This is a genomic window from Streptomyces sp. NPDC101118, assembly GCF_044759445.1.
Classification (GTDB): Bacteria; Actinomycetota; Actinomycetes; order Streptomycetales; family Streptomycetaceae; genus Streptomyces.
In genome coordinates, this window is sequence record NZ_JBIVZG010000010.1 from 175,777 (window position 1) to 232,014 (window position 56,238).

Annotated in this window: 52 protein-coding genes; 39 read left to right on the forward strand and 13 right to left on the reverse strand. The window is 73.2% G+C overall.

The genetic code is table 11. From position 1 onward, the window contains the following. The first annotated feature begins 237 nt into the window (after positions 1–237). On the forward strand, positions 238–813 hold the full coding sequence (locus ACIQUQ_RS18510; protein ID WP_403976909.1) for a hypothetical protein: 576 nt from the start codon (positions 238–240) through the stop codon (positions 811–813). 4 nt (positions 814–817) lie between these two features. Here ACIQUQ_RS18510 and ACIQUQ_RS18515 read toward each other — a convergent pair whose 3' ends face one another. Beyond that, positions 818–1,138: a ferredoxin gene (locus tag ACIQUQ_RS18515; RefSeq protein WP_403976911.1), complete on the reverse strand. Its 321-nt coding sequence runs from the start codon at positions 1,136–1,138 to the stop codon at positions 818–820. 253 nt (positions 1,139–1,391) lie between these two features. Between ACIQUQ_RS18515 and arc the strand changes: the two genes are divergently transcribed. From arc to prcA, 6 genes are all read left to right on the forward strand, one after another. After that, on the forward strand, positions 1,392–3,158 hold the full coding sequence (arc, locus tag ACIQUQ_RS18520; protein ID WP_399947784.1) for a proteasome ATPase: 1,767 nt from the start codon (positions 1,392–1,394) through the stop codon (positions 3,156–3,158). 256 nt (positions 3,159–3,414) lie between these two features. Further along, the gene (gene dop, locus ACIQUQ_RS18525; protein ID WP_399947782.1) at positions 3,415–4,926 is read left to right on the forward strand and encodes a depupylase/deamidase Dop; all 1,512 of its coding nucleotides are present in this window, start codon (positions 3,415–3,417) and stop codon (positions 4,924–4,926) included. A 157-nt stretch (positions 4,927–5,083) separates the two neighbouring features. Next, positions 5,084–5,296 carry a ubiquitin-like protein Pup gene (locus ACIQUQ_RS18530; protein WP_365106107.1) on the forward strand — a complete coding sequence of 71 codons (213 nt, stop codon included), beginning with the start codon at positions 5,084–5,086 and terminating at the stop codon, positions 5,294–5,296. 49 nt (positions 5,297–5,345) lie between these two features. After that, positions 5,346–5,945, forward strand: coding sequence for an endonuclease VII domain-containing protein (locus ACIQUQ_RS18535; RefSeq protein ID WP_403976915.1), 600 nt, complete (start codon positions 5,346–5,348; stop codon positions 5,943–5,945). Beyond that, positions 5,897–6,736, forward strand: a complete 840-nt coding sequence (gene prcB, locus ACIQUQ_RS18540) for a proteasome subunit beta (protein WP_403976917.1) — start codon at positions 5,897–5,899, stop codon at positions 6,734–6,736. The genes ACIQUQ_RS18535 and prcB overlap by 49 nt, the downstream gene beginning before the upstream one ends. A 47-nt stretch (positions 6,737–6,783) precedes the next feature. After that, a complete protein-coding gene (prcA, locus tag ACIQUQ_RS18545; RefSeq protein ID WP_403976919.1) occupies positions 6,784–7,545 on the forward strand; it encodes a proteasome subunit alpha in 762 nt (253 codons plus the stop codon). Positions 7,546–7,657: 112 nt separating this feature from the next. Here the strand turns inward: prcA and ACIQUQ_RS18550 are convergent, their stop codons facing one another. Continuing rightward, on the reverse strand, positions 7,658–8,662 hold the full coding sequence (locus ACIQUQ_RS18550; RefSeq protein ID WP_403976921.1) for a LacI family DNA-binding transcriptional regulator: 1,005 nt from the start codon (positions 8,660–8,662) through the stop codon (positions 7,658–7,660). A 125-nt stretch (positions 8,663–8,787) separates the two neighbouring features. Here ACIQUQ_RS18550 and ACIQUQ_RS18555 point away from each other — a divergent pair, with 125 nt between their 5' ends. The 12 genes from ACIQUQ_RS18555 (at position 8,788) to ACIQUQ_RS18610 (ending at position 21,023) form a co-directional block, all read left to right on the forward strand. Continuing rightward, positions 8,788–10,053: an MFS transporter gene (locus tag ACIQUQ_RS18555; protein WP_403976923.1), complete on the forward strand. Its 1,266-nt coding sequence runs from the start codon at positions 8,788–8,790 to the stop codon at positions 10,051–10,053. 69 nt (positions 10,054–10,122) lie between these two features. Then, positions 10,123–11,484: a Pup--protein ligase gene (pafA, locus tag ACIQUQ_RS18560; RefSeq protein WP_399947771.1), complete on the forward strand. Its 1,362-nt coding sequence runs from the start codon at positions 10,123–10,125 to the stop codon at positions 11,482–11,484. A gap of 113 nt (positions 11,485–11,597) precedes the next feature. Continuing rightward, positions 11,598–12,548, forward strand: a complete 951-nt coding sequence (locus ACIQUQ_RS18565) for an FKBP-type peptidyl-prolyl cis-trans isomerase (RefSeq protein WP_403976925.1) — start codon at positions 11,598–11,600, stop codon at positions 12,546–12,548. A gap of 64 nt (positions 12,549–12,612) precedes the next feature. Next, positions 12,613–12,984, forward strand: coding sequence for an FKBP-type peptidyl-prolyl cis-trans isomerase (locus tag ACIQUQ_RS18570; RefSeq protein ID WP_403976927.1), 372 nt, complete (start codon positions 12,613–12,615; stop codon positions 12,982–12,984). A gap of 122 nt (positions 12,985–13,106) precedes the next feature. Beyond that, entirely contained in the window at positions 13,107–14,063 is a 957-nt protein-coding gene (locus ACIQUQ_RS18575) for a helix-turn-helix transcriptional regulator (protein ID WP_403976929.1), read from the forward strand. A 16-nt stretch (positions 14,064–14,079) separates the two neighbouring features. Next, positions 14,080–15,045, forward strand: coding sequence for a helix-turn-helix transcriptional regulator (locus ACIQUQ_RS18580; protein ID WP_403976931.1), 966 nt, complete (start codon positions 14,080–14,082; stop codon positions 15,043–15,045). 179 nt (positions 15,046–15,224) lie between these two features. Then, positions 15,225–15,482 (forward strand): hypothetical protein, encoded by a 258-nt coding sequence (locus tag ACIQUQ_RS18585; protein ID WP_403666016.1) that lies wholly within the window; start codon positions 15,225–15,227, stop codon positions 15,480–15,482. 92 nt (positions 15,483–15,574) lie between these two features. After that, positions 15,575–15,772 (forward strand): hypothetical protein, encoded by a 198-nt coding sequence (locus ACIQUQ_RS18590; protein ID WP_403976933.1) that lies wholly within the window; start codon positions 15,575–15,577, stop codon positions 15,770–15,772. A 170-nt stretch (positions 15,773–15,942) separates the two neighbouring features. After that, positions 15,943–16,227 carry a Sec-independent protein translocase subunit TatA gene (gene tatA, locus ACIQUQ_RS18595; protein WP_399947757.1) on the forward strand — a complete coding sequence of 95 codons (285 nt, stop codon included), beginning with the start codon at positions 15,943–15,945 and terminating at the stop codon, positions 16,225–16,227. A 50-nt stretch (positions 16,228–16,277) separates the two neighbouring features. After that, positions 16,278–17,234, forward strand: coding sequence for a twin-arginine translocase subunit TatC (tatC, locus tag ACIQUQ_RS18600; RefSeq protein WP_403976936.1), 957 nt, complete (start codon positions 16,278–16,280; stop codon positions 17,232–17,234). Between the two features lie 184 nt (positions 17,235–17,418). Next, a complete protein-coding gene (locus ACIQUQ_RS18605; protein ID WP_403976938.1) occupies positions 17,419–20,247 on the forward strand; it encodes a DEAD/DEAH box helicase in 2,829 nt (942 codons plus the stop codon). Positions 20,248–20,336: 89 nt separating this feature from the next. Further along, entirely contained in the window at positions 20,337–21,023 is a 687-nt protein-coding gene (locus ACIQUQ_RS18610) for a TetR/AcrR family transcriptional regulator (RefSeq protein WP_403976940.1), read from the forward strand. Here the strand turns inward: ACIQUQ_RS18610 and ACIQUQ_RS18615 are convergent. The 4 genes from ACIQUQ_RS18615 to ACIQUQ_RS18630 all read right to left on the reverse strand — a co-directional run bounded on the left by ACIQUQ_RS18615 (position 20,966) and on the right by ACIQUQ_RS18630 (position 25,464). Beyond that, the gene (locus ACIQUQ_RS18615; protein ID WP_403976942.1) at positions 20,966–21,925 is read right to left on the reverse strand and encodes an RluA family pseudouridine synthase; all 960 of its coding nucleotides are present in this window, start codon (positions 21,923–21,925) and stop codon (positions 20,966–20,968) included. The genes ACIQUQ_RS18610 and ACIQUQ_RS18615 overlap by 58 nt on opposite strands. Before the next feature lie 66 nt (positions 21,926–21,991). Further along, entirely contained in the window at positions 21,992–23,524 is a 1,533-nt protein-coding gene (locus tag ACIQUQ_RS18620; RefSeq protein ID WP_403976944.1) for a serine hydrolase, read from the reverse strand. A 120-nt stretch (positions 23,525–23,644) separates the two neighbouring features. Further along, positions 23,645–24,451: a siderophore-interacting protein gene (locus tag ACIQUQ_RS18625; protein ID WP_403976946.1), complete on the reverse strand. Its 807-nt coding sequence runs from the start codon at positions 24,449–24,451 to the stop codon at positions 23,645–23,647. A gap of 92 nt (positions 24,452–24,543) precedes the next feature. Next, positions 24,544–25,464 carry a 5'-3' exonuclease H3TH domain-containing protein gene (locus ACIQUQ_RS18630; protein ID WP_403976948.1) on the reverse strand — a complete coding sequence of 307 codons (921 nt, stop codon included), beginning with the start codon at positions 25,462–25,464 and terminating at the stop codon, positions 24,544–24,546. 165 nt (positions 25,465–25,629) lie between these two features. Here ACIQUQ_RS18630 and ACIQUQ_RS18635 point away from each other — a divergent pair, with 165 nt between their 5' ends. Continuing rightward, positions 25,630–26,217, forward strand: coding sequence for a helix-turn-helix domain-containing protein (locus ACIQUQ_RS18635; RefSeq protein ID WP_399947858.1), 588 nt, complete (start codon positions 25,630–25,632; stop codon positions 26,215–26,217). Positions 26,218–26,260: 43 nt separating this feature from the next. Beyond that, positions 26,261–26,977, forward strand: coding sequence for a helical backbone metal receptor (locus ACIQUQ_RS18640; RefSeq protein ID WP_403976950.1), 717 nt, complete (start codon positions 26,261–26,263; stop codon positions 26,975–26,977). On the opposite strand, the gene ACIQUQ_RS18645 is transcribed toward ACIQUQ_RS18640, so the two are convergent. Continuing rightward, a complete protein-coding gene (locus ACIQUQ_RS18645; RefSeq protein WP_403976952.1) occupies positions 26,946–28,088 on the reverse strand; it encodes a TDT family transporter in 1,143 nt (380 codons plus the stop codon). The genes ACIQUQ_RS18640 and ACIQUQ_RS18645 overlap by 32 nt on opposite strands. A gap of 110 nt (positions 28,089–28,198) precedes the next feature. On the opposite strand from ACIQUQ_RS18645, the gene ACIQUQ_RS18650 reads away from it, so the two are divergent. Then, positions 28,199–29,116: a LysR family transcriptional regulator gene (locus ACIQUQ_RS18650; protein WP_403976954.1), complete on the forward strand. Its 918-nt coding sequence runs from the start codon at positions 28,199–28,201 to the stop codon at positions 29,114–29,116. A gap of 528 nt (positions 29,117–29,644) precedes the next feature. On the opposite strand, the gene ACIQUQ_RS18655 is transcribed toward ACIQUQ_RS18650, so the two are convergent. From ACIQUQ_RS18655 to ACIQUQ_RS18665, 3 genes are all read right to left on the reverse strand, one after another. Continuing rightward, positions 29,645–30,349: a gamma-glutamyl-gamma-aminobutyrate hydrolase family protein gene (locus ACIQUQ_RS18655; protein ID WP_403976956.1), complete on the reverse strand. Its 705-nt coding sequence runs from the start codon at positions 30,347–30,349 to the stop codon at positions 29,645–29,647. A gap of 54 nt (positions 30,350–30,403) precedes the next feature. Further along, the gene (gene eat, locus ACIQUQ_RS18660; protein WP_403976958.1) at positions 30,404–31,888 is read right to left on the reverse strand and encodes an ethanolamine permease; all 1,485 of its coding nucleotides are present in this window, start codon (positions 31,886–31,888) and stop codon (positions 30,404–30,406) included. Positions 31,889–32,104: 216 nt separating this feature from the next. After that, positions 32,105–32,842, reverse strand: coding sequence for a FadR/GntR family transcriptional regulator (locus ACIQUQ_RS18665; RefSeq protein WP_403976960.1), 738 nt, complete (start codon positions 32,840–32,842; stop codon positions 32,105–32,107). 77 nt (positions 32,843–32,919) lie between these two features. Here ACIQUQ_RS18665 and ACIQUQ_RS18670 point away from each other — a divergent pair, with 77 nt between their 5' ends. From ACIQUQ_RS18670 to ACIQUQ_RS18685, 4 genes are all read left to right on the forward strand, one after another. Then, positions 32,920–34,284: a glutamine synthetase family protein gene (locus ACIQUQ_RS18670; RefSeq protein ID WP_403976962.1), complete on the forward strand. Its 1,365-nt coding sequence runs from the start codon at positions 32,920–32,922 to the stop codon at positions 34,282–34,284. A gap of 20 nt (positions 34,285–34,304) precedes the next feature. Further along, positions 34,305–35,660, forward strand: coding sequence for an aldehyde dehydrogenase family protein (locus tag ACIQUQ_RS18675; RefSeq protein WP_403977030.1), 1,356 nt, complete (start codon positions 34,305–34,307; stop codon positions 35,658–35,660). A 5-nt stretch (positions 35,661–35,665) separates the two neighbouring features. Then, positions 35,666–36,460 (forward strand): 3-oxoacyl-ACP reductase, encoded by a 795-nt coding sequence (locus ACIQUQ_RS18680; protein ID WP_403976964.1) that lies wholly within the window; start codon positions 35,666–35,668, stop codon positions 36,458–36,460. Between the two features lie 125 nt (positions 36,461–36,585). Beyond that, on the forward strand, positions 36,586–37,896 hold the full coding sequence (locus tag ACIQUQ_RS18685; protein WP_403976966.1) for a haloacid dehalogenase-like hydrolase: 1,311 nt from the start codon (positions 36,586–36,588) through the stop codon (positions 37,894–37,896). Positions 37,897–37,946: 50 nt separating this feature from the next. Here ACIQUQ_RS18685 and ACIQUQ_RS18690 read toward each other — a convergent pair whose 3' ends face one another. Together ACIQUQ_RS18690 and ACIQUQ_RS18695 are read right to left on the reverse strand one after the other, a co-directional pair. Then, a complete protein-coding gene (locus tag ACIQUQ_RS18690; RefSeq protein WP_403976968.1) occupies positions 37,947–38,936 on the reverse strand; it encodes an NAD(P)/FAD-dependent oxidoreductase in 990 nt (329 codons plus the stop codon). Between the two features lie 103 nt (positions 38,937–39,039). Beyond that, complete coding sequence (locus ACIQUQ_RS18695; RefSeq protein WP_403977032.1) at positions 39,040–40,242, reverse strand: amino acid deaminase/aldolase; 1,203 nt, start codon at positions 40,240–40,242, stop codon at positions 39,040–39,042. 124 nt (positions 40,243–40,366) lie between these two features. Here ACIQUQ_RS18695 and ACIQUQ_RS18700 point away from each other — a divergent pair, with 124 nt between their 5' ends. The 3 genes from ACIQUQ_RS18700 (at position 40,367) to ACIQUQ_RS18710 (ending at position 44,167) form a co-directional block, all read left to right on the forward strand. After that, positions 40,367–41,185 carry a hypothetical protein gene (locus ACIQUQ_RS18700; protein ID WP_403976970.1) on the forward strand — a complete coding sequence of 273 codons (819 nt, stop codon included), beginning with the start codon at positions 40,367–40,369 and terminating at the stop codon, positions 41,183–41,185. Between the two features lie 1,058 nt (positions 41,186–42,243). Further along, positions 42,244–43,401 carry a type VII secretion-associated serine protease mycosin gene (mycP, locus tag ACIQUQ_RS18705; protein ID WP_403977034.1) on the forward strand — a complete coding sequence of 386 codons (1,158 nt, stop codon included), beginning with the start codon at positions 42,244–42,246 and terminating at the stop codon, positions 43,399–43,401. 22 nt (positions 43,402–43,423) lie between these two features. Further along, positions 43,424–44,167 (forward strand): SseB family protein, encoded by a 744-nt coding sequence (locus ACIQUQ_RS18710; RefSeq protein WP_403976972.1) that lies wholly within the window; start codon positions 43,424–43,426, stop codon positions 44,165–44,167. 121 nt (positions 44,168–44,288) lie between these two features. On the opposite strand, the gene ACIQUQ_RS18715 is transcribed toward ACIQUQ_RS18710, so the two are convergent. After that, a complete protein-coding gene (locus ACIQUQ_RS18715; RefSeq protein WP_403976974.1) occupies positions 44,289–44,675 on the reverse strand; it encodes a DUF1844 domain-containing protein in 387 nt (128 codons plus the stop codon). A gap of 412 nt (positions 44,676–45,087) precedes the next feature. Between ACIQUQ_RS18715 and infC the strand changes: the two genes are divergently transcribed. The 10 genes from infC to ACIQUQ_RS18765 all read left to right on the forward strand — a co-directional run bounded on the left by infC (position 45,088) and on the right by ACIQUQ_RS18765 (position 56,150). After that, the gene (gene infC / locus ACIQUQ_RS18720; protein WP_399947852.1) at positions 45,088–45,762 is read left to right on the forward strand and encodes a translation initiation factor IF-3; all 675 of its coding nucleotides are present in this window, start codon (positions 45,088–45,090) and stop codon (positions 45,760–45,762) included. 103 nt (positions 45,763–45,865) lie between these two features. Continuing rightward, positions 45,866–46,060, forward strand: coding sequence for a 50S ribosomal protein L35 (gene rpmI / locus ACIQUQ_RS18725; protein WP_030192941.1), 195 nt, complete (start codon positions 45,866–45,868; stop codon positions 46,058–46,060). A gap of 105 nt (positions 46,061–46,165) precedes the next feature. Beyond that, the gene (gene rplT / locus ACIQUQ_RS18730) at positions 46,166–46,552 is read left to right on the forward strand and encodes a 50S ribosomal protein L20 (protein WP_043227974.1); all 387 of its coding nucleotides are present in this window, start codon (positions 46,166–46,168) and stop codon (positions 46,550–46,552) included. A gap of 167 nt (positions 46,553–46,719) precedes the next feature. After that, positions 46,720–47,577, forward strand: coding sequence for a TrmH family RNA methyltransferase (locus ACIQUQ_RS18735; RefSeq protein WP_403976976.1), 858 nt, complete (start codon positions 46,720–46,722; stop codon positions 47,575–47,577). Between the two features lie 55 nt (positions 47,578–47,632). Further along, complete coding sequence (locus tag ACIQUQ_RS18740; protein ID WP_403976978.1) at positions 47,633–48,817, forward strand: ATP-binding protein; 1,185 nt, start codon at positions 47,633–47,635, stop codon at positions 48,815–48,817. A 149-nt stretch (positions 48,818–48,966) separates the two neighbouring features. Next, a complete protein-coding gene (pheS, locus tag ACIQUQ_RS18745; RefSeq protein ID WP_399947712.1) occupies positions 48,967–50,094 on the forward strand; it encodes a phenylalanine--tRNA ligase subunit alpha in 1,128 nt (375 codons plus the stop codon). Next, positions 50,094–52,622 (forward strand): phenylalanine--tRNA ligase subunit beta, encoded by a 2,529-nt coding sequence (gene pheT, locus ACIQUQ_RS18750; protein WP_403976981.1) that lies wholly within the window; start codon positions 50,094–50,096, stop codon positions 52,620–52,622. The genes pheS and pheT overlap by 1 nt, the downstream gene beginning before the upstream one ends. A gap of 195 nt (positions 52,623–52,817) precedes the next feature. Beyond that, positions 52,818–53,918, forward strand: a complete 1,101-nt coding sequence (locus ACIQUQ_RS18755; protein WP_403976983.1) for a PP2C family protein-serine/threonine phosphatase — start codon at positions 52,818–52,820, stop codon at positions 53,916–53,918. A gap of 281 nt (positions 53,919–54,199) precedes the next feature. Then, a complete protein-coding gene (locus ACIQUQ_RS18760; protein ID WP_403976985.1) occupies positions 54,200–55,534 on the forward strand; it encodes a transcriptional regulator in 1,335 nt (444 codons plus the stop codon). Between the two features lie 85 nt (positions 55,535–55,619). Then, complete coding sequence (locus tag ACIQUQ_RS18765; protein ID WP_403976987.1) at positions 55,620–56,150, forward strand: NUDIX domain-containing protein; 531 nt, start codon at positions 55,620–55,622, stop codon at positions 56,148–56,150. Positions 56,151–56,238: the final 88 nt, after the last annotated feature.

Consider the following 56,238-nt stretch of genomic DNA (forward strand, 5'->3'; position numbering starts at 1 on the left):
GGCGTTGCATCCGTGGCCCCCGCGCCCGACGCCGGGGGGCGCCGCCGGGGCGGCCCCCCCGCCGGGCCCCCCCCCCCCCCCCCCCCCCCGGGGGGGCCCCCCCCCCCCCCGGGGCCCCCCCCCCCCACGGCGCCTTTTCGTTGCCCGTGGACCCGCCCGTTCCGCCCCCGTGTGAGGTGTGGCACGATGCTGGCTCCCCCTCAGCCCGGCCAGCGAACCGCACAGGAGACACCCCGCGTGCAGACCCCCGTACTCCCGGAACTGGCGCACTCACGCACCCGTCCGGTCCACTGGGTCGCCACCGCGGCCGCCATGGCCGCCGTCGTCGCCACCGCAGCACTGCTCCAGCCCGACCGGGCCGCCGGCACCCCCCGGGCCGCCCAGGGACCCGCGGCGACCGCACCGGACCCCGCCGGCACCGACTTCCCCCTCGACTGCCACGGAGCCCCCGAGACGGTCACCGCACGCGCCCAGGGGGACCTCGACGGCGACGGCCGCCCCGAGACGGTCGCCGCCGTACGCTGCGACGCCGGCTCCGGCACCCCGCCGCACGGGATCTACGTACTGACCCGCGACACCACCCCCGAGGCCCGCCCCCGCGTCGTCGCCACACTCCTCGCACCCGCCCGGCGCCGCAGCGTGACCGCCCTCGCGGTCACCGGCGGAACCGTGCGCGCCGAGCTGATCGGCTACTCCTCCCCGGAGGTTCCCCGCTGCTGCCCCGACGTACACCGGCGCGCCGAATGGCGCTGGGCAGGAGGCAAGTTCCTGGAGGAGGAGCGCACGGTCCCGGCCACGCCGGACGGTGTGTGATCCGTCACTCCGCGTCGGGGCCGTAGACCTCGACGCCGTCCGAAACCCGACGCACGTGGATGCAGTCGCCCGGGCACTCCTTGGCCGAGTCCACCACGTCCTGGAGCAGCGGCAGCGGCACCGGCGTGGTCGCCCCGGCCTCCTGCAGCAGCTCGTCCTCGGCGCTCTTCACGTACGCCAGGCCGTCGATGTCGAGCTCGAAGACCTCCGGCGCGTACTGCGCGCAGATCCCGTCCCCGGTGCACAGGTCCTGATCGATCCAGACCTCCAGGGGCTCCTGGCTCTCGCCGGCCGCCCCCGTGGGCACCTCGTGCTGCACGGTCATATCTCCCGCTCTTCCCTGCGCGCTCTGATCCAACCTGACGCAAGTCGCGCCAGCCCTGACGGGTGTTGAACACTTCGACCTTACAACCGGCCGCTTTCAGATGTTGATGGGTGGGTATTTCCTTGGCGTGAGGGAGTACGCAAGGGTGAAGATCGGACACGCCCCTACCGTCTTTGTGATCTAGGGGTTTCAATCACCACCAGCCCAGGTAGGGTCAGGAAGCGTCCAGCTCCCCTTGGAGGAGGTGAGGACCGTGGCAGCCCACGACGACGACATCAACCGCGGCATCCGGCCGGGGCGGGGGTCCGACGACCCCGCCGGCCAGGTCGCCTATCTCGAGCAGGAAATCGCCGTCCTGCGCCGCAAGCTCGCCGACTCTCCGCGACACACGAGGATTCTCGAAGAGCGGATCGTCGAGCTGCAGACGAATCTGGCGGGCGTTTCCGCTCAGAATGAGCGGCTCGCCAATACGCTCCGTGAGGCCCGCGACCAGATCGTCGCGCTCAAGGAGGAAGTCGACCGGCTCGCACAGCCGCCGGCCGGTTTCGGTGTCTTCCTGCAAGCCAATGAGGACGGCACCGTCGACATCTTCACCGGAGGCCGGAAACTCCGCGTGAACGTCAGCCCCAGTGTCGAACCTGACGACCTCAGGCGCGGCCAGGAGGTCATGCTCAACGAAGCGCTCAACGTGGTCGAGGCCATGGAATTCGAGCGGGCCGGGGACATCGTCACCCTCAAGGAAGTCCTCGAGGACGGCGAGCGCGCCCTGGTGGTCGGGCACACCGACGAGGAGCGGGTGGTCAGGCTCGCCGAGCCGCTGCTGGACGCCGTCCTCCGCCCCGGAGACGCCCTCCTGCTCGAAGCCCGCTCCGGCTACGTCTACGAGGTCGTGCCCAAGAGCGAGGTCGAGGAACTCGTCCTCGAAGAGGTCCCGGACATCGACTACGACAAGATCGGCGGCCTGGGCAACCAGATCGAGCTGATCCGCGACGCAGTCGAGCTCCCCTACCTCTACCCCGACCTCTTCAAGGAGCACGAACTGCGGCCGCCCAAGGGCGTCCTGCTGTACGGGCCCCCCGGCTGCGGCAAGACGCTCATCGCCAAGGCCGTCGCCAACTCCCTTGCCAAGAAGGTCGCCGAGGTCTCCGGCCAGCCCGCCGGGAAGTCCTACTTCCTGAACATCAAGGGCCCCGAACTCCTCAACAAGTACGTCGGCGAGACCGAGCGGCACATCCGCCTGGTCTTCCAGCGGGCCCGCGAGAAGGCCAGCGAAGGCACCCCCGTCATCGTCTTCTTCGACGAGATGGAATCGCTCTTCCGCACCCGCGGATCCGGCGTCAGCTCGGACGTGGAGAACACCATCGTCCCCCAGCTGCTCGCCGAGATCGACGGCGTCGAAGGCCTGGAGAACGTCATCGTCATCGGCGCCTCCAACCGCGAGGACATGATCGACCCGGCCATCCTGCGCCCCGGCCGGCTCGACGTGAAGATCAAGATCGAGCGTCCGGACGCCGAAGCGGCCAAGGACATCTTCGCCAAGTACCTCAAGGCCTCCCTGCCCCTGCACGCGGACGACCTGTCCGAGCACCAGGGATCGCCCCAGGTCGCGGTCGCCAGCATGATCCAGACCGTCGTCGAGCAGATGTACGCCGAGTCCGAGGAGAACCGCTTCCTCGAAGTCACGTACGCGAACGGCGACAAGGAAGTCCTGTACTTCAAGGACTTCAACTCCGGAGCCATGATCCAGAACATCGTGGACCGGGCGAAGAAGATGGCGATCAAGAACTTCCTCGACCACAACCAGAAGGGCCTCCGGGTCTCCCACCTCCTCCAGGCGTGCGTGGACGAGTTCAAGGAGAACGAGGACCTGCCCAACACCACCAACCCGGACGACTGGGCCCGGATCTCCGGAAAGAAGGGCGAGCGGATCGTCTTCATCCGCACCCTCGTCACCGGAAAGCAGGGCGCGGACACCGGACGCTCCATCGACACGGTGGCGAACACCGGTCAGTACCTCTGAAAATCAGGGCGGCTGCGGGTGCCCTCCACGAGGGCACCCGCAGCCGACTGCATTCCCGCCCGGGAAGCCCCCACAGCGACCCGAAACGGACCACCGGCAATGACTGAAATGATCTCCCCACCAGCGCGGAGCCGCTCTAGGCTCTTCCATACCGCCGGGCGCGCAGTGCGGGGACGGGCACCGCACACGCACCGGAGCACCAGCGGTACTTGAGCGTCGCTCCCGGAGGGGAGCGCCGCCGGGCAAGGAGGGCCGCATGACCGTACGGCGAGTAATGGGGATCGAGACGGAGTACGGGATCTCCGTCCCCGGCCACCCGAACGCCAATGCCATGCTCACCTCGTCCCAGATCGTCAACGCCTATGCGGCGGCGATGCACCGGGCGCGACGCGCCCGCTGGGACTTCGAGGAGGAGAACCCGCTGCGGGACGCCCGCGGCTTCGACCTCGCCCGCGAGGCCGCCGACAGCAGCCAGCTCACCGACGAGGACATCGGCCTCGCCAACGTGATCCTCACCAACGGAGCACGGCTCTACGTCGACCACGCCCACCCCGAGTACAGCTCGCCGGAGATCACCAACCCCCGCGACGCCGTCCTCTGGGACAAGGCCGGCGAACGCATCATGGCCGAGGCCGCCGAACGCGCCGCCCAGCTGCCCGGCGCCCAGCCGATCCACCTCTACAAGAACAACACCGACAACAAGGGCGCCTCCTACGGCACGCACGAGAACTACCTGATGAAGCGGGAGACCCCGTTCTCGGACATCGTGCGCCACCTCACCCCCTTCTTCGTCAGCCGCCAGGTCGTCACCGGCGCCGGACGCGTCGGCATCGGCCAGGACGGCCGCGAGCACGGCTTCCAGATCAGCCAGCGCGCGGACTACTTCGAGGTCGAGGTGGGCCTGGAGACCACCCTCAAGCGCCCCATCATCAACACCCGCGACGAACCCCACGCCGACGCCGAGAAGTACCGCCGCCTCCACGTGATCATCGGCGACGCCAACCTCTCCGAGATCTCCACCTACCTCAAGCTCGGCACCACGGCGCTGGTCCTGTCGATGATCGAGGACAACTTCATCGCCGTGGACCTCGCCGTGGACCAGCCCGTCCGCACCCTGCACCAGGTCTCCCACGACCCCGGGCTGACCCACCTGATCACGCTGCGCAGCGGCCGCACGCTGACCGCCGTGCAACTCCAGATGGAGTACTACGAGCTCGCACGGAAGTACGTCGAAGAGCGTTTCGGCTCCGACGCGGACGAGCAGACCAAGGATGTCCTCTCACGGTGGGAGGACGTGCTGGGCAGGCTGGAGAGCGACCCCATGAGCCTGGCCGGCGAGCTCGACTGGATCGCCAAGCGGGAGATCCTGGAGGGCTACCGCCGCCGGGACGGGCTCGACTGGGACGCCGCCCGGCTGCACCTGGTGGACCTCCAGTACTCGGACGTACGCCCCGACAAGGGCCTGTACAACCGCCTGGTGGCCCGCGGGAAGATGAAGCGCCTCCTGACCGAGGACGCGGTGGAGCGCGCCGAGAGCAAGCCCCCGGAGGACACCAGGGCCTACTTCCGGGGCCGCTGCCTGGAGCAGTACGCGGACGACGTCGCCGCGGCCTCCTGGGACTCGGTGATCTTCGACCTGCCGGGGCGGGACTCGCTCCAGCGGGTGCCGACCCTGGAACCCCTGCGGGGTACCCGCAACCACGTCAAGGAACTGCTGGACCGCTGCCGGACCGCCGAGGACCTGGTCCGGGTGCTGTCGGGCGGCTGATCGCAGCCGATCGCGGCTGAAAGCCGGCACGTCCGGGAATCATGGAAGAGACTCCCGGACCTTCGAAAAGTACGGGACCGAAAGTCAGACCCTCCTTGTAGGGTCTGAGCAGGGTCTGATCTTGAGATCTCGAACCGAGTAGCGGGGTGAGGTAGACATGGCGACCAAGGACACCGGCGGCGGGCAGCAGAAGGCCACGCGCTCCACCGAAGAGGTTGAGGAGCAGACCGCGGAAGCGAGCTCCGACCTCAAGGAGCGCCAGGAGAAGCTCTCGGACGACGTCGACTCCGTCCTCGACGAAATCGACGACGTCTTGGAGGAGAACGCCGAGGATTTCGTGAGGTCATTCGTGCAAAAGGGTGGCCAGTAGTAGCCGCTGGAGCGGCCGCGCCTTCGATCTGAAGGCTTGGGGGGTAGGAATGGCAAACGTGGTGCCCGAAGGCATGAAGCGCTGCTCGCGATGCAGGCGCGTTCAGGAACGAGAAGCCTTCGCGAGTAACCGCTCCATACGGGACGGTCTCCAGGCGTACTGCCGCGAATGCCAGGCCGCTCACTACAAGAAACGCCAGGAAGCTATGGGGCGGACGGTGCGGGTGAAGGTGCCTGTGCCGTCCGGCCACAAGCGGTGTCCGCAGTGCCGCACCGTCAAGCCCCACGCGGACTGGGAGCGCAACAGGTCCAGCTCCGACGGGTGGGCGAGCTACTGCCGTGAGTGCCGGGCACAGCGCAACCGTGCCTCGTACTTCAAGCGCCACTACGGCATCACCGAGTCCCAGCGCGACGAGATGATCGCCGCTCAGGGCGGCGTCTGCATCCTCTGCCAAGACGCTCCGCCCGAGCATGTTGATCACGATCACCAGACGGGTAAGGTCCGAGGCGTACTGTGCTTCAGCTGTAATGCCGCATTGGGCCAGTTCAAGGATCGGCCGGACGTCATAAGGCGTGCAGCCGCATACGTGGAAGGAAACCTGTGGAAGCCAACATTCACAGCACAGGGCGTCTGCCGGCAGCCTTCCTGACGCCGGGGTCCTCGTCCTTCATGGACTTCCTGGGGAGCCACTCGCCGGAGATGCTGCCGGGGAACCGGCGGCTGCCGGACGGGGTCGTCGAGGCCCCGCACGGCACGACGATCGTGGCCGTGACGTTCCCGGGGGGCGTCGTCCTCGCCGGTGACCGCCGCGCCACCATGGGCAACATGATCGCCCAGCGCGACATCGAGAAGGTCTTCCCGGCCGACGAGTACTCCGCGGTGGGCATCGCGGGCACGGCCGGCCTGGCCGTCGAGATGGTCAAGCTGTTCCAGCTGGAGCTGGAGCACTTCGAGAAGGTCGAGGGCGCCACCCTCTCCCTGGAGGGCAAGGCCAACCGCCTCTCCACGATGATCCGCAGCAACCTCGGCATGGCCATGCAGGGCCTGGCCGTGGTGCCGCTGTTCGCCGGCTGGGACGAGGGCAGGGAGAAGGGCCGGATCTTCTCGTACGACGTGACCGGCGGCCGCTCCGAGGAGCACGGCTACGCCGCCACCGGCTCCGGCTCGATCTTCGCCCGCGGTTCCATGAAGAAGCTGTACCGCGAGGACCTGACGGAGGAGCAGGCCACGACGCTGGTCGTGCAGGCCCTCTACGACGCCGCCGACGACGACTCGGCGACCGGTGGGCCGGACCTGTACCGGAACATCTACCCGATCGTCACCGTCATCACTGACGAGGGCTTCCGACGCCTCACCGACCAGGAGTCCTCGGAGGTGGCCCGCCGGGTGACCGACCGTCGCCTCCAGGAGCCCGACGGGCCGCGCGCCGCGCTGCTCTGACCATTCGTCACTGATTTCGTCACTGAGAAGGAAGGGACGGATAGCCGGTGTCGACGCCGTTCTATGTGTCACCCCAGCAGGCCATGGCCGACCGGGCGGAGTACGCCCGCAAGGGCATCGCCCGCGGCCGCAGCCTTGTCGTGCTGCAGTACGCCGACGGCATTGTGTTCGTCGGTGAGAACCCGTCCCGCGCGCTGCACAAGTTCAGCGAGATCTACGACCGGATCGGCTTCGCGGCCGCCGGCAAGTACAACGAGTACGAGAACCTCCGGATCGGCGGCGTGCGCTACGCCGACCTCCGCGGGTACACGTACGACCGCGACGACGTGACGGCCCGCGGGCTGGCCAACGTCTACGCCCAGACGCTGGGCACGATCTTCTCGAGCGCGGCGGAGAAGCCGTACGAGGTGGAGCTGGTCGTCGCCGAGGTGGGCACCACCGCCGCGGGTGACCAGATCTACCGCCTGCCGCACGACGGCTCGATCGTGGACGAGCACGGCTCGGTCGCGGTCGGCGGCAACGCCGAGCAGATCAGCGGCTACCTCGACCAGCGTCACCGTGACGGGATGACGCTGCCGGAGGCGCTGAAGCTGGCGGTGCAGGCGCTGTCGAACCAGGCCAACGGCGCGGACCGGGAGATCCCCGCGGACCGGCTGGAGGTGGCGGTGCTGGACCGTACGCGGACCCAGCAGCGGAAGTTCAAGCGGATCCGGGGCCGGCAGCTGGCGCGGCTGCTGGAGCCGGAGGTGCCCGCCGAGGTGCAGGCGGACGCGGTGTCCAAGGACGAGGACCCGGAGGACGCCGAGTAGGCGTGGTGGTCCGCGTGGTGTGAGTGCGGGGGAGCCCCGGTCGCGGTTGCGGCCGGGGCTCCGTCGTGTCCGGGGCCGGGCCGGGGCCGGGTGTGCGTGTGCGGGGCGGGGGTCAGCGGGGCGGCGGCGGGGCCGTGGAGCCGCGTACGACGAGGTCCACGGGGAGTTCGGGGGTTTCCCGGGGGCGGCCGTCGAGGACGGCGAGGAGGGCGTGCATGCCCTCCCGGCCGACCTGTTCCGCGGGGAGCCGGACGGTGGTGAGTTCGGGTTCGACGGCGGTGGCGAGGGAGAGGTCGTCGAAGCCGGTGACGGAGAGGTCGTCGGGGACGCGGAGGCCGAGGCGGCGGGCGGCCTTGCAGGCGCCGGCGGCGAGGATGTCGTCGTCGCAGACCACGGCGGTGGGCCGGTCGGGGCCCGCGGTGGTGAGGGCCGTCTCGACGGCGGCGCGGGCGGCGTCGACGGAGAGCGGGGCGCGGGTGGTGTGCAGGCGGGTGCCCGGGGTGTCGCGGAGGGTGTCGGCGAGGGTGCGGGCGCGGACCCGGAAGGTCCAGGTGTCGATGCCGGAGGCGAGGTGGAGGAGGTGGCGGTGGCCGAGGCCGAGGAGGTGTCCGGCGGCCTGGCGTACGCCGTCGGCGATGGCGAGGTTGACGTGGGCGGCGGCGCCGTCGGCGGGGTCGCTGTCGAGCATGACGAGGGGGAGGTCGGCGCCCTTGATGGCTTCGAGGGCTCCGGCGGCCATGGAGGAGGCGATGACGCCGTCGAGGGCGGCGCGGGCGGAGGCGAAGGGGTCGCGGGCGGGGCCGGTGCCGTCGGGTGAGGGGTAGAGGACGACGCCGAAGCCGTGGTCGGCGGCGACGGCCGCGGCGCCGGTGTAGACGCGGGCGAAGAACTCGTTGGTGAGGGCGGGGACGACCAGGAGCGCGGTGCGGGTGCTGCCGAGGCGGAGGCTGCGGGCGGCGAGGTTGGGGCGGTAGCCGAGTTCCTCGGCGGCGGCGCGGACGAGGTCGGCGGTGCGGCGGGAGACGCGTCCGGTCCACTTGTCGCCGAGGACGAGGGAGACGGTGGCCTGGGAGACGCCGGCGTGGGCGGCCACGTCCCGGCTGGTGGGCCTCGTCACGTCGTGCCTCCGTCGTGCCTGGTGGTGGGTGCGCGAGGTGGACCCGCGGCTGTGGTCATGGTACGTATAACGGGAGACGTTATACGTAAAACCCCGGGGGTGTTCCCGGCGGAAGGGACGCACACATGGCCGCGGGATACGCGGAACTCCTCAGGACGCGGCACGCGGCACGGCTGCTGGCGGGGACGCTGGTCGGCCGGCTGCCCACGGCCACGGCGAACATCGCGATCGTGCTGTTCATCCGCGCCGAGGGCGGCAGCTACACCCTGGCCGGCGCCCTGGCGGCCGCCTACGGCCTGGCCACGGCCGCCGGGCAGCCGCTGCTGGGCCGTGCCGTGGACGTGTACGGGCAGCCGCGCATCCAGCTGCCGGCCGCCGTGGTCTCCGCGTTCGCGATGGGGGTGCTGGCGCTCTCGGGGACCGGCTCGCTGGTGCTGGCGTACGCGGCGGCGATCGTCGCGGGTCTGTTCACGCCGCCGCTGGAGGGCGGTCTGCGGGCGCTGTGGCCGAGCGTGCTCGGCGGCCGTGAGGACAAGGTGCACGCCGCGTACGCGATGGACGCGGTGGCCCAGGAGATCATGTACACGGTCGGTCCGCTGCTGGTGACGCTGATGGTCGCGGTCTGGTCCCCCGCGGCCGCGCTGATGGTGATCAACGTGCTGGGCGTGCTGGGGGCGCTGGCCGTGGTGACGTCCGAGCCGGCCCGGAAGTGGCGCTCGGAGCCGCGGGAGGCGCACTGGCTGGGGGCCCTGCGCTCGCGCGGGCTGCTGGCCCTGCTGGCGGCGTTCTTCTTCGTGGGGTCGGCGCTGGGTTCGATCAGCGTGGCGGGCGTCGCGTACGCCGACGACCACGGCGGCCAGGCGGTGTACGGCTGGCTGATGGCCGCGCTGGGTCTCGGCGCCCTGGTCGGCGGTGTGGCGTACGGGGCGCGGCAGTGGGCCGGGTCCGCGGAGCGGCGGCTGACCGTGCTGGTGGGACTGCTGGCGCTGGGGTACGTGCCGCTGCTGCTGACGCCGGGTCCGGTGCCGATGGCGGCGCTGTCGGCGCTGGCGGGCGTGTTCCTGGCGCCGTCGCTGGCCTGTGCCTTCGTCGTGGTGGACCGGCACGCGCCCGCGGGCACGGTGACGGAGGCCTTCTCGTGGCTGGTGACGTTCTTCGGGGTGGGCGCGGCGATCGGTACGGCGGCGGCGGGTCCGGTGGTGGAACTGGCGGGCACGGCGGCGAGCTTCGGCGTGGCGGTGGCCGGAGGTGCGGCGGCGTTCCTGGTTCTGATGGGCACTCAGCGGGTGCTGGGCGGTCCGGGGCGGGCGCGGCGCGTGGCGGGCTCGCCCGCGGGCGCGGGTGCGGAGGAGGCCGTGGTGGGCCCGGAGGCGGGCGTTTCCGCGGGCTGATCCGAAAATGATCGGAACGCCGCCGCCGAACCCGGTTTGCGAGCAGGGCTGAAGGCGTAATGTTCAGACATGGACCGCCGCATTTTCGGGCTGGAGAACGAGTACGGCGTCACGTGCACGTTCAGGGGACAGCGCCGACTGTCTCCTGACGAAGTGGCGCGCTACCTCTTCCGCCGTGTCGTGTCATGGGGCCGCAGCAGCAATGTCTTCCTGCGGAACGGCGCCCGCCTGTATCTCGACGTGGGTTCGCATCCGGAATACGCAACTCCCGAATGCGACAACGTGACCGAACTGGTCACCCACGACAAGGCGGGCGAGCGCATTCTCGAAGGCCTGCTCGTCGACGCAGAGCGCCGCCTGCACGAGGAGGGAATCGCGGGCGACGTTTACCTGTTCAAGAACAACACGGACTCGGCGGGGAACTCGTACGGCTGCCACGAGAACTATCTGGTGGCGCGGCACGGGGAATTCTCGCGGCTCGCGGACATTCTCATCCCGTTCCTGGTGACGCGGCAGCTCATCTGCGGCGCGGGCAAGGTGCTGCAGACGCCGCGCGGCGCCGTGTACTGCGTGAGCCAGCGGGCCGAGCACATCTGGGAGGGCGTCAGCTCCGCGACGACGCGGTCCCGGCCCATCATCAACACCCGCGACGAGCCGCACGCGGACGCCGAGCGGTACCGCCGCCTCCACGTCATCGTGGGCGACTCGAACATGTCCGAGACGACGATGCTGCTGAAGGTCGGCGCGACGGACCTGGTGCTGCGGATGATCGAGGCGGGCACGGTGATGCGCGACCTCACGCTGGAGAACCCGATCCGGGCGATCCGCGAGGTCAGCCACGACATCACCGGTCAGCGCAAGGTCCGGCTGGCGAGCGGCCGGGAGGCGTCGGCGCTGGAGATCCAGCGCGAGTACTTCGACAAGGCGGTCGACTTCGTCGAGCGCCGCGGGATCCGTACGGGCACGGTCGAGCAGGTGCTGGAGCTGTGGGGCCGTACCCTCGACGCGATCGAGGCCGAGGAGCTCGACCGGATCGAGACCGAGATCGACTGGGTCATGAAGTACAAGCTCATCGAGCGGTACCGCGCCAAGCACAACATGACCATGTCCAACCCGCGGGTGGCGCAGATAGACCTCGCGTACCACGACATCCACCGCCGCAGGGGCCTGTACTACCTGTTGGAGCGGAAGGGCCAGGCCGCGCGGATCTGCAACGACATCAAGATCTTCGAGGGGAAGTCGGTGCCGCCGCAGACCACGCGTGCGCGGCTGCGCGGTGACTTCATCCGCCGGGCCCAGGAGCAGCGCCGGGACTTCACGGTCGACTGGGTGCACCTGAAGCTCAACGACCAGGCGCAGCGCACCGTGCTGTGCAAGGACCCGTTCCGGTCGGTGGACGACCGCGTGGAGAAGCTGATCGCCGGGATGTAGGCCGGCCGGGCGGCCGGGTCGTGGCGCAGGGGCCCCGTAGCTTCCTCGTACGGGGCCCTTGCTACGCCTTAGAGTGGCGGCGACCGATGTGCCGTTAGAGATCTGAGGAACACGTGCGCCGACTTGCCGGCCTGCTGGTCGTCCCCCTCCTGCTGCTGTCGACAGCGGCGTGCGGTGACGACAAGGGCTCCGACTCCGCCACCGTAGAGAGCACGAACGGGGTGCCCGCGATCACCGCCGGTGCCAAGTTCGGGGAGAAGCCGACCCTCGCCAAGGGTGTGGGCACTCCGCCGAAGGACCTGAAGGTCGTGGTCATCAGCGAGGGCAAGGGCCCGAAGCTGAAGAAGGGCGACGAGGCCAAGGTCAACTACCTGGGCCAGGAGTGGGACGAGGACAAGCCCTTCGACAACAGCTTCGACCGCGGTGAGCCGTTCGCGCTGGCGATCGGCGCGGGCAGCGTCATCAAGGGCTGGGACCAGGGTCTCGAGGGCCAGAAGGTCGGCAGCCGCGTCGAGCTGGTGATCCCGCCGGACATGGGCTACGGCGCCTCGGGCCAGGGCGACATCAAGCCCAACGCCACGCTGGTGTTCGTGGTGGACATCCTGGAGGGCAAGACGCCCAAGCCGGTCCCGGCGTCCGCCAAGGGCACGGTCGTCCCGCAGGACGACAAGACGCTGCCGCAGGTCGGCACCAACACCGACGGCAAGGCCCCGGCGCTGGACATCCCGAAGAACGACCCGCCGAAGAAGCTGGTCTCGAACTACGTGATCGAGGGTTCCGGCGCGGTCGTGAAGCCCACCGACAGCGTGGTCGTGAAGTACGTCGGCAAGCTGTGGAAGGACGGGAAGGTCTTCGACAGCACCTACGCCCAGAACACCACGCAGACCTTCCCGCTGGGCCAGCTGACGCTGAAGGGCCTCAAGGACGGCATCGCCGGCAAGAAGGAGGGCAGCCGCATCCTGCTGGTCATCCCGCCGGACCAGGGCCTGGGCGACAAGGAGCAGGGCGGCATTCCGGCGAATTCCACGCTGGTCTTCGCGCTGGACATCCTGCAGATCAAGTAGCGGGGCGCCCCGGGATGGCAGACTGTCCCGGTTGCCCAGTTCGCAAGTTTGAGGAGCAAGTGCTGTGAGCATCGAGAAGCCCGAGATCGACTTCCCGGAGGGCCCGGCCCCGACCGAGCTCGAGATCAAGGACATCTGGGTCGGCGAGGGTGCCGAGGCCAAGAAGGGCGACGTCGTCAAGGTCCACTACGTGGGCGTGGCCTTCTCCACCGGTGAGCAGTTCGACGCGTCCTGGGACCGCGGCCAGCCGCTGCAGTTCCAGCTCGGTGTCGGCCAGGTCATCGCCGGCTGGGACCAGGGCGTCCAGGGCATGAAGGTCGGCGGCCGTCGCAAGCTGACGATCCCGGCGAACCTGGCCTACGGTGACCGCGGCGCCGGTGGCGTGATCCAGCCGGGCGAGACGCTGATCTTCGTCTGCGACCTGGTCGCCGTCTGATCGGTTCGTTCGCGACCGTTGTGGGACCCCTGCCTTACGGCGGGGGTCCCTCGCTTTTGTCCCAGGCCGAAGGGGCGGTACGGTCAACGGTCACAAGCACGATGAGAGGGGCGAGGGGCGTCGTGGCGATTGCCAAGGCCGAGCGGCTGATGAATCTGGCGTTGTGCCTGCTCGGCACCCGCCGACCACTCAGCAAGCGGGAGCTGCGCGGCTCCATCGAGGCCTACATGGAGGCGGGCAACGACGACTCCTTCAACCGCATGTTCGAGCGGGACAAGGACGACCTGCGCGAGCTGGGCCTGGTGATCGAGACGGTCGAGGCCCTGGACGGGGAGATCGGCTACCTGGCCCGCCGCGACAGCAACCGGCTGCCGCCGGTGTCGCTCGACGCCGAGGAGGCGGCGGCCCTCGGGCTCGCGGCCAAGGTGTGGCAGCAGGCCCGGCTGGCGGGTGCCGCGTCCGGGGCGCTGCAGAAGCTGCGCGCCGCGGGCATGCCGGAGGCGGAGGACCCGTACGAGGGCCAGCACAGCGCCATCGAGCCGCGCATCCCGGTCCACGAGGCGGCGTTCGAGCCGCTGATGCTGGCCTGCCGGGACCGGCGGCCGGTGACCTTCGACTACCGCAAGTCCAACTCCGTGCGCCCGGAGCAGCGGCAGGTCGAGCCCTGGGCGCTGGAGTGCTGGCGCGGGCAGTGGTACCTGGCCGGTTTCGACCGGGAGCGCGGTGCGGAGCGGGTGTTCCGGCTGTCGCGCATCACCGGCAAGGTGAAGTCGCGGGCCGGGAAGTACACGGCCGAGGTGCCGGACGTGGTGACCGTCCGCGAGACCGTCGCGGGCTGGGCCGGGGAGACCGCCGACCGTTCGGCGCGGATCCGGCTGCGACAGGGCGCCGGTTACCCGCTGCGCGCCCGGGCCACGGCCGTGCGGGACGCCGGCGGGGGCTGGGACGAGCTGGAGATCCCGTACGGGCACGGACTGGACGCCTGGCTGGTCGAGTTCGGGCCGGACGTGATCGTGCTGGAGCCCGCGGACCTGCGGGCGGACGTGGTGGACCGGCTGCGCGCCGTCGCCAAGGGCTGAGGGGGACTCGTACGACATGGCCGCCAACGCCATCGACCAGACGCGCCGGATGCTGTCCCTGGTGACGTACCTGCGGGAACGCCCCGGGGCGCGCATCGCGGACGTCGCCCGGGCCTTCGGGATCAGCGAGGACGAGCTGATCTCGGACCTCGACGTGCTGCCCATGTGCGGGACCAGCTTCCGCGGCGGGGACCTGCTGGACATCGACACCGACGGCGAGCGGATCTGGTGGCGCAATCCCGACGCGTCGGGGGAGTCCACCGCGGAGCCGCTCCGGCTCGCCGCCGACGAGGCCACCGCCCTGCTGGTGGCCGCGCGGGCGGTGGCCACCCTGCCGGGGCTGCGCGAGAGCGACCGGGAGGCCCTGCTGCGGGCCACCGCGAAGCTGGAGGGCGCCGCCGGTGACGCGGCGGGAGCCAGCTCCCGGCTGAACGTGACCTTCGAGTCCGAGGGCGGCGTGTTCGCCGACGTGGACCGGGCGATCTCCGAGCGGCGCCGGCTGTGGCTGCGCTACTACTCGCCGGCCCGGGACGAGCTGACCGAGCGGGAGGTCGACCCGATCCGGCTGTTCGCCGTCGGCCACACGTACCTGGAGGGCTGGTGCCACCTCTCCGAGGCCCGGCGCACCTTCCGGCTCGACCGGGTGGCCGAGATCCGGCTCCTCGACGAGCGGGCCGAGCCGCCGGCCATCGAGCCGCGGGACCTGTCCGAGGGGCTGGTCCAGCCCTCGGCCGAGGACCCCGAGGTGGTCGTCGAGGTCGGTCCCGGCGGGCGCTGGGTGGCCGAGTACTACCCGCACGACAGCGCCCGCGAGCTGCCCGACGGCGGCCTGCGGATCACCCTGCGGACCCCGGACCCGGCCTCCCTGCGCCGGCTCGCGCTGCGGCTCGGCGCCGACGGGCGGATCGTCGCCCCGGCGGAGCTGGCGGACAGCGCCCGGCGGGCGGCGGCCGAGGCACTCGCCGCGTACGACGCGCACTGACCCGGCACCGCGGCGGGCGGGCGGCCCCCCGCGGGCGGCCCCCGCGGGCGGCCCGGCGCGGGGAAGCGGAGCCGGGCGCCGGACGCGGACCCGCCGTACGACGGCACACCGCACACCGGCCGGCCCGGGGCCGGCACACCGAACACGACACCGAGACGGACACGGAGGGGGATCCGCGGATGACGCCGGGAATGCCGGGGGTGGCCGCGCTGTCCGCGGCGGTCGAGCAGGTGCTGTTCAAGGCCGCCTGCCCGGACTGCCGGGCCCGCTTCGAGCTCCACGCGGGGGCGCTGCGGCTGGCCATCGGCGGCAGCAAGCGGAGCACCTTCTACTCCTTCACCTGCCCCGAGTGCGGGGTGGCCGTCCGCAAGCCGGCCGGCGAGCGGATCGTGGAACTCCTGACGGGCGGCGGGGTCAGCACCCTGCGCAGCGTGTAGCCCGGCCGGGGCGGGTGCACCGCCCCGCGTCCGCGGGGTCCGGCGGAGCCGGGCCGTCCGGGACGGGCCACCGGGCCGGTTAGGCTCAGCCCATGCTCTGGCCGATGCTCGCAATTGCCCTGGGGTTCCTCGGACTCGCCGTCCTGGGCGCCCTCGCCGTCCGCGTGTACGTCGAGGTCCGGCGGCTGGCCCGGCAGGTGGACGACGCCAGCCGTCGCATCGCCGGCGCGGCGGGCGACCTGGAGAGCGCGGCCGCCGATCTGGCCAGGGCGGGCGGCCCCCTGTCCTGACCTGCGGATCCGGCGGATCACGGAATGCGCCCCGCAATCGGGAAGACGCCAGGGGATTGCAAGGCGTTCACCGGTGCGGGTTACGATCCTTCACAGTGCGCCGCTGCCGGACGTCCGTCCGGACCGGCGTCCGCACCACTCCAGCCGCCCCGGTGATAAGGAAGCCACACATGATCGGCAATCTGAAGCCCCTCGAGATCGTTCTGATCATCGCTGTCATCCTGCTGCTGTTCGGCGCCAAGAAGCTCCCCGAGATGGCCCGCTCCCTCGGCAAGTCGGCCCGCATCCTCAAGAGCGAGGCCAAGGCCATGAAGAAGGACGACGAGGTGCCCGCCGAGCCGGCCGCCGACCCGTCCGCCGCGCAGCAGGCCGCCCCGCGCACCATCCAGGCCGCGCCCGGTGACGTCAGCAGCTCCCGCCCGGTCAGCGAGCCGAACCGCACCGCCCAGAGCTGACACCGCAGCTCCGCCCAGCTGTTGGCCGCGCACGAGACGAGGGACGTGGGTTGCTCAAGTCTGCCCGCAAGCAGGAGAAGCAGGAGAAGGACGCCGAGGGGCGGATGCCGCTCGCGGAGCACCTCCGCGAGCTGAGGAACCGCCTGCTCAAGTCGGTCCTGGTGATCCTGGTGATCACGGTGGTCGCCGCGGTCTTCTACAAGGACCTGATCGACTTCATGCTCCGGCCGATGCTGGAGTCGGTCGGCTGCACCGACGGCGTGGTCACCCAGCGCAACGGGCGACCGTGTGCGGACATGACCGTCAACGGTCTGATCGCACCGTTCTCGATCGCCCTGAAGGTGTCCCTCGCGGCCGGTGTCGTGCTGTCCGCACCGGTCTGGCTGTACCAGCTGTGGGCCTTCATCGCCCCCGGCCTGCACGGCCACGAGAAGCGGTACGCGATCAGCTTCGTGCTGGTCGGCGCCCCGCTCTTCCTCGGCGGCGCGGTCCTCGCGTACAACATCCTCCCGCAGACCGCGCAGATCCTGCTCGAGTTCACCCCCGAGCACGCGCGGAACCTGCTGCCGGTGGACGACTACCTCGACCTGGTGACGCGCATGGTCGTGGTCTTCGGCCTCGCCTTCGAGCTGCCGCTGCTGCTGATCCTGCTGAACTTCACCGGGGTGCTCACCGCCAGGCGGCTGGCGGGCTGGTGGCGCGCCATGGTGATCGGCATCACGGTCTTCTCGGCCTTCGCGACCCCGACCGGCGACCCGCTGACCATGCTCTCGCTGGCCGCGCCGATCGTCGCCCTGTACTTCATCGCGCTGGGCGTCTGCCTCCTCAACGACCGACGGCGGCGGCGGAACAACCCCGACGCCGGCCTGGACGACGACGAGGCGTCGCACCTGGACCTCACCCCGGAGACGATCGGGGAGGTCGAGTCGGTCGGGGCGCCGGCCGCCCTGCCCGAGCAGTCCGACGGCGGCCGGAGCCGGATCAACGGGTACGACGACGCGACCTGAGCCGGGTCCCCGGCGGCACCGCCCGAACGAGGGGCGGCCGGCGGGTGACGGTCCGGCGCGGTACGGGTACGCAGAGGGCACGGACGGTTTTCCACGAACCGTCCGTGCCCTTCGTCATGGTTCGTCACCCCTTCAATAAAGATCGCGCCGCGTGTCAGAGGTGCCGGGTAGGCTCGGAGACAAGATGACAGAGGACCTCTCACCCGCCGAGCGGTACGCCGCTTCCCGGATCCGCGCCGCAGAGGAGGCCACTGCCCTGGCCCCCTTCCGCGAGCTCTACGACTTCGGGCTCGACCCCTTCCAGATCGAGGCCTGCCAGGCCCTGGAGGCCGGAAAGGGCGTGCTCGTCGCCGCCCCCACCGGCTCTGGCAAGACCATCGTCGGCGAGTTCGCCGTGCACCTGGCCCTCACCCAGGGCCGCAAGTGCTTCTACACCACCCCGATCAAGGCCCTGTCGAACCAGAAGTACGCCGACCTGGTCAAGCGCTACGGCGCGGAGAAGGTCGGCCTGCTCACCGGCGACAACAGCGTCAACAGCGAAGCGCCCATCGTGGTCATGACCACCGAGGTGCTCCGCAACATGCTGTACGCCGGCTCCCAGTCGCTGCTCGGCCTCGGGTACGTGGTCATGGACGAGGTGCACTACCTCTCCGACCGCTTCCGCGGCGCCGTCTGGGAGGAAGTGATCATCCACCTCCCCGAGTCGGTGACCCTGGTCTCCCTCTCCGCCACCGTCTCCAACGCCGAGGAGTTCGGCGACTGGCTCGACACGGTGCGCGGGGACACCGCCGTGATCGTCTCCGAGGAGCGGCCGGTCCCGCTCTGGCAGCACGTGATGGCCGGACGCCGGATCTACGACCTCTTCGAGGAGGAGAGCGACCACGGCGGCCGCGGCTCCGCCCGCCGCGAGGTCAACCCCGACCTGCTGCGCATGGCGCGCATGGAGAACAGCAAGACGTACAACCCGCGCGACCGGCGCCGCGGCAAGATGGTCCGCGAGGCCGACCGCGAGCGGGAGCGCCGCTCCCGCAGCCGCATCTGGACGCCCGGCCGCCCCGAGGTCATCGAGCGCCTCGACAGCGAGGGCCTGCTGCCCGCCATCACCTTCATCTTCAGCCGGGCCGGCTGCGAGGCCGCCGTACAGCAGTGCCTGTACGCGGGGCTGCGGCTGAACGACGACGCCGCGCGCCTGCGGGTGCGCGAGCTGGTCGAGGAGCGCACCGCCTCCCTGCCCGCCGAGGACCTGCACGTGCTCGGCTACTACGAGTGGCTGGAGGGGCTGGAGCGCGGCATCGCCGCCCACCACGCGGGCATGCTGCCGACCTTCAAGGAGGTCGTGGAGGAGCTGTTCGTCCGCGGTCTGGTGAAGGCCGTGTTCGCCACCGAGACCCTGGCGCTGGGCATCAACATGCCCGCCCGCACGGTGATCCTGGAGAAGCTCGTCAAGTGGAACGGCGAGCAGCACGCCGACATCACGCCCGGCGAGTACACCCAGCTCACCGGCCGCGCCGGCCGGCGCGGCATCGACGTCGAGGGCCACGCGGTGGTGCTGTGGCAGCGCGGCATGGACCCGGGTGCCCTCGCGGGCCTCGCGGGCACCCGCACGTACCCGCTGCGGTCCAGCTTCAAGCCCTCGTACAACATGGCCGTCAACCTCGTGCAGCAGTTCGGGCGGCACCGGTCCCGGGAGCTGCTGGAGACCTCCTTCGCGCAGTTCCAGGCCGACCGCTCGGTCGTCGGGATCTCCCGGCAGGTGCAGCGCAACGAGGAGGGCCTGGCCGGCTACCGCGAGGGCATGACCTGCCACCTCGGGGACTTCGCCGAGTACGCGCGGCTGCGCCGCGACCTCAAGGACCGCGAGACCGAACTGGCCAAGCAGGGTGCCGCCCAGCGGCGCGCCCAGGCCGCGGCCTCCCTGGAGAAGCTCAAGCCGGGCGACGTCATCCACGTGCCCACCGGCAAGTTCGCCGGGCTCGCGCTGGTGCTGGACCCGGGCGTGCCGGGCGGCCGGTCCAACGGCCACCGCGGCTTCGAGTACCAGGAGGGCCCGCGACCGCTGGTGCTGACCGCCGAGCGGCAGGTCAAGCGGCTCGCGTCCATCGACTTCCCGGTGCCGGTGGAGGCACTGGAGCGGATGCGTATCCCGAAGTCCTTCAACCCCCGCTCCCCGCAGTCCCGCCGGGACCTCGCGTCGGCCCTGCGCACCAAGGCCGGCCACATCGTGCCGGACCGCCACAAGCGGGGACGGGCGGCCGCGGCGGACGACCGCGAGATCGCCCGGCTGCGCACCGAGCTGCGGGCGCACCCCTGCCACGGCTGCGACGAGCGCGAGGACCACGCCCGCTGGGCGGAGCGGTACCACCGCCTCCAGCGCGACACCAGGCAGCTGGAGCGGCGCATCGAGGGGCGGACGAACACCATCGCCCGCACCTTCGACCGGATCCACGCCCTGCTCACCGAGCTGGACTACCTGCGCGAGGACGAGGTCACCCCGCACGGCAGGCGGCTGGCCCGGCTCTACGGCGAGCTCGACCTGCTCGCCTCCGAGTGCCTGCGCGCCGGCATCTGGGAGGGCCTGGAGCCGGCCGAACTGGCCGCCTGCGTCTCGGCGCTGGTCTTCGAGGCGCGGCAGTCGGACGACGCCGTTGCCCCGAAGGTGCCGGGCGGGGCCGTGAAGGCGGCGCTGGGCGAGATGGTGCGGATCTGGGGGCGGCTCGACGCCCTGGAGGAGGAGCACCGGATCAATCAGGCCGAAGGCGTGGGTCAGCGCGAGCCCGACCTGGGCTTCGCCTGGGCCGCGTACCAGTGGGCTTCGGACAAGAGCCTCGACGAGGTGCTGCGCGAGGCGGAGATGCCGGCCGGCGATTTCGTGCGCTGGTGCAAGCAGGTCATCGACGTCCTGGGCCAGATCGCGGCCGCGGCGCCCGCCGAGGGCTCCACGGTGGCCAGAAACGCTCGCAAGGCCGTCGACGCGCTGCTGCGGGGTGTGGTGGCCTACAGCTCCGTGGGCTGAGCCCCTTCGGCTGTTCCTCCGAACCGGAGAATGGCCTGATGGTGCTCTTGTCATGATCGGTCTTCCGTGCGTTGTGCGACGATCGGGCCATGGAATCAACTGGTCGTCGCGTCGGGCGTCCGCGCGCCGACCAGCGCGCGGACAGCGGGGTGCCGCCCCGGGAGGAACTCCTCGGGGCGGCGGCCGAACTGTTCACCCGCCGCGGGTACGCGGCCACCACCACCCGGGCCGTGGCGCAGCTGGCCGGAATGCGGCAGGCCACGATGTACCACTACTTCGGCGGCAAGGAGGAACTCCTCGTCGAGCTGCTGGAGTCGACGGTCAGTCCCTCCCTCGCGGTGGCCCGGCGGATGGTGGCCGACACCGCGCGGCCGGCCGCCGAGCGGCTGTGGGAGCTGTGCCGCTCGGACGTGCTGCTGCTGTGCGGCGGACGGCACAACCTGGGCGCCCTCTACCTGCTGCCCGAGGTGCGGGGCGAGAGCTTCGCCGGCTTCCGCCGGATCCGCGACGAACTCAAGGCTGCCTACCGGGAGTTGCTGCGACTCACCCCGGTGGGGGAGGAACTCGCCGGTGACGAGGACGAGTTGGTGCTGCGCAACGACCTCGTCTTCGGACTGATCGAGGGCGTGATCCTGATCCGCGGCTCCGATCCCGGGCGCTCCGCCGTGGAGTTCGCCGAGGCGACCGCCGACGCGGCGCTGCGGATAGCGGGACTGACTCAGGCAGCCTCCTGCGGTCTCCCGTCGGCCCAGCCCTCGGGGTCGTCCCAGGCCTGAAGGGTCCGGCCGGATTCGAAGCGGTGCGCCGTGCCGGTCACCGGGTCGGTGAACTCCAGCACCCGGGCCAGCAGTTGGAGCGGGCGCCGGTAGTCGTCCGGGGCCGGGTCGGTGACCTCCGGGTACACCGGGTCGCCGAGGATCGGCAGGCCGAGGGAGTTCATGTGCACCCGCAGCTGGTGGGTGCGGCCGGTGGCCGGGGTCAGCCGGTAGCGGCCGAGCGGGCCGCGGTGCTCCAGGAGTTCGACGCGGCTCTCCGCGTTGGGCTCGCCGGGCAGTTCCGCGGCGGCGATCACGCCGCGGGTCTTCTCGATGCGGCTGCGGACGGTGCGCGGGAGGGCGAGCGAAGGCTCGTACGGGGCCAGGGCCTCGTACTCCTTGCCGACCCGGCGGCCGGCGAACAGCTGCTGGTAGGCGCCGCGGTCCTCGCGGCGGACGCTGAACATCACCAGGCCGGCCGTGAGCCGGTCCAGCCGGTGCGCGGGGCTGAGCTCCGGGAGTCCCAGCCGGTGCCGGAGCAGCGCGAGGGCGGTCTGCGTGACGTGGCTGCCGCGCGGGGTGGTGGCGAGGAAGTGCGGCTTGTCCACGACCAGCAGGTGCGGGTCGCGGTGGACGACGTGCAGGGGGAACGGCACGGGCGCCTCGGGCGGCAGCTCCCGGTGGAACCACACGTGGTCGCCGGGGCGGTACGGGGCTTCGGGGGAGAGGGGGCCCTCGGCGCCGTACACCCGGCCGTCGCGCAGCAGCCGGTCGATGGCGGCCTCGCCCGCGCCGCCCCGGTAGTGCGCCCGCAGGTAGCTGCCGAGGTCGGGCCATTCGCCCTCGGGGAGCCGCAGGCGGACCGGGTCGATGCCGAGGCGCTGGGGGAGGGGCGAGGGGGGCGGGTGTGCGGTGCGTCTCATCGTGGGGCCCAGCGTACGCGGCACCGGCCGGGCCGCCCGGTTCCGGGCGGGCGCCGGCCGCCGCCGTCACTGCTGCCGCTGGAAGGTGCCCAGGCCGTTCTCGTCCAGGTACTCCACGCGCATCCCGCCGTCGGTGAAGAACACCCCGGTGCGGCCGACGGCGTTCTCGCCGGCGGTCTGGAAGCTGAACGTGTTCCCGTCGTAGTGGGTGAGCGGGTAGTTCTGCGGCTCCGGGCCCAGGTGCAGGACCAGTCCGCCGTCCTGACCGGTGGTGACGGTGGCCCGGCCGTAGAACGGGTTGGTGTACGCGCCGGTGTACTCGCTGTCCGCCCGGGCCGGCTTCGCGTTGGCCGGCGGCTTGGTGTAGTCCGTGTCCGAACCGCCCTGGTTGAGCTGCTCCTCGTAGGACTTGGCCACGATGGGCAGCCAGTCCCGGGTGGGCTTGCCGTGCTCGGCGACGTCGAAGAAGTTGAGCGCGATGGTGTCGGGGAGGCCCGAGGGGGCGCCATTGGTGAGCACCACGATGCCGAGGTTGTCGGACGGGACCAGCGTGACGTTGGTGTTGGCGCCGAGTGCGAAGGCGCCGGAATGGCTCAGGCGCAGCCGGCCGTTCTCGTCGTAGCGCACGTTCCAGCCCAGGCCGTAGAAGCCGGGCTGCGCGTTCGGCTCGGCGGGGGGATGGCTGATGCTGTGCGGGACGTGGGTCTCGGCCAGGCCCTCGCCGTTGATGACCTGCTTGCCGTCGATCTTCCCGCCGCCCATCTGGAGGCGCAGCCAGCGGGCCATGTCCTTGGCGTTGGAGCTGACGCCGCCCGCGGCGGTCTGCGCGTCGGCGTCACGGACGTACAGCGGCTTCCAGGTCCCGTCGGCGGTCTTGACATGGGTCAGGGCCCGGTCGGCCGTCTTCTCGTAGTCGCTGAAGCGGGAGCTGGTGTGCGTCATCCCGGCGGGCTTGTACAGCAGGTCGTCGGAGAGCTTGTCCCAGGGCACGCCCTTGGCCTTGGCGACGGCCTCGGCCGCCGCGGTGAAGCCGAAGTTGGTGTAGGCGTAGCTGGTCCGGAACGGGGTGAGCGGCTCGAAGCGCAGGCGGGACAGGATGTACGCCTGGTCGTAGCCCAGGTCCTCCAGGAGGTCGCCGGAGTGGTCGGGGAGGCCCGAGCGGTGCGAGAGCAGGTCGGCCGCCGTGACGTGCGAACTCACCCAGGGGTCCTTGAGGATGACGCCCTTCAGCGGATCGTCGAAGCCGTCGGCGCCGACGGCCTGTGCCACGACGGTGGTGGCCACCGGTTTGGAGACCGAGGCGAGTTGGAAGACGGTGTCCGGGCTGACCTTCTTGTCCGGGGAGTTGGTGTCGCGGACGCCGAAGCCCTTCTGGTAGACGACCTTGTCGTCGTGGACCACGGCCACCGCGACGCCGGGCACGCCGGTGCGCTTCATGCCGTCCTGCACCTGTGCGTCCAACTGGTCGAGGGCCGCCTGCACGTCGAAGTCGCCCGGGCTCGGGCTCGGGCTCGGCGACGGTGCGGCGGCGACGGCTCCGGCCACCAGGGCGAGCCCGGCGGCGACTGACAGCCCCCTGCGCTTGCTGTTGCGTCGCATACGTCCATTGAACGACGGTCCCCCGGCGCTCGCCTGGGGAGGAGCCGGGGAGCCGGGGAACGGGAACGCCGGCGGGGCCGCGCTCGCGGCCCCGCCGGCGTCGTGGGTGCAAGGGCCCGGTCAGCCCTCCTGCTCGGCCTCCACCTGGGCGTTCCAGGCGCGCTTGGTCTCGCGCCAGGCCTCGTCGGTGTGGCCCGCGCGCCAGTAGCCCGAGATCGACAGCCGCTCCCGCGGGACACCGCGCTCCAGGCGCAGGTGGCGGCGGAGCGCCTTCACGAAGCCCGCCTCGCCGTGGACGAAGGCGTGCACGGAGCCCAGCGGGAACTCCAGGGAGGTGACGGCCTCCAGCAGGGCCTCGCCGACCGGGCGGCCGGCCCGGTGCAGCCAGACCGGCTGCACGCCGTCGGGCGTGGTGACCTTCAGCTCGTCGGCCTTGCCCTCGACCTCGACGAAGGCGCGTACGACCGCGCCGGCCGGCATCCGCTCCATGGCGGCGGCGATCGCCGGCAGGGCGCTCTCGTCGCCGACCAGCAGGTGCCAGTCCGCCACCGGGTCCGGGGCGTAGCCGCCGCCGGGGCCGAGGAAGTGGACGCGCTCGCCGGGCTGCGCGCGCAGGGCCCACGGGCCGGCGAGGCCCGTGTCGCCGTGCACGACGAAGTCGATGGTCAGCTCGCGGTGGACCGGGTCCCAGTTCCGCACGGTGTACGCGCGCTGGCGCGGCCACTGCTCGCGGGGGAACGTGGCGCGGATCTGCTCCAGGTCCCAGGGCTCGGCGTGGGTGACTCCGTCGGCGGGGAACAGCAGCTTGACGTAGTGGTCCGTGAACTCGCCCGCTTCGAAGCCGGCCAGCTCCGGGCCGCCCAGCACCAGCCGCACCATGTGCGGGCTGAGCCGCTCGGTGTGTACGACCGTGGCCGTGCCAACCATGCGCGTACGAGCCTCCTTGAGGGCGACTCCTTCTGCCACGGTGGTACCCCGTTTCCCCAGACGTGTCACTTAGGTTTGCCTAACCTAGCACCTCAGGCGCGAAGTGTGGAGACAAGCCTGTCCACGGCTCCACCAAGACCCCAGTTCCGGGCCAGGTCAGCCAGGGCCTCCGGGTGTGCGGGGGTCTTCGGCAGCGTTGCGTCGAACGGGGGAAGCGGCACGTCGGAGGCCACCCGGACCACCTTGGGGGCCACCGCCACGTACGCCCGCGCCTCGTCCAGCCGCTTGCGCTGCGAGGGGGTGAGCTTCGACGCCGGGTCGTCGACGGCCGCCATGATCCCGTCCAGGTCCCCGAAGGCGTCCAGCAGCTTGGCCGCCGTCTTCTCCCCGATCCCGGGCACGCCCGGCAGGCCGTCGCTCGGGTCGCCGCGCAGCAGCGCCAGGTCCACGTATCCGGGGCCGTCGACCCCGTACTTCTCGCGCAGCACCGCCTCGTCCGTGATCTGGAGGGTGCCGACGCCCTTGAGCGGGTACAGGACGCGGGCCTGCCGGGCGTCGCTCACCAGCTGGTAGAGGTCGCGGTCGCCGGTGACGATGTCGACCGGGCCGGCGGCCCGGCCGGCGAGGGTGCCGATCACGTCGTCCGCCTCGTACCCCGCGACGCCGATCCGGGCGATGCCGAAGGCGTCGAGCGCCGCCTCGATCACCGGGACCTGCGGGGAGAGGGTGTCCGGGATCTCCTCCTCGTCGGGACCGGCCGGGGTCTCGACCGCGACGCGGTGCGCCTTGTACGACGGGATCAGCTCCACCCGCCAGTGCGGCCGCCAGTCGGCGTCCATGCACGCGACCAGCTCGTCGGGGCGGTGGTCCTGGACCAGCCTGGCGATGAAGTCGAGCAGCCCGCGGACGGCGTTGACCGGAGTGCCGTCCGGGGCGCGCACGGAGTCCGGCACACCGAAGTACGCGCGGAAGTACAGGGAAGCGGTGTCGAGGAGCATCAGGCGTCGGGTCATTCTGACGATGATGCCGCACCCCACCGACCGTGACCGTGCGGGCACAGGCGTTCACCGGGGGCGTAGAGCGGCTGGGCCGTGAGCGCGAAACGGGGGGCGGAAGCTGCGTAAGGTGCTTACAGCACATCCATGTGCGACCGGACCAAGGGGAGGGCAGCCCCGGCCATGGACGACAAGGACAAGGAAAGGGACGGCAAGGACCCGCTTCGCGTGGGTGCCGCGGTGCGCAAGCGGCGCAGGGCGCTCAAGCTCACCCTCGCCGCCGTGTCGGCGCGCAGCGGGCTGTCGGTGCCGTTCCTGAGCCAGATAGAGAACGAGCGGGCCCGGCCGAGCATGCGCTCCCTGGAACGCGTCGCCGACGCCCTGGAAACCACCGCCGTCGAACTCCTCGCGGCCTCCGACAGCGCCCGCACCGTGGACCTCGTGCGCGCCGGGGACGACACCGGGCTCGCGCCCGCCGCGGGGGTGCGCCCCCTCGTGCGCGGCCACCACCAGCTGCACGCACTGGAGTTCACCGGGGAACAGGACGCCGGGCGCGAGTACCAGCACCGCAACGACGAGCTGATGTACGTGGTCGAGGGCTCCTGCCAGGTCGAGGCCGAGGGCCGCGCGTACCGGCTGGAGGCGGGCGACTCCCTGTTCCTGTCCGGCGGGGTGCGCCACCGCTGGCGGGCCACGGGCGAGGGCACCCGGCTGCTGGTGGTCGCCGTCGGCGACCACGTGGACGCGGTCACCGAACCGCCGGGGCGCTGATGCCGGTCGCACACCGGGCCCGGGCCGGGGCGGGGGCCGGCTGATGCGGGTCGTCTCGCTGGTGCCCTCGCTCACCGAGGCGGTGGCCGCCACGGAGCCGGGGCTGCTGGCCGGCGCCACCGACTGGTGCAGCCACCCCGCGGACCTGGACGTCGTCCGGATCGGCGGCACCAAGAACCCCGACGTGGCCGCGGTCGCCGCGCTGCGCCCGGACCTGGTGGTCGCCAACGAGGAGGAGAACCGCCCGCCCGACCTCGACGCCCTGCGCGCGGCCGGGCTGCGGGTGCTGGTGACCGAGGTGCGGGACCTGCCCGGCGCCTTCCGGGAGCTGGACCGGGTGCTCGTCGGCGGGTGCGGGCTGGCGCGGCCGGTCTGGCTGGACGAGGCCGAGGAGGCCTGGGCCGCGGTGGAGCCGCTGGGCGACCTACGGGCCGTGGTCCCGGTGTGGCGGCGGCCCTGGATGGTACTGGGCCGGGACACCTTCGCCGGCGACCTGCTGGCCCGGCTGGGGGTGCGCAACCTGTACGCCGGCCACGCCGACCGGTACCCGAGGGTGCCGCTCGCCGAGCTCAACGCCGCGGGCGGCGACCTGGTGGTGCTGCCCGACGAGCCGTACGCCTTCCACGCGGGCGACGGCCCCGAGGCGTTCCCGGCGATGGCGGCCGCCCTGGTGAGCGGCCGCCATCTGACCTGGTACGGGCCTTCGCTGAGCGAGGCCCCCGCGGTGCTCAGCGGGGCGCTGCGAGCAGCTTTCCGCTGACCAGGCCCCGTACGGTGTGGGCGGCCGCGGCCAGCCAGGCGGCGACCAGGGCCACGTACAGGGCCAGGGCCAGCCACTGGAGGGCGACCAGGCCGGTGTGGCGGGCGAGGCCCTCGAAGCCGGTGACGCAGGTGCCGACGGGGAAGGTGAAGGCCCACCAGGTCATCGCGAAGCCCATGCCCCGGCGGGCGGCGCGGACCACCAGGGCGACGGCGAGGGCCGTCCAGAGGAGGGCGAAGCCCATCACGGGGACGCCGTAGACGACGGCGAAGGCGCCGAGGGCACCGGCGTAGGGGGCGCCTATGGAGGTGGCGGCCTGGTCGGCGAGCTGGTTGACGGCGGTCGTGGACTGGCCGAGGGGGCCGAGCACCAGGAACAGGGTGGGGGTCAGGGCCAGGGGCAGGGGCCCGCCGACGATCAGCCGGCCGAGGATCAGGGGCAGCATCAGCAGGGTGGCCAGCAGGCTGATCCCGAACATCGCGTAGCAGGCCAGCAGCATCGCCTCGCGGGGCTGGCCGGCGGGCAGGTGGGGGATGAGCAGGGGGCCGAGGGCGGCGGAGACCATCGGGGCGACGAGGGGCAGCAGCCAGACGGGGCTGGCGGAACCGGCCTCGACCTTGTGCCGCACGACCATCAGGTAGGGCACGGCCACGGCGGCCAGCAGGCCGATCGCGGTGCCGGCGGTGAAGAGGACGGCGTCGGCGGCCACGGCCGCGCCCTCCCCGATCAGGTCCTTGCCGACCATCAGGGTGCCGCCGCCGACGGCGAGCAGCGCCATGGACAGGCAGCCGTAGAAGGGGGCGACGGCGGGGTCGAGGAGGTGGGCGCGGGCCTGGTCGCGGTGGTGCAGCCAGTGGCCGGTGCGGGCGGCCAGGACGGTGGCCAGGGCCACGGCAGACAGGACCCACATGACCTCGGCGAAGACGCGCATGCCCGGGAAGTGGTACGGGAGGCCCGCGCCGGCGTTGGCGATGATCGCCGTGCCCATGACGGAGGCGTACCAGTTGGGGCCGAGGTGGCGCAGGGCGGGCAGCCGGCGTTCGGCGCCGGTGCCGGCCCCGCCGCTGCGGCGGGGGCGGGTGAGGGGTCGGGGTTGCGCGATGGTGGCCATGACCTCAGCCTCCCGCGGGGGCGGGCGGCTGCGTAGGGGTGATCTTCCTATGGGGTCATAAACTGGATTTATGAGTGCTGGGTGCGGTGTGGTGCGGGCGGGTGGGTTCCGTGGACGCTGAGCAGGGGTCCCCGCTGGCGCACCGGGTGCCGGACCTGGGGTCGCTGGAACTGCTGCTGGCCGTGGCCCGGCTGGGCAGCCTGGGCGCGGCCGCCCGGGAGCTGGGCATCACGCAGCCCGCCGCGAGCAGCCGGATCCGGGCCATGGAGACGCGGCTGGGGGTGGCGCTGGTGGACCGTTCGCCGCGCGGCTCCCGGCTCACCGCCCAGGGCGCGCTGGTCACGGACTGGGCGCAGCGGGTGGTGGAGGCGGCCGAGGCCTTCGACGCGGGGGTGCAGGCGCTGCGGGGCCGGCGGGACTCCCGGCTGCGGGTGGCGGCGAGCCTGACCATCGCGGAGTACCTGCTGCCCGGCTGGCTGATCGCGCTGCGCGCGGAGCGGCCGGACACCGCGGTGTCCCTGCGGGCCGGCAACTCGGTGGCGGTGGCGGAGGCGGTGCTGGCCCGGGAGGCCGACCTGGGGTTCGTGGAGGGCCTGACCGTGCCGGACGGGCTCGACAGCGCCGCGGTGGCCCGGGACCGGCTGGTGGTCGCGGTGGCGCCGGGGCACCCGTGGGCGCGGCGGCGGTCGGGGGTGACGGCGCGGGAACTGGCGGCCACCCCGCTGATCCTGCGGGAGCGGGGGTCGGGGACGCGGCAGGTGCTGGACGCGGCGCTGGGTGCGTACGGGGGGCTGGCCGAGCCCCTGCTGGAACTGGCCTCCACCACCGCGGTGAAGGCGGCGGCGGTGAGCGGGGCGGGGCCGTGCGTGCTGTCCGAGCTGGCCGTGGGGGAGGAGCTGGGGGCGCGGCGGCTGGTGGCGGTGCCGGTGGGCGGGGCCGCGCTGGAACGGGTGCTGCGGGCGGTGTGGCCCTCGGGGGCCCGTCCTGCCGGTCCGGCGCGGGACCTGCTGTCGCTGACGCGGGGCTGACGTCTTCCGGTGCCGGCCCGGTGCCGGCCCCGTGCCGGGTGCGGGTCCCGTGCCGGGTGCCGGGTGCCGGGTGCCGGGTGCCGGGCCGTGCCGGGTGCCGGGCCGTGCCGGGTGCCGGCCCGTGCCGGGTGCGGTGCAGGCCGTCTGCCGCGTGCGGTGCGGGTCGTTGCCCTGCGGGGCTTTCTCCCCGCCCCGCCCTTTCTCCGTTTCCCGGGCTTCGCCCGGACCCTTTCGGGGGCTCTGCCCCCGTACCCCCGCTCCTCAAACGCCGGAGGGGCTGGATCTACCCCCAGGGTCACCTCCAGCCTCGCCGGCGTTTGAGGCGTGGGGGTCCCCCCGGACGGAGTCTGGGGGGAGGGTCCGGGGCGGAGCCCCGGTTTCGGGAAAGGGGCGGGGTGGGGAAACGGCTCCGCGCAGCGGCGGGCGGTGGCCCCGGGGCTGGGGACTGCCCCAGGGACACCGCGTTCCGCCGCGGGGGCCGGGCCCGGCACGGGCCCGGGGGCGGGCGGGGCCCGGGCCGCGGGCGGGTTACGCGACCGGCGCCGCCGTGAGGGCCGTCGCCGCGAGGAGCGACCGCATGACGCGCACGTCACGGCCCCGCTCCGGGTGCCACTGGACTCCCAGGACCCACTGCGGGCCCGGGAGTTCGACGGCCTCCACCGTGCCGTCCAGGGCCCGGGCCGAGACGATCAGGTCCCGGCCCAGGCGGTCCACCGCCTGGTGGTGGTACGTCGGCACGTCCGTCGGTTCCGGAGCGATCTCCCCGTACCGGGTCCCGGCCACCGGCAGCACCCGGTGCTCGGACATCACGCCGGGCGCCTTCACGTGCCCCTCGATGTGCTGGACGAGGGTGCCGCCCAGGGCGACGTTCAGGGCCTGCATGCCCCGGCAGATGCCCAGCAGCGGGATCCGGCCCTCCGTCAGGGCCGCCCGGATCAGGGCCAGTTCCCACGCGTCGCGCTCCGGCGCCGGGGCGCCCGTACGCTCGTCGCGCACCGCCCCGTACCGCGCCGGGTCCACGTCCGGGCCGCCCGCGATGACCAGGCCGTCCAGCCGGGGCAGCAGCTCCTCCGCCGTCTCCGGGTCGTCGGGCGGCAGCAGGACCGCCGTGCCGCCGCACGCCTGTACGTACTCGTGGTACCCCGAGGGCGCCAGCGCCGCGGGGACGTCCCACGGGCCGTAGCGGGCGGACTTCTCCAGGTAGGTGGTGATGCCGATGAGCGGCTTGGGCACGGTGGGGCCTTCCGTAGAACCTGCGGGGCGTACGGGCGTACGGGCGTACGTGGGTCAGTCGCGGTCGAGCTCGGCCTCGGCCGCCGCGAGCGCCGCGAACTCCTCCTCCGGCGCGGAGGCCACCAGCCGGTGCCGACTGTAGAACGCGAAGTAGGCGAGGGCGACGGCGTACACGGCGAGTGCGATGAACGCGGCGTCCTTGTCCACCAGGAAGGTGGCGACCAGGGCCGACAGGGCGAGGACGAAGGCGGCGGTGGAGGTCGCCACCCCGCCCGGGGTGCGGTAGGGGCGGGCCAGGCCGGGCTCGCGGCGGCGCAGCACGATGTGGGAGAGGGCCATCAGCGCGTAGCTGATCGTGGCGCCGAAGACGGCGATGTTCAGCATCCGGGGGCCGTCGCCGGTGCCGGCGGCGAGCGCGAAGCCGAGGGCGCCGGGGATCAGCAGACCGAGGTACGGGGCCTTGCGCTTGCTGGTGAGGGAGAGGAACCGCGGCAGGTAGCCCGCCCGGGAGAGGGCGAACAGCTGGCGCGAGCCCGCGTAGATGAGGGAGAAGAAGGAGGCGACCAGGCCCGCCAGGCCCGCGTAGTTGACGAAGGTCTTCAGCCAGGACAGGCCGGGCGTCCCCTCCAGCGCGACGACCAGCGGGTTGCCGGCGTCCTTGATGGCGTCGGCGCCGCGCGCGCCGGTCGAGGCGAGGAAGGTGATCAGGGCGAGCAGCGCGAGGATGCCCATGGAGATGGCGAGCGCGCGGGGCATGGAGCGGACCGGGTCCTTGGCCTCCTCGGCGGCGAGCGGCACGCCCTCGACGCCGAGGAAGAACCACATGCCGAAGGGGAACGCCGCCCAGATGCCCAGCAGTCCGAAGGGCAGCCAGGAGCTCGCGCCGAGCGCGGAGGTGTCGACGGCGATGTCGTCGAGGCGGCCCGCGTCGAACTCGGTGAACGCGCCGACCGCGAAGACCAGCAGCGCGGCCACGGCGATCGCGGTGACGACCAGGCTGAAGCGGAGGGCCTCGCCGACGCCCCAGAGGTGGATGCCGATGAAGATGGCGAAGCAGGCCAGGTAGACCGGCCAGCCCGAGGTCAGGCCGAAGAGGTTCAGGGACTCGACGTAGTCGCCGATGAAGATGGCGATGGCCGCCGGGGCCAGGATGTACTCGATCAGGATCGCGGTGCCGGTGAGGAAGCCGCCCCAGGTGCCGAGCGCCCGGCGGGCGAAGCCGTAGCCGCCGCCCGCCGTGGGGAGGATGGCGGACAGCTCCGCGAGGGAGAAGACCAGGCAGGCGTACATGGCGCCCATGAGGAGGGTGGCCAGGGCGAGTCCGCCGAAGCCGCCGTGGGCCAGGCCGGTGTTCCAGCCGGAGAAGTCGCCGGAGACGACGTACGCGACGCCGAGGCCGGTCAGCAGCAGCCAGCCGGCACTGCCGCGGCGCAGGGTGCGCCGTTCCAGGTAGGCGGCGTCGCCGTCCGGGGCGGTGCCCTCGGGGGAGGCGGTGGGAGGGGGGACGGCGGCGGTGCGCGCCTCGGTGTCGTCGGCCATGTGCGCTCCTGCATCGAGGGGGGACGGGGGCGGCAAGCAATGGTTCGAGGCGATACCTTTGCCCTAGAGGGGTGGTGAGCGCAAGCCCCTGGAGTAAAAGGGGTGTTACGAGGGGGTGGCCGCGCCGTTCGTCGGCCGCCGCCCCGCCCGGCCCCGGGCCCCGCCCCGTGCGCGGGCTGCCCCCGCACCCGGCCCCGCGCCCCGCCGCCCGCCGCCCTACGCCAGGAACCCGCGCAGCAGGGCCGCCGTGCCGCAGCAGTGCTCGCGCATCAGCTCCCGGGCGGCCTCGGCGTCCCGCTCCAGGATCGCGTCGACCAGGGCCGCGTGCTGGCGCTGGGAGTGCTCCAGGTTCCGCACCAGCAGCGGGATGCAGTCCAGCAGGTCGTTGACCGTGGCCCGGACCGCCGCGTACTGGGCGGTGAGCGTCGCCGAGCCGGAGAGCTCGGCCAGCGTCAGGTGCAGCAGCGTGTCCAGCCGGCGGTACTCGCTCAGGGGCGCGTCCTGGGTGGCGGCGAGGGCCTCCCGCAGCCGCCGGGCGCCGTCGGGCGTGAGGCCCTGGGCCGCGCACAGCCCGGCCGCCCCGGTCTCCAGTACCTCGCGGAAGCGCAGGACGTCCTCGATGTCGACGCCCGCGACCCGGCGGCGCAGCTCCTCCTCGGCGCCGCCGGCCGGGGTGTCGGGGCGCGGGAGCACGAACGTACCCCCGTACCGGCCGCGTCTGCTCTCCACCAGGCCCTGGTCCTGGAGCACCTTCAGCACCTCGCGCAGGGTGACCCGGCTGATCCCCATCCGCTCGGCCAACTCGCGCTCCGGGGGGAGGCGTTCGCCGCCGGCGACCAGGCCGAGGCGGACGATCCTGAGGATCTGCTGGAGCGCCTCCTCGAAGCCGTTCCCGGCCCGCACCTGGCGCAGCACCGGGCCGAGCAGGTCGTCGTTACCGCTTTCCGGTGTCATCTGGAAATCGCCCCTTCCCAAGCAATGGTCTTCCCGCATACCTTAGGCGCTCTCGGCTCACCGAAGGAGAGAATCCCGTGGTAGACCGCACACCGCCGCTGACGACGGAGGAGCTCCGCGCCCTCGTCGCGAGCGGCGAGATCGACACGGTCGTCCTGGCCTTCCCCGACATGCAGGGACGACTCCAGGGCAAGCGGTTCGCCGCACCGTTCTTCCTCGACGAGGTCCTCGCACACGGCACCGAGGGCTGCAACTACCTGCTGGCCGTCGACACCGACATGAACACGGTCGACGGCTACGAGATGTCGTCCTGGGACCGTGGCTACGGCGACTTCGCCATGCACCCCGACCTCGCCACCCTCCGCCGCCTGCCCTGGAACGCCGGCACCGCCATGGTCATGGCCGACCTGGCCTGGGAGGACGGCTCGCCCGTCGTGGCCGCCCCGCGCCAGATCCTGCGCCGCCAGCTGGAGCGGCTGGCCGAACTCGGCCTCACCGCGCAGGTCGGCACGGAGCTGGAGTTCATCGTCTTCAAGGACAGCTACGAGCAGGCCTGGGACGCCGACTACCGCGACCTGACGCCCGCCAACCAGTACAACATCGACTACTCGGTCCTCGGCACCGGCCGCATCGAGCCCCTGCTGCGCCGCATCCGCAACGAGATGGCGGGCGCCGGGCTGGTCGTGGAGTCGGCCAAGGGCGAGTGCAACCTCGGCCAGCACGAGATCGCCTTCCGCTACGACGAAGCCCTCGTCACCTGCGACCAGCACTCCGTCTACAAGACGGGCGCCAAGGAGATCGCCGCCCAGGAGGGCATGTCGCTCACCTTCATGGCGAAGTTCAACGAGCGCGAGGGCAACTCCTGCCACATCCACCTCTCGCTCGCCGACGCCGACGGCCGCAACGCGATGGCCGGGGAGGGCCCCGGCGGGACGTCGGAGCTGATGCGGCACTTCCTCGCCGGACAGCTGGCCGCCCTGCGGGAGTTCTCCCTCCTGTACGCGCCCAACATCAACTCGTACAAGCGCTTCCGGCCCGGCTCCTTCGCGCCGACCGCCGTCGCCTGGGGCCGGGACAACCGCACCTGCGCCCTGCGGGTGGTCGGCCACGGCCGCTCCACGCGCTTCGAGAACCGGGTGCCGGGCGGGGACGTCAACCCGTACCTGGCCGTCGCGGCCATGGTCGCCGCCGGTCTGTACGGCGTGGAGAACCGGCTCGAACTGCCCGAGCCCTGCCCGGGCAACGCGTACACCGCCGACTTCGAGCACGTGCCCGGCACCCTGCGGGAGGCCGCCGAGCTCTGGGAGAACAGCGCCGTGGCCAAGGCGGCCTTCGGGCCCGAGGTCGTGGCCCACTACCGCAACATGGCGCGCGTCGAGCTCGACGCCTTCGACTCCGCGGTCACCGACTGGGAACTGCGCCGCTCCTTCGAACGTCTGTGAGGCACCCCTTGTCCGAGACCGTGCACGAGGTCTTGAACCCGGCGACCGAGGAGGTCGTCGCCACCGTCCCGGCCGCCACGGCCGCCGACGTCGACGCGGCCGTCGTACGGGCCGCGGCCGCCCAGCGCGGCTGGGCCGCCGCGGCCCCGGCCGACCGGGCCCGCCTGCTGCGCCGGTTCGCCTCCGTGGTCGACGACCACCGCGAGGAACTCGCCCTGCTGGAGGTCCGCGAGGCAGGCCACACCATCGGCAACGCCCGCTGGGAGGCGGGCAACGTGCGCGACCTGCTCGACTTCGCCGCCGGGGGAGTGGAGCGGCTCTCCGGCCGGCAGATCCCGGTGCCGGGCGGGCTGGACGTGACCATCCTCGAACCGCTCGGCGTGGTCGGCGTGATCGCCCCCTGGAACTTCCCCATGCCGATCGCCGCCTGGGGCGCCGCGCCCGCCCTCGCCGCGGGCAACGCCGTGGTGCTCAAGCCGGCCGAGACCACCCCGCTCACCGCGCTGCGGCTGGCGGAGCTGGCGCTGGAGGCCGGACTCCCCGAGCACCTGTTCCAGGTGCTGCCGGGGGCCGGGCCGGTCGCCGGGAACGCCCTCGTCGGGCACCCGGGGGTCGCGAAGGTCGTCTTCACCGGCTCGACCCGGGTCGGCAAGCAGATCATGGCCGCCTGCGCGGACCGGGTGAAGCGGGTCACCCTCGAACTCGGCGGCAAGAGCCCCAACATCGTCTTCGCGGACGCCGACGTCGAGGCGGCCGCCGCGGCGGCGCCGATGGCCTTCCTCGACAACACCGGCCAGGACTGCTGCGCCCGCACCCGGATCCTGGTGCAGCGCTCCGCGTACGACCGGTTCCTGGAGCTGCTGGAGCCCGCGGTCAAGGAGGTCGTGGTCGGGGACCCGATGGACGAGCGGACGCAGATGGGTCCGCTGATCTCGCGGGCGCAGCTGGACCGCGTACGGTCGTATGTCACAGATGACCTTGCAATGGTCCGCGGCAGCGCCCCCGAGGGACCGGGCTTCTGGTTCCCGCCCACCGTCGTCACCGGAGTCGACCCCACCGCCCCGGTCGCCACCGAAGAGGTCTTCGGCCCGGTCGCGGTCGTGCTGCCCTTCGAGGACGAGGACGACGCGGTACGGCTGGCCAACGCCACCGAGTACGGCCTCTCCGGCTCCATCTGGACCCGGGACGTGGGCCGCGCGCTGCGGCTCTCCCGCGCCGTCGCCGCCGGCAACCTCTCCGTCAACTCCCACAGCAGCGTCCGCTACTGGACCCCCTTCGGCGGCTACAAGCAGTCCGGACTGGGCCGGGAGCTGGGCCCCGACGCCCTCACCGCCTTCACCGAAACCAAGAACGTCTTCATCAGCACGGAGGCCTGAACCCCATGAGCACCGAAGCACCGTCCGAGATCGTCTGCCGCCGCCTGGTCGGCCGTACCGCGGTCATCACCGGCGCCGGCAGCGGCATCGGCCTGGCCACCGCGCGCCGCCTCGCCTCCGAGGGCGCCAACGTCGTCTGCGGCGACATCGACGAGACCGCCGGCAAGGCCGCGGCCGAGGCCGTGGGCGGCACCTTCGTGAAGGTCGACGTCACCGACCCGGAGGAGGTCGAGAACCTCTTCAAGGTCGCCTTCGACACCTACGGCTCCGTCGACATCGCCTTCAACAACGCCGGCATCTCCCCGCCCGACGACGACTCCATCCTCACCACCGGCCTGGAGGCCTGGAAGCGCGTCCAGGACGTCAACCTCACCTCCGTCTACCTGTGCTGCAAGGCCGCGCTCCCCTACATGCAGCGCCAGGGCCGGGGCTCCATCATCAACACCGCCTCCTTCGTCGCGATCATGGGCGCGGCCACCTCCCAGATCTCGTACACCGCCTCCAAGGGCGGCGTGCTGGCGATGTCCCGCGAGCTGGGCGTCCAGTTCGCCCGCGAGGGCATCCGCGTCAACGCCCTGTGCCCGGGCCCCGTCAACACCCCGCTGCTCCAGGAGCTGTTCGCCAAGGACCCGGAGCGCGCCGCGCGCCGCCTGGTGCACATCCCGGTCGGCCGGTTCGCGGAGGCCGACGAGATCGCCGCCGCCGTGGCCTTCCTGGCCAGCGACGACTCCTCCTTCATCAACGCCACCGACTTCCTCGTCGACGGCGGCATCTCCGGCGCGTACGTCACGCCGCTGTAGGACCGCCGGGGCACCGTCTCCCCTCCTTCCCCCCCCACACACACACCGGCAGCCGGGCGTCGCACGACGCCCGGCTGCCGTGCTCCACCGTCCGCGACGACCCTCGTACGACAGGAGTGACCCGAGTGACCCGAGTGACCAGAGCCGGCGGCCGTCGCCTCCCGGCCGCGGCGGCAGCCGTCGCGCTCGCCGCGGGCGGCCTCGCCGCCGCCACCCCCGCCCAGGCAGGCCCGCCGGCCCCGCGGGGCGGGGCGCACTGCCCCCGGCTGACCGTCACCGAGGGCTGGTACGGGCAGAACCGGGCCCGCCTCCAGGAACTCATCGACACCCACGGCACCTGCGCCCCCGACCGGCCGGGCAGGACGCGGCCCGTGGCCGTCTTCGACTGGGACAACACCGTCGTCAAGAACGACGTCGGCGACGCGACCTTCTTCTGGCTGCTGCGCAACGGCAAGGTGCGCCAGCCCGCAGGGCGGGACTGGACCACCACCAGCCGCCACCTCACCCCGGCCGCCGCCCGCGCCCTCTCGGCCGCCTGCGACCCCCTCGCCGAGCCGGGCCGGCCGCTGCCCACGGGCACCCCGGCCGGCACCCGCTGCGCCGACGAGCTGAACGCGGTCTACGGCACCGGCGCCACCACCGCGGCCGAGCCCGCCTTCGCCGGCTGGAACCGGCGGACCACCGAGCCCGGGTACGCCTGGCTCGCCCAGCTCACGCAGGGCTGGCCCCCCGCGCAGATACGTTCCTTCGCCGCGGCCGCCCGCACCGAGAACCTGGCCGCGCCCATCGGCGCCAAGCAGCAGGTGGGCAGCACCGCCGCCACCGGCTGGGTCCGCTACTACGACCAGCAGAAGGACCTGATCGGCACCCTCCGGCGGGCCGGGTTCGACGTGTGGATCAGCTCGGCCTCCCCGCAGCCCGTGGTCGAGGCCTGGGCCGGGGGAGCCGGTATCGCACCGGACCGGGTGATCGGCATCCGCAACGTCACACGTCACGGTGTACTCACACCGCACCTCCAGGGCTGCGGAGGCGTCGCCGACGGAGCCGACACGATGATCACGTACATCGACGGCAAGCGGTGCTGGATCAACAAGGTCGTCTACGGCGTGCGCGGCGCCGCCGCCGAGAAGGTCCTGCCGGCGGCGCGGCGCCAGGTCTTAGCCGCGGGCGACTCCGACACCGACGTGACGTTCCTCCGGGACGCCACGGCCCTCCGGCTGGTCGTCAACCGGAACAAGAACGAACTGATGTGCCGCGCCTACGACAACAGCGACGGCAGGTGGCTGGTCAACCCGATGTTCATCGAGCCGAAGAAGCAGAAGACCGGCCCCTACCCCTGCGCCACCACCGGCTACACCGGCGCCGACGGCACCCCGGGCGCCGTCCTGCGCGGCGACGGCAGCGTCGTCCCGGACCAGCAGGACACCGTGTTCTAGGACCGCGCCCCACGGCCGGCCGCCCCACGGCCGATCCGCGGGACCCGGACTCAGGTCCCGCGGAGCGCGCGCCGGGCGGCCACCGCCCGGCGCGTGTCGTCCGCCACCAGGTCTCCGTTGATCTGCGCGGCCGCCAGGGCACCCGCCGCGGCGGCCGCGCCCACCTGGGCCGACGGGTCGGTGACGTTGCCGGCCGCCCACACCCCGGGTACGTCGGTACGCCCGGCCGCGTCGACGGGCAGGTACTCGCCGGCCCCGCTGGGGTGCTGCGCGGGCCGCAGCCCCAGCCCGGCCAGGAACCCGGCGCGCAGCACCGCACGGGGCTGGACCGCCAGCACCTCGCGCGCGACCCGCGTCCCGTCGGCCAGGCCCACTCCCACCAGCCGGTCCGCACCGGCCGCCGGCTCCGTCTCCACCGCCGTCACCTCGCCCTCCACCACCGCGATGTCACGGGCCGCCAGCTGCTCCGCCTCCTCCGCCGTCGGCTCCGGCGCCGTGTGCCGGAACAGCGTCACGTCGGCACTCCACTGCCGGAACAACAGCGCCTGGTGCACCGCCATCGGCCCGGAACCCAGCACGCCGACCGCCCGGTCCCGCACCTCCCACCCGTGGCAGTACGGGCAGTGCACCACGTCCCCGCCCCACCGCTCCCGCAGCCCCGGAACCTCCGGCAGCACGTCCACCAGCCCGGAGGCCACCAGCAGCCGCCGCGCCCCCACCGCCCGGCCGTCCGCCAGCCGCACCCCGAAGGCGGTGCCGTCCGGCGCGCCCCGGCGGGAGACGCCGGCGACCTCGCCGGTGAGGACCAGGCCGCCGTACCCGCGCACCTCCTCCCGCCCGCGCGCGGCCAGATCGGCCGGGGCCGTCCCCTCGCGGCCCAGCAGGCCGTGCACCGCGTCGGCCGGGGCGTTGCGCGGCGCGCCCGCGTCCACCACCAGCACCGACCGCCTGGCCCTGGCCAGCATCAGCGCGCCGCTCAGCCCCGCGGCGCCACCGCCGACGACCACCACGTCGTACGCGTCCTCCACCTGCTCGGTCACCGTGACCACCTCCTCGCCGCCACCCTCCGCCGCGGCGCCGGAAACGGCAAACCCCGTTGCCGAACCGGCAACGGGGTTTGCGGTGGACGCTCCGGCGACGGGCCTACAGGAAGGTCTTCCCCTCGCCCCGGTACGTCGGCACCGTGGCCGTCACCCGGTCCCCCTCGACCAGGTGCAGCGCGTCGAACCGCTCGCACAGCTCACCCGCCTTGGCATGCCGGAACCACACCCGGTCCCCGATCAGCAGGTCGTCCGCCGGCGCCCCCAGCAGCGGGGTCTGCACCTCGCCCGCCCCCTCCTGGGGGTCGTAGCGCAGGCCCTCCGGCAGGTACGGCACCGGCAGCCGGTCCGCGCCCGCCGCGCCCGAGGCCGGGTAGCCGCCCCCGAGCACCGTCACCACGCCCACCCCGGGCCGGCGCACCACCGGCTGCGCGAACAGCGCGGCCGGGCGGCCCGAGAACGAGGTGTAGTTGTCGAACAGCCTCGGCACGTACAGCCCGGAACCGGCCGCGATCTCCGTCACCGCGTCCTCCGCCGCCGTGGTCTGCACGCTGCCCGTCCCGCCGCCGTTGACGAACTCCAGGTCCGGCGCCACCGCCCGGACCGCCCGCACCGTCTCGGCCCGCCGCGCCGCCAGCTCCCGGCGCGCCGCGGCCTGCATCAGCCGGATCGCGCGGGAGCGCAGCGGACGGCCCGCCACCGCGTCCCCGACGCCGGCGACGTGCCCCTCGTACGCCATCAGGCCGACCAGCCGGAAGCCGGGGCGGCGGGCGATCTGCCGGGCCAGACCGGCCAGCTGGGCCGGCTCGCGCAGCGGCGAGCGGCGCGCGCCGACGCGTACGCGCCCCCCGAACAGGTGAAGCGCGGTGTCGAGCTCCAGGCACACCCGGATCTCCTCGCGCCCGCCCGCCCGGGCCGCGTCGACCAGGTCCAGCTGCGCCGTGTCGTCCACCATCACCGTGACCGCCGCGGCCAGCTTCGGGTCTCCCGCCAGCTCCGCGAAGCCGGCCCGGTCCGCCGACGGGTACGCCAGCAGCACGTCCTCGAACCCCGAGCGCGCCAGCCACAGCGACTCCGCCAGCGTGTACGACATGATCCCGGCGAACCCCTCCCGGGCCAGCACCCGCTCCAGCAGCGCCCGGCAGCGCACCGACTTCGACGCCACCCGCACGGGCTTGCCGCCGGCCCGGCGCACCAGGTCGTCCGCATTGGCGTCGAACGCCGCCAGATCGACGATCGCGAGCGGCGCGTCCAGGTGCGCGGTGGCCCGGTCGTAGCGGGCCCGGTCAGCGGCGGGTGAGGTCACCGGAGTCGTCATGCGCGCAGCTTGCCAGACCGGATTACCCGGGGGTAGGGGAATGATCGAGCCCGTAGAGTACGGCCAGTGCGCGCGGGCGGCGCGCCGTCGAGCGGGGGGTGTGCGAAGCCGTATGGCCGTCGAACCGGACCTGGCGGACCTGCCGGAGCGGCCGGGCGTGCCGGGGATGCCGGGCGGACCTGGCATCCCCGGGCTGCCGGACGCGCCGGGCGTGCCGGGCTCCGGCCGACGGCCCCGGGGCGGCGTGGCCGCGGCCGTGTGCGCGGTGCTCGGGGTCGGTCTGATCGGCGGGGCCGTCGCGGGCACCTGGCTGCTCGGCCGGGCCGAGGCCGTGCCCCCGGTGGACGCCGCGTACCGCAAGGCCGGCGTGCTGTGGCGGTCGGCGGCCGTCGACACCCTCTTCCCGCCCGTGCTCGTGGGCGACGGCGCCGGGCCCGGCGGCGCGGACCGGCGCTGGACGCGGATCGCGGTGGACCCGGACACCGGGTGCGAGACCTGGACCCGGGTGCTGGCCCCCGCGGGCTGCGACCGGGAGCTGCGGGCCACTTACACCGACGCCACGCGCAGCTCCGTGATCGGCGTCGGGCTGGTCTTCACGCCCGCCGACGCGGCGACGATGGGCGCGCTGCGGAACCGGCTCGGCAGCCGGCCGCCGCTGCCGCCTGCGTACGGGCTCGCCGACCGGCAGCGCGCGGGCTGGACGGTGTCCGTGCTGACCGACGCGCCGGTGGTGGTCTACGCGGTGTCCGGCTTCGCCGACGGCCGCCCGGTACCGACCCCGGCCCCGGCGGCCGCGGCGATGTCCCCGGACGACACCGGCGCGGTCGCCCAGGCGGGCCTCGGCCACGAGGCGAAGGCGGTCGCGGACCGCCTGGAACGCGCCCTCCGCCGGGACGCTGCGCGGCTGGCGGGGACGGGGGGTGCGCGGTGAGCGGGGTCTCCGGTACGCGTGCGGGCGCGGCCCCGGCCGGGGGGCTGCGCGCCGGCGCGGCCCCGGCTGTCGGTGCGGCCGCGGGCGGGGCGGCCGGTGTGGCTGCGGCCGGGGTTCCGCGTACGGGGATGGGTGCGGGCCTGGCGGGGGCGGCGGGCCTGGCTGCGGCCGCGGGCCCGGATGCCGGCCAGGTTGCGAGCCTGGCCACCGGTGCGGATGCGGCCGCGGGCCGGGCTGCCGGGGTGGCTCCGGGCCGGGGTGCGGCTTCGACTGCGGGCCCGGCTGCGGGTGGCGGTGCCCTGCGGGGCTGGTCCCCTACCCGCCCTTCCACCGTTCCCCGGGGCTCCGCCCCGGACCCCGGGGCTTCGGCCCCGACTCCGTGGCGCGGGACGCCGGCACCCTGGGCCTCCGTCCAGAGCCGGTTGGGTTCTTCCCCGGCTGCCGGGGGTTCGGTCTTGACCCCGTGGCGTGTGGCGCCGGGGTCGGGGGGTTCGGCGCAGGACTGGTTGGGCCCTGTCCCGGCTTCCGGGGTCGCGGCCCCGGCCTCGCGGCGCGCGACGCCGGCACCCGGGGGTTCCGTCCAGGGCCGGTCGGGCTCCTTCCTGGCTCCCGGGGCTGTGGCCCCGACTGCGTGGCGTGTGGCGCCGGCTCCCTGGGGGTCCGCCCTGGCCCCCGGGACTTCGGCCCCGGCCCCGCGGGGTGTGACGCCGGATTCGCTGGGCTGGGCCCCGGCCCGCCTGGGTACCGCGCCGGGCTTCGTCGGTTCCGGCCCTGCCGTTCGGGCCTCGGCCTCCGGGCCGCGGCACGGCGGCTCGGACGCTTCTGGCTGCGCCTCGGCCGTCCGGACCGGCGTTCCCGAGCCGTCGGCGCCGGCGACGGTCGGGCGGGCTTCGCTTCCCGGGGCGCCCGGTTCCGCCTCCGGTCCCGTCGGCGTTGCCCCCGGCCCCGTGCACTCCGCGCCGGAGGCGGGGGGCGCGGGGCGTGCCCCGGTCCGGGAACGGGCGGGACGGGGGAGCGGCTCCGGGCGGCACGGGTGTGGTGCCCGGCGGCGGGGGGTGCTGCGGAGGGGCGGGGCCGTCCTCGCGTTCGGGCTCGCGGTCGCTCTCGGGGCCGGGAGCGGGACCGCCCGGGCCGATGGGATCCGGGACCGGGAGTGGGGGCTGGACGCGCTGCACGCGGAGCGGGCCTGGGAGACCACGCGCGGGCAGGGCGTCACCGTCGCCGTGCTCGACACCGGCGTCGACGGCAGCCACCCCGACCTGCGCGGCGCCGTGGTGCCCGGCACCGACCTCATCGGGTTCGGCGCGCAGCGCGGCCAGCGCTCCTGGGCCCGTCACGGCACCGCGATGGCCGGCATCATCGCGGGCCGCGGCCACGGCACCGGCCACCGGCAGGGCGTACTCGGCATCGCGCCCGGGGCGAGCATCCTGCCCGTACGCGTGATCCTGGAGGAGGGCGACCCGGGCCGGGAGAAGGCCCGGGCCGACAAGGGCGGCGCGCTCGCCCAGGGCATCCGCTGGGCCGCCGACCACGGCGCCGACGTCATCAACCTCTCCCTCGGCGACGACAGCGAGTCCGCCCACCACGAGGCCGCCGAGGACGAGGCCGTCCAGTACGCCCTCGCCAAGGGCGTCGTGGTCGTCGCCTCCGCGGGCAACGGCGGCGAGCAGGGCGACCGCGCCTCGTACCCCGCCGCCTACCCCGGCGTGATCGCCGTCACGGCCGTCGACCGCGACGGCACCAGGGCCCCCTTCTCCACCCGCCGCTGGTACGCCACCGTCAGCGCCCCCGGCGTCGACATCGTGATCGCCGACCCCGACCGCAGCTACTACGAGGGCTGGGGCACCAGCGCGGCCGCCGCCTGGGTCTCCGGCACCGTCGCCCTGGTCCGGGCCGCCCACCCCGACCTCGGCCCCGCCCAGATCAAGCGGCTGCTGGCGGACACCGCCCGCAACGCCCCCGCCGGCGGCCGGGACGACGCCCGCGGCCACGGCCTGGTCGACCCCGCCGCCGCGCTCGCCGCCGCGGAGGACCTCACCCCCGAGCCCGCGGTCCCGGTGCCGTCCCGGTTCCCCGCCGCCCACTTCGGGCCGGGACCGGACCCGGCCCGCCCGCCGGAGCAGCGCGGCCGGCTCGTCGCCCCCGCCGCCGCGGCCGCCGGGGCGGCCCTGCTCGCGGCCGGCCTGGTCCTCGGGCGCCGACGGCGCGCCCGGTAGCAGGGGATAGGGTCGGGGGATTGTGGCGCACGAAAAGAACATCCCGGACCCCGGCTTCTCCGACGACGACGGCTCCGCCGACCCCCGGCTGAGCGCGGCCCTGGCCGCCTGGGCCGAGGACAGGACGGCCGAACCCCGCCTCCTGGAGGCCCTCAAGGACGCCCGCCTGCTCGTGCCCGTCGTGGCCGTGCTCGGCGAGGTGGAGACCGACCCCGAGACCGGGCTGCGCCGCGAGAAGACCAGCGACATGGCCGTGCCCACCCTCACCGCGGGTGACCGCAGGGCCCTGCCCGCCTTCACCTCCCTCGCCTCGCTGGCCCTCTGGGACCCCGGGGCCCGTCCGGTCGCGGTGCCCCTGCACCAGGCCCTGCGCGCGGCCGCCCACGAGAAGGCCGACACCGTGGTCATCGACCTCGCCGGCCCCGTGCCCTACCAGCTCACCGGCTCCGCCCTGCTGGCCCTGGCCGAGGGCCGCACCACCGCCGACCCGCTCCGGGACCCCGCGGTCACCGGCGCGGTCCGCGCGGTGGTGGCCGCCGAGCCCGCGGTGGTCCGCGCCCACCTGCTCCCCGGCGGGCCCGGGGCGGACGGCGTCCTCGCCGTGGTCCTGGACGCCCCCGCGGACGCCGTCCCGCAGGCGGCCCGCCGGGTGGCCGGGGCGCTGGCGGCCGACGAGACGCTGCGGGCCCGGCTGGTGCGCGGCCTGAACCTCGTGCTGCTGCCGGCCGACGCCGCCGCGCCGGGCGAGCCGCTCTTCGTACGCTGAGACCTCTGCGTACGCCGGGACCTCTTGGCTACGGGACCTCTGCGCACGCCGGGACGCGGAACGCGCGAGAGGGGCCCGGGGCGAACCCCGGGCCCCTCTCGGTGCCGTACTGCGGGAGCGGTCAGGCGTAGACCGGGCCCGTGAACTTCTCGCCCGGGCCCTGGCCCGGCTCGTCCTGCACGATCGAGGCCTCGCGGAAGGCCAGCTGCAGCGACTTCAGGCCGTCGCGCAGCGGGGCCGCGTGGAAGGAGCTGATCTCGGTGGCGCTCGCGGTGACCAGCCCGGCCAGGGCGGTGATCAGCTTGCGGGCCTCGTCGAGGTCCTTGTGCTCGGAGTCCGGCTTGTCCAGGCCCAGGTTGACCGCGGCCGCGCTCAGCAGGTGCACCGCCACCGTCGTGATCACCTCGACCGCGGGCACGTCCGCGATGTCACGGGTCAGGGTGTCGTAGTCGGGAGCCTCGGGGGACCCGGAGGCCTCGGGGGCGGGGGAGGGCGTCGCGTCAGTCATGCCTCACACGATAAGCCGGGCGGACGGAAGCGGACGACGCCCACCCGGCACGGCCGCGGAACGCACGGCCCCGACCGGTTCCGGCCGCCGCCCCGGACCGGTTCCGGCCACCCGGTTCGCACCCAGGCCGTCCTCCTGCTAACCTTGTGTGACGACCGGCCGGATACCTGTGTAACCGGCCCACAAGTGGAGGCTCCGTACTCCCACCTGACCGTCCTCCGGGACGGCGGGTCACCGGTCAGGTGGCATCCATCGTTCCGTACGGACGATGGAAAGCCGCCCGAGTCTGCGCCCCGTGTGGTTCATGCGGCGGTGCTCCGGTTGTATGAGGAGCTCCCGCCTGTGTTCCGGTCGGGGCATTTTTCGTGTTCCGGCGCGGTTGGGTCGAACGACACAGACGTCACGCGGCTGTCTGCCAGGCAGCCGTTGGTGCAACCGAGGAGGATCCATCAGCACCGAGCCCCGCATCAACGACCGGATTCGCGTTCCCGAGGTGCGACTTGTCGGTCCCAGCGGCGAGCAGGTCGGGATTGTTCCGCTCGCCAAGGCGCTCGAGCTCGCGCAGGAGTACGACCTCGACCTCGTAGAGGTCGCGGCGTCCGCCAGGCCTCCGGTCTGCAAGCTCATGGACTACGGCAAGTTCAAGTACGAGTCGGCCATGAAGGCCCGTGAGGCGCGCAAGAACCAGGCGCACACGGTCATCAAGGAAATGAAGCTCCGGCCGAAGATCGACCCGCACGACTATGACACCAAGAAGGGTCACGTCGTCCGGTTCCTCAAGCAGGGCGACAAGGTCAAGATCACGATCATGTTCCGTGGTCGCGAGCAGTCCCGGCCGGAACTCGGCTACCGACTGCTGCAGCGTCTGGCGGAGGACGTCCAGGACCTCGGTTTCGTCGAGTCGAACCCGAAGCAGGACGGCCGCAACATGATCATGGTCCTCGGTCCGCACAAGAAGAAGACCGAGGCGATGGCCGAGGCCCGCGAGGCGCAGGCCGCCCGCAAGGCCGAGCGCCAGGGTCAGCCCGCCGCGGAGTCCGCCGAGGTTCCGGCCGAGGCCTCCGCCGAGGAGACCGCCGAGGCCTGATTCCGGAGCAGCCTGCCCCGGATCAACCGACACAACATGACGCTCCCGTTCGCCGGTCCGCGAGGACCGGTGGGGGCGCCACCGACGAGGAGATAACGGCGCTATGCCGAAGAACAAGACGCACAGCGGTTCCAAGAAGCGCTTCAAGATCACCGGCTCCGGCAAGGTGCTCCGCGAGCGCGCCGGCAAGCGCCACCTGCTCGAGCACAAGTCGTCCAAGCTGACGCGTCGCCTCACCGGCAACGCCGAGATGGCCCCGGGCGACGCCGCGAAGATCAAGAAGCTTCTCGGCAAGTGACGTCAGCCGCTCCCCCTGCCGGGAGCGGAGACGTCTGGACCGGGACCCCATCGAATTTCCGGGCCGTGTGACGACAACCACGGCCCCGCTACAAGGAGTTAACAAGTGGCACGCGTCAAGCGGGCAGTAAACGCCCACAAGAAGCGCCGGGCGATCCTCGAGGCGGCCTCCGGCTACCGCGGTCAGCGTTCGCGCCTGTACCGCAAGGCCAAGGAGCAGGTCACCCACTCGCTGGTCTACAACTACAACGACCGCAAGAAGCGCAAGGGCGACTTCCGTCAGCTGTGGATCCAGCGCATCAACGCCGCTGCCCGCCAGAACGGCATGACGTACAACCGCCTCATCCAGGGTCTGAAGGCCGCCAACATCGAGGTGGACCGCAAGATCCTCGCGGAGCTGGCCGTCAACGACTCCAACGCGTTCGCCGCGCTGGTCGAGGTCGCGCAGAAGGCCCTCCCGGCCGACGTGAACGCGCCGAAGGCCGCCGCGTAAGGCCTCGCCGGCCGCCTTACAGGCCGGCAGTCACGGACCCGCAGGCGACATGCCTGCGGGTCCGTGTGCGTTCACACGTACCGTCGCCCGGCCGTCCGGCGGGACCGGACCGCATCCCGGAACCGGCCGCCCGCCGCCGGCGCCCCGACCAGAGAGACCGCCGCGTCATGAGCACCCCCGCCGAGCCGATCTCCCCGCGATCCCCGCGCGTGGCCGCCGCCAGACGGCTCGCCCGGCGCAACTTCCGCACCAAGGAGCGCCGCTTCATCGCCGAGGGCCCCCAGGCCGTGCGCGAGGCCGTCGCCCACCGCGGCGAGCACGGCCCCACGCTGATCGAGCTCTTCTCGACCGCCGAGGCCGCCGAGCGGTACCCCGACATCATCGACGCGGCCCGGGCCGCGGGCGCCCGCGTCCACCACGCCTCCGACGAGGTGCTCGCCGAGGTCTCCCAGACCGTCACCCCCCAGGGTCTGGTCGGCGTCTGCCACTTCCTCGACTCGCCCTTCGAGGAGATCATCAAGAGCCGGCCGCGGCTGGTCGCCGTGCTCGCCCACGTCCGCGACCCCGGGAACGCCGGCACCGTGCTGCGCTGCGCCGACGCCGCGGGCGCCGACGCCGTGATCCTCACCGACGCCTCCGTCGACCTGTACAACCCCAAGTCCGTACGGGCCTCCGTCGGCTCCCTCTTCCACCTTCCGGTCGCCGTCGGCGTCCCGGTGGAGCAGGCCGTGGCCGGCCTCCGCGAGGCGGGCGTACGCATCCTGGCCGCCGACGGCGCGGGCCAGGAGGACCTCGACGCCGAACTCGACGCCGGCACCATGGGCGGCCCCTCCGCCTGGGTCTTCGGCAACGAGGCCTGGGGCCTGCCGGAGGAGACCCGGGCCCTGGCCGACGCGGTCGTGCGGGTCCCCATCCACGGCAAGGCCGAGAGCCTGAACCTCGCCACGGCCGCCGCCGTGTGCCTGTACGCGTCCGCGCGTGCACAGCGGGCTCCCGGAGGGTGCCGCTCCGTGACCCCCAGCTAGTAATGTGACGCCCCGGGGGCCCACTGCGCTCCTCGGAGATGTGGGGTACGGGGACATGACCGTCGGGACGAACAGCTCACCGAGGGCCGCGGGGGCGGCCGGAACTCCGCCCCTGCCCGCCGCGCAGCCCGGGGACCTGCCGCCCGGCGCTCCGGGCGTCCCCGCCCAGCCCGGCCCCGGCGCAGGGTCGCTGCCCGCCGTGGACCCGGACGACCTGCCCGACGGGCTGGTCATCGCCGACGCCGCCGGCCGCGTCGTCTGCTTCAACCGGGCCGCCGCCCGCCTCACCGCCACCGACCCCGCCCGGGCCCTCGGCAGCCGCATCGAGCACGCCCTCCCGCTGGAGGACCTCGACGGCCGCCACTGGTGGACGCTCACCGACCCGTACGGCGGCCTCGCCACCCGCCGCGGCCAGCCCGAGCGGAACCTGCTGCTGCCCGGCGGCCGGGAGGTGCTGGTCTCCGCCCGGTACGTCCGCACCCGCCCCACCGGGCCCCTCAGCAGCCTCGTGGTGAGCCTGCGCGGCACCGAGGCCCGCCGCCGCACCGAGCGCAGCCACGCCGAGCTGATCGCCACCGTGGCCCACGAGCTGCGCTCCCCCCTGACCTCGGTCAAGGGCTTCACGGCGACCCTCCTCGCCAAGTGGGAGCGGTTCACCGACGACCAGAAGCGGCTGATGCTGGAGACCGTCGACGCCGACGCCAACCGCGTCACCCGGCTGATCGCCGAGCTGCTCGACATCTCCCGGATCGACTCCGGCCGTCTGGAGGTGCGGCGCCAGCCCGTCGACATCGCGACCGCCGTCGGCCGCCACGTCCAGGCCCTCACCGCGAACGGCCAGGCCCCCGAGCGCTTCCTGGTCCGCATCGGGCGCCCGCTGCCCGACCTGTGGGCCGACCCCGACAAGATCGACCAGGTGCTCGGCAACCTGCTCGAAAATGCGGTGCGGCACGGCGAGGGAACCGTCACCATCGACGTGGCACCCGCGCACACCAAGAACGAGAAGGGAACGGCGGTCACCGTGACGGATGAGGGCCCCGGCATCCCCGAGGAGTCCATGGGCCGCGTGTTCACCCGCTTCTGGCGGGGCAGCAAGCGCGGCGGGACCGGGCTGGGCCTGTACATCGTCAAGGGGATCGTCGAGGCCCACGGCGGCACGATCACGGTCGGCCGCGGACCCGGCGGCGGCGCCGAGTTCCGATTTACCCTGCCCGTGGGCGCGCCTGCCTACCTCTCGTAACCATCCCGAGAGTCTCGCCAGGCGGCCCACGGGCTCCTTCACGCCCGCCCGCCCCGTAGACTCGTCCTTTGGCACCTTTGCGTCCCTTTGACGAACTCAACCGGTCGGAGCGGGGACCACCAGCCAGCCCATCGGAAGTACGGGAAGAGATGTCGGCACCGAACAAGTCGTACGACCCTGTCGAGGTCGAGGCACTGAAACCGGAAGAGATCGAGCGCATGCGGGACGAGGCGCTCGCCGCCTTCGCGGCCGCCGGCGACCTCGACGCACTGGCGCAGGCGAAGACCGCCCACACCGGCGGCACCTCGCCGCTCGCCCTCGCCAACCGCGAGATCGGCGCCCTGCCGCCCCAGGCCAAGGCCGAGGCGGGCAAGCGCGTGGGCCAGGCCCGCGGCGCCGTGAACAAGGCGTTCGCCGAACGCCTCGCGCAGCTGGAGGCCGAGCGCGACGAGCGCGTGCTGGTCGAGGAGGCGGTGGACGTCACGCTGCCGTACGACCGCACCCCCGCCGGCGCCCGCCACCCCCTGACGACGCTGATGGACCGCATCGCGGACGTCTTCGTCGCCATGGGCTACGAGGTGGCCGAGGGCCCCGAGGTCGAGGCGGAGTGGTTCAACTTCGACGCCCTCAACTTCACGCCCGACCACCCGGCGCGCCAGATGCAGGACACCTTCTTCGTCCAGGGCCCCAAGGGCGTCGAGGGCGACGAGTCCGGTGTCGTGCTGCGCACCCACACCTCCCCGGTGCAGGCCCGCTCGCTGCTCGACCGGGAGCCGCCCGTCTACGTGGTGTGCCCCGGCCGGGTGTTCCGCACGGACGAGCTCGACGCCACGCACACCCCGGTCTTCCACCAGATCGAGCTGCTGGCCGTCGACGAGGGCCTGACCATGGCCGACCTCAAGGGCACCCTCGACCACATGGTCCAGGCGCTCTTCGGCCCGGACATGACCACCCGGCTGCGCCCGAACTTCTTCCCGTTCACCGAGCCGTCCGCCGAGATGGACATGCAGTGCTACGTGTGCCGCGGCGCGTCGGTGGGCAACCCCGACCGCCCCTGCCGCACCTGCTCCAGCGAGGGCTGGATCGAGCTGGGCGGCTGCGGCATGGTCAACCCCAAGGTGCTGACCGCCTGTGGCGTGGACCCGGAGAAGTACAGCGGCTTCGCCTTCGGGTTCGGCATCGAGCGGATGCTGATGTTCCGCCACAACGTGGAAGACATGCGAGACATGGTCGAGGGTGACGTCCGGTTCACCCGGCCGTTCGGGATGGAGATCTGATGCGGGTCCCGCTTTCTTGGCTGCGGGAGTACGTCGACCTGCCTGCGGGCGAGACCGGTCGTGACGTGCAGGCCAAGCTCATCGACGCCGGTCTCGAGGTCGAGACCGTCGAGCAGCTCGGCGGGGGCCTCAAGGGCCCCCTGGTCGTCGGCCAGGTGCTGACGATCGAGGAGCTGACGGAGTTCAAGAAGCCGATCCGCTTCTGCACCGTCGACGTCGGCCGGGCCAACGGCACCGGCGAGCCCCAGGAGATCGTCTGCGGCGCCCGCAACTTCTCCGTGGGCGACAAGGTCGTCGTGGTCCTGCCCGGCGCCGTCCTGCCCGGCGACTTCGCGATCGCCTCGCGCAAGACGTACGGCAAGACCTCCCACGGCATGATCTGCTCCGGCGACGAGCTGGGCATGGGCGACGACGGCACGCACGGCATCATCGTGCTGCCGCCGGAGATCGAGGTCGGCACCGACGCGATCGAGCTCCTGGAGCTGGTCGACGAGGTCCTCGACATCGCCGTCACCCCGGACCGCGGCTACTGCCTGTCCCTGCGCGGCGTGGCCCGCGAGACCGCCACCGCGTACGGCCTGCCGCTGCGCGACCCGGCGCTGCTCGACGTGCCGGCCCCGAACTCGTACGGCTACCTCGTCAAGGTCGCCGACCCGGCCGGCTGCGACCGCTTCACCGCGCGCACCATCACGGGTCTCGACCCCGAGGCGAAGTCTCCGATCTGGCTCAAGCGCCGCCTGCAGAAGGCCGGCATGCGCCCGATCTCGCTGGCCGTCGACGTCACGAACTACGTGATGCTGGAGCTCGGCCAGCCGCTGCACGCCTACGACCGCTCCCGCCTGGACGGCCCCATCGGCGTCCGCCGCGCCGAGCAGGGCGAGGCGTTCACCACCCTCGACGGCGTCAAGCGCACCCTCGACGCCGAGGACCTGGTGATCACCGACAACAGCGGGCCGATCGGCCTCGCCGGTGTCATGGGCGGTGCCAACACCGAGATCGCCGACTCCGTCACCGACCCGGAGACGGGCGTCGTCACCGGCACCACGGACGTCGTGATCGAGGCCGCGCACTTCGACCCGATCACGATCTCCCGCACGGCCCGCCGCCACAAGCTGTCCTCGGAGGCCTCCAAGCGCTTCGAGCGCGGCGTGGACCCGCAGGCCGCGGCGGCCGCCGCGCAGCGGACCGTCGACCTGCTGGTGCTGCTCGCGGGCGGCACCGCCGAGGCGGGCGTGACCGAGCTGACCGCCCCGGTCGCCCCGCGCACCGTCGCGATGCGCGCGGACCACCCGGACCGGGTGGCCGGCATGGACTACGGCCGCGAGACCGTCGTACGCCGCCTCCAGGAGATCGGCTGCGACGTCTACGGCCAGGACGAGCTCGTCGTCACCGTCCCGTCGTGGCGTCCCGACCTCGCCGAGCCCAACGACCTCGCCGAGGAGGTCATCCGGCTGGAGGGCTACGCCAACCTGCCGTCGACCCTCCCGCAGGTGCCCACCGGCCGCGGCCTGACCGCCCGGCAGCAGCTGCACCGCCGGGTCGGCCGCGCGCTGGCCGGCGCCGGCTACGTCGAGGCGCTGAACTACCCGTTCATCGGCGAGGGCGTCTTCGACCAGCTCCAGCTGCCCGCGCACGACGCGAGCCGTCAGGTCGTCCGGCTGGTCAACCCGCTCTCCGACGAGGAGCCGGCGCTGCGCACCACGCTGCTGCCGGGCCTCCTCCAGGCGCTGCGCCGGAACGACAGCCGCGGCAGCCACGACCTGGCGCTCTTCGAGACCGGTCTGGTCTTCCGGGCCGGCACGGAGCCGGGCGTCGCGGTGCGGCTGCCCGTCGACCGCCGTCCCACGGCCGACGAGGTGGCCACGCTCAACGCGGCGCTGCCCGCGCAGCCGCGGCACGCCGCGGTCGTGCTGGCCGGTGCGCGCGAGCAGGCCGGCTGGTGGGGCAAGGGCCGTCCCTCGGAGTGGGCCGACGCCGTCGAGGCCGCCCGTGCCCTGGCCCGCGAGGCCGGCACCAGGCTGGTGGTCCGCCAGGGCCAGTACGGTCCGTGGCACCCGGGCCGCTGCGCCGAGCTGCTGGTCACCCTCGACGGGGTCGAGCAGGTCATCGGCCACGCCGGCGAGCTGCACCCGCGCGTGACCAAGGCGCTGGGCCTGCCGGCCCGCACCTGTGCCATGGAGATCGACCTCGACCGGCTGCAGAGGGCCGGCGGGGACGCGCTCCAGGCGCCGCGCATCTCCACCTTCCCGGTGGCCACCCAGGACGTCGCGCTGATCGTCGACTCCTCGGTCCCGGCCGCGACGGTGGAGGCCGCGCTGCGCAAGGGCGCCGGTGAACTGCTGGAGTCGCTGCGGCTGTTCGACGTGTTCACGGGTGAGCAGGTGGGCGAGGGCAAGAAGTCCCTCGCGTACGCGCTGCGCTTCCGTGCCGCGGACCGCACGCTGACGGCCGAGGAGTCCACGGCAGCCCGTGACGCGGCGGTCGCGCTGGCCGCCGAGCGCACCGGGGCGGTACTGCGCGGAGCGTAGTTGCCTGGCATATTCGCTGGTGAGGGGCGCATCCGGGATCGGATGCGCCCCTCTCTTTCGGGTTGCGGGCGGGGGTCTCACTCGTTCGGGTGAGTTCTGTCCCGCAGGGCCTTGAGGGATTGCGGCCGCTGGACACAATCGATCCGGCCGTGGGGCAACCGGCCCTCTACCTCAGGTTCCGGGGAGGCCGGCGGCATGATGGGAATCCGGGCCTGGCTGGCCCCAAGGGCCGCCGGCCCGGCACGCGGTGACGTGCCCCGGGTGCGCCGTGCGTGCCTCCTCGCCTGGGGTGCCGCCGCGGTCCTCTGGGAGCTGGCCTCGCCGGCCTCCGCCGGCCCGCTGCTGCCGCGCCTCGCCACCTGCGCCGCCTTCCTGCTGCTGGCCACCGGGGCCGCGCTGTCGATCCGCCAGGGGCTGCTGGGCGAGCTGCGCCGTACCCAGGAGATCGCCGGGGCCGCCCAGCGGGTGCTGCTGAGGCCGCTGCCGCCGCGGATGGACGGGCTGGCCCTCGCCTCCGCCCAGGTGTCCGCGAGCCGGGGAGCCTCGGTCGGCGGGGACCTGTACGACGCGGTGCCGACGGCGTACGGGGTGCGGGTGGTCATCGGGGACGTACGCGGGCACGGGCTGCCCGCGCTGGCCGCCGCCGCCGCGGTGCTCGGGAGCTTCCGCGAGGCGGCGTACGACGAACCGACCCTGGGCGGGGTGCTCCGGCGTATGGAGCGCGCCCTGGGACGCCACCTCCGCGACCGGTCCCGTGCCGAGCACCCGGCCGCCTGCCCGGCCGAGCCGGACTCGCCGGCCGCCGAGGAGTTCGTCACCGTACTGCTGCTGGAGATCGACGCGGACGGCTGCCTCCGGGCCCTCAACTGCGGCCACCCCTGGCCCTACCGGCTCCGCGGCCCCGCGCTGGACGGTCCGGGCCGCGCCGAACCGCTCACCGGCGCCGAGACGTTGCCGCCGCTGGGCGTGCTGCCCCTGCCCGACCGCCTGCCGCCGCAGCTGCGCAGCCGGCTCGGTCCCGGCGACTCGCTCTTCCTCCACACCGACGGCGCCGCCGACGCCCGGGACCGGGACGGCCGGTACTTCCCGCTGCGCGGCGCCCTCAAGTCGGCGGCGGATACGGCGTGCACGCCCGCGGGCCTGGTCGCGGACGTGCACGCCGCGCTGCTGCGCCACACCGGCGGGCGGCTCGCCGACGACGTCGCCCTGCTGGTGGTGCGCAACGACCGCCGCCTGGTGCCCGCGCAACCGAACGGGCAGGCGGTGTGCCGGGCAGCGAGCCCGCACGGGACCTGACAGGTCCCGAGAGCGGGCCCTCATGGCGGCGGCCGCAGGTGCGCCGCCCGCCCTGCCGCGGAGTGTCGGGCAGACAGCAGGGCGGGCGGCGCTGGTACGGGCCGTCGCACTGTACGAGGGGGAGCCGACGGCCCGGGCTGCCTCTTGGCGAGGCGCTTCAGTCAACCGGTCCGGGCCCCGCCGCGGCAGGGTGCGCCGCGCATTTATGCGCGCACTCGATTCACACCCCGTGTGAACTTCCGGGCCACTAGGCTGACTCCGACGAGCCCTTGGAGGGGCCCATGCAGCCCAATGCCCTGCTCGACGCCCTCCTCGACGAGGCGGGCATCTCACACGCCGGCCTCGCGGCCCGCGTGAACCTCGCGGGCCGGTCGCGGGGACTGGCCCTGCGGTACGAACACACGGCCGTGGCCCGGTGGTTGAAGGGCCAGCGCCCGCGCGGCCGGGTGCCCGACCTGATCTGCGAGGTACTGGCGGACCGGCTGGACCGCCCGGTCACCCTCGACGACATCGGCCTCGGACTCCCGGGCCAGCCGGGGGGCGCCTCGCCGCTCAGCGGGTTCGTCGACCGGGCCACCGCCCTGTGGCGCTCGGACGACCAGGGCCGCACCCAGCAGCTCTCGCCGGTCGCGCTCACCGGCACCCCCGCGGTGATCCCGGTGTGGGAGTGGGAGAACCCGCCCGAGGACGCCGACGTGTCCCGGGCCGGGCCGACGCCCGTGGGGCCGCAGCACATCGAGATGCTGCGCGCGGCACGGGCGCACTACGAGCTGATGTACCGCCGCGCGGGCGGGATGGCCACCCGGGCCCGGATCGTGCGCTTCCTCGGCAGCGAGACCGCGCCGCTGCTGCGGGGCAGCTACCCGGACGCCCTGGGGCGGCAGTTGCACCGGGCCACCGGCTCGCTGGTGGCGGTGGCCGGCATCTGCGCGTACGACTCCGACGCGCACGGGCTCGCGCAGCGCTACTTCCACCAGGCGCTGCGGCTCGCGAAGGCCAGCGGGGACCGGGGGCTGGGGGCGTACGTGATCGCGCTCATCGTCAACCAGTCGCTGTACCTGCGTGAGTACCGGCAGGCCGTGGCCTTCGCGGAGGCGGCGCTGCGGGCCGCCGGGCCCCGGATCAGCCCGGCGCTGGCCGCCGACCTGTACGCGATGCAGGCGAAGGCGTACGCGCACCTCGGCGATGCCCCCGGTGCGCTGGCCTGTGTCCGCCGGGCGGAGGACGCCGCGGGCCGGATCCTGCGGGGCAGCGAGCCGGCCGAGACCGGGTACGTGCAGCCTGGTCTGGTGAACGTCCAGGTGGCCGAGGCGCTGCTGAGCCTGGGGGACCTGCCCGCGGCGTACGAGCAGGCCGTGGCGGCCGTGGACACCCCGGCGCACGACCGGGGGCGGGTGCACCGGCTGGCGATGCTGTGCGAGGTGCAGCTGCGGCAGGGGGAGCCGGACCGGGCGGCGGAGGCGGCGCGTGAAATGGCCGAAAAGGCGCGGGGGATGGAGTCCCGCCGGCTGCGCGAACGGCTGGCCGCGGTCCGCGCCCAGCTGCTGGGCAGCGGCAGCGCGCGGGCGCAGGAGACGGCGGAGCTGATCGACGGGGCGCTGCGGGTCCCGCTGTAAGGGCCGCCGGGACCGTCGTCGGTTCCGCCGCACCGGGCCAACTGCTGCGATGTTGCCACCCATTCGAACGGAAGGTGGCAGAACCGTGCAGTGGACGAACCTGAGTGAACAGACGGTCTACCGCAACCGGTGGTTCCAGGTGAACCTCGCCGACGTCGAACTGCCCGACGGGCGGCACCTGGACCACTTCCTCATCCGGCTGCGGCCGGTCGCGGTGGCGACCGCGGTCAACGCGGCCAACGAGGTGCTGCTGCTGTGGCGGCACCGGTTCATCACCGACAGCTGGGGCTGGGAACTGCCGGCCGGCGTGGTCGAGGACGGCGAGGAGATCGAGGCCGCGGCCGCCCGGGAGATGGAGGAGGAGACGGGCTGGCGCCCGGGCCCCCTGCGCCACCTGCTGACCGTCGAGCCCTCCAACGGGCTCTCCGACGCCCGGCACCACCTCTACTGGGCGGAGGAGGCGGAGTACACCGGCCACCCCGAGGACGCCTTCGAGTCCTCGCGACGGGAGTGGGTGCCGCTCAAGCTCGTGCCGGACATGATCGCCCGGGGTGAGATACCGGCCGCCAACATGGCGGCCGGCCTCCTCCTGCTCCATCACCTGCGGCTGGGCTGACGGGCCCCGCCCCCACCCCCGCCCCCCGTCCGGGTGAACCGGACGCCGGCGGGGGCTGGTCCGTACGGCTGAACCGGCTGTGCGGTCC

Excerpts from the sequence above, each read along its gene's own strand:
- ACIQUQ_RS18740 (WP_403976978.1), top strand. The coding sequence starts at position 47,633 with ATGACCGTCGGGACGAACAGCTCACCGAGGGCCGCGGGGGCGGCCGGA.
- ACIQUQ_RS18645 (WP_403976952.1), bottom strand. The coding sequence starts at position 28,088 with ATGGCCACCATCGCGCAACCCCGACCCCTCACCCGCCCCCGCCGCAGC.
- ACIQUQ_RS18605 (WP_403976938.1), top strand. The coding sequence starts at position 17,419 with ATGACAGAGGACCTCTCACCCGCCGAGCGGTACGCCGCTTCCCGGATC.
- ACIQUQ_RS18640 (WP_403976950.1), top strand. The coding sequence starts at position 26,261 with ATGCGGGTCGTCTCGCTGGTGCCCTCGCTCACCGAGGCGGTGGCCGCC.
- ACIQUQ_RS18620 (WP_403976944.1), bottom strand. The coding sequence starts at position 23,524 with ATGCGACGCAACAGCAAGCGCAGGGGGCTGTCAGTCGCCGCCGGGCTC.
- ACIQUQ_RS18610 (WP_403976940.1), top strand. The coding sequence starts at position 20,337 with ATGGAATCAACTGGTCGTCGCGTCGGGCGTCCGCGCGCCGACCAGCGC.
- ACIQUQ_RS18680 (WP_403976964.1), top strand. The coding sequence starts at position 35,666 with ATGAGCACCGAAGCACCGTCCGAGATCGTCTGCCGCCGCCTGGTCGGC.
- ACIQUQ_RS18590 (WP_403976933.1), top strand. The coding sequence starts at position 15,575 with ATGCTCTGGCCGATGCTCGCAATTGCCCTGGGGTTCCTCGGACTCGCC.
- ACIQUQ_RS18755 (WP_403976983.1), top strand. The coding sequence starts at position 52,818 with ATGATGGGAATCCGGGCCTGGCTGGCCCCAAGGGCCGCCGGCCCGGCA.
- ACIQUQ_RS18735 (WP_403976976.1), top strand. The coding sequence starts at position 46,720 with ATGAGCACCCCCGCCGAGCCGATCTCCCCGCGATCCCCGCGCGTGGCC.
- pheT (WP_403976981.1), top strand. The coding sequence starts at position 50,094 with ATGCGGGTCCCGCTTTCTTGGCTGCGGGAGTACGTCGACCTGCCTGCG.
- eat (WP_403976958.1), bottom strand. The coding sequence starts at position 31,888 with ATGGCCGACGACACCGAGGCGCGCACCGCCGCCGTCCCCCCTCCCACC.
- ACIQUQ_RS18585 (WP_403666016.1), top strand. The coding sequence starts at position 15,225 with ATGACGCCGGGAATGCCGGGGGTGGCCGCGCTGTCCGCGGCGGTCGAG.
- rpmI (WP_030192941.1), top strand. The coding sequence starts at position 45,866 with ATGCCGAAGAACAAGACGCACAGCGGTTCCAAGAAGCGCTTCAAGATC.
- ACIQUQ_RS18580 (WP_403976931.1), top strand. The coding sequence starts at position 14,080 with ATGGCCGCCAACGCCATCGACCAGACGCGCCGGATGCTGTCCCTGGTG.
- tatA (WP_399947757.1), top strand. The coding sequence starts at position 15,943 with ATGATCGGCAATCTGAAGCCCCTCGAGATCGTTCTGATCATCGCTGTC.
- ACIQUQ_RS18535 (WP_403976915.1), top strand. The coding sequence starts at position 5,346 with ATGGCAAACGTGGTGCCCGAAGGCATGAAGCGCTGCTCGCGATGCAGG.
- ACIQUQ_RS18530 (WP_365106107.1), top strand. The coding sequence starts at position 5,084 with ATGGCGACCAAGGACACCGGCGGCGGGCAGCAGAAGGCCACGCGCTCC.
- ACIQUQ_RS18760 (WP_403976985.1), top strand. The coding sequence starts at position 54,200 with ATGCAGCCCAATGCCCTGCTCGACGCCCTCCTCGACGAGGCGGGCATC.
- ACIQUQ_RS18630 (WP_403976948.1), bottom strand. The coding sequence starts at position 25,464 with ATGACCCGACGCCTGATGCTCCTCGACACCGCTTCCCTGTACTTCCGC.
- ACIQUQ_RS18715 (WP_403976974.1), bottom strand. The coding sequence starts at position 44,675 with ATGACTGACGCGACGCCCTCCCCCGCCCCCGAGGCCTCCGGGTCCCCC.
- ACIQUQ_RS18635 (WP_399947858.1), top strand. The coding sequence starts at position 25,630 with ATGGACGACAAGGACAAGGAAAGGGACGGCAAGGACCCGCTTCGCGTG.
- pafA (WP_399947771.1), top strand. The coding sequence starts at position 10,123 with ATGGACCGCCGCATTTTCGGGCTGGAGAACGAGTACGGCGTCACGTGC.
- ACIQUQ_RS18625 (WP_403976946.1), bottom strand. The coding sequence starts at position 24,451 with ATGGTTGGCACGGCCACGGTCGTACACACCGAGCGGCTCAGCCCGCAC.
- ACIQUQ_RS18555 (WP_403976923.1), top strand. The coding sequence starts at position 8,788 with ATGGCCGCGGGATACGCGGAACTCCTCAGGACGCGGCACGCGGCACGG.
- ACIQUQ_RS18700 (WP_403976970.1), top strand. The coding sequence starts at position 40,367 with ATGGCCGTCGAACCGGACCTGGCGGACCTGCCGGAGCGGCCGGGCGTG.
- pheS (WP_399947712.1), top strand. The coding sequence starts at position 48,967 with ATGTCGGCACCGAACAAGTCGTACGACCCTGTCGAGGTCGAGGCACTG.
- ACIQUQ_RS18515 (WP_403976911.1), bottom strand. The coding sequence starts at position 1,138 with ATGACCGTGCAGCACGAGGTGCCCACGGGGGCGGCCGGCGAGAGCCAG.
- dop (WP_399947782.1), top strand. The coding sequence starts at position 3,415 with ATGACCGTACGGCGAGTAATGGGGATCGAGACGGAGTACGGGATCTCC.
- ACIQUQ_RS18615 (WP_403976942.1), bottom strand. The coding sequence starts at position 21,925 with ATGAGACGCACCGCACACCCGCCCCCCTCGCCCCTCCCCCAGCGCCTC.
- ACIQUQ_RS18665 (WP_403976960.1), bottom strand. The coding sequence starts at position 32,842 with ATGACACCGGAAAGCGGTAACGACGACCTGCTCGGCCCGGTGCTGCGC.